At 55.9% G+C, this 55,801-nt stretch carries 51 protein-coding genes, 2 tRNA genes, 3 rRNA genes, 1 other RNA gene and 13 pseudogenes (1 of these 70 cut by a window edge); 35 read left to right on the forward strand and 35 right to left on the reverse strand.

The window, feature by feature from the left end; genetic code table 11:
• The 11 genes and pseudogenes from GKE73_RS17390 to rrf all read left to right on the forward strand — a co-directional run.
• Positions 1–214, forward strand: the 3' portion of a protein-coding gene (locus GKE73_RS17390; RefSeq protein WP_230370922.1) for an EamA family transporter. The gene continues 149 nt to the left of window position 1, outside the view; the window shows 214 of its 363 coding nt (coding positions 150–363); its start codon lies beyond the left edge, outside the window; it ends in the stop codon at positions 212–214.
• 5 nt (positions 215–219) lie between these two features.
• Positions 220–669: a DMT family transporter gene (locus GKE73_RS17395; protein WP_230370923.1), complete on the forward strand. Its 450-nt coding sequence runs from the start codon at positions 220–222 to the stop codon at positions 667–669.
• A 4-nt stretch (positions 670–673) separates the two neighbouring features.
• Complete coding sequence (locus GKE73_RS17400; protein ID WP_230370924.1) at positions 674–1,156, forward strand: DMT family transporter; 483 nt, start codon at positions 674–676, stop codon at positions 1,154–1,156.
• Positions 1,157–1,201: 45 nt separating this feature from the next.
• Positions 1,202–1,552 carry an EamA family transporter gene (locus GKE73_RS17405; protein ID WP_446686355.1) on the forward strand — a complete coding sequence of 117 codons (351 nt, stop codon included), beginning with the start codon at positions 1,202–1,204 and terminating at the stop codon, positions 1,550–1,552.
• Between the two features lie 47 nt (positions 1,553–1,599).
• Positions 1,600–1,925 (forward strand): annotated as a pseudogene (locus GKE73_RS17410) (SpoIIAA family protein); the annotation flags it as partial.
• Between the two features lie 144 nt (positions 1,926–2,069).
• A pseudogene (locus tag GKE73_RS17415) lies at positions 2,070–4,192 on the forward strand (Tex family protein); the annotation flags it as partial.
• A gap of 586 nt (positions 4,193–4,778) precedes the next feature.
• Positions 4,779–6,316 (forward strand): 16S ribosomal RNA (locus GKE73_RS17420).
• A 97-nt stretch (positions 6,317–6,413) separates the two neighbouring features.
• Positions 6,414–6,490: transfer RNA gene (locus GKE73_RS17425), tRNA-Ile, on the forward strand.
• 11 nt (positions 6,491–6,501) lie between these two features.
• Positions 6,502–6,577 (forward strand) — tRNA-Ala (locus GKE73_RS17430).
• A 271-nt stretch (positions 6,578–6,848) separates the two neighbouring features.
• A 23S ribosomal RNA gene (locus GKE73_RS17435) occupies positions 6,849–9,737 on the forward strand.
• 129 nt (positions 9,738–9,866) lie between these two features.
• Positions 9,867–9,981, forward strand: a 5S ribosomal RNA gene (gene rrf, locus GKE73_RS17440).
• The 16S, 23S and 5S rRNA genes sit together here with 2 tRNA genes alongside, the layout of an rRNA operon.
• Before the next feature lie 227 nt (positions 9,982–10,208).
• Here rrf and GKE73_RS17445 read toward each other — a convergent pair.
• Positions 10,209–11,174, reverse strand: a complete 966-nt coding sequence (locus tag GKE73_RS17445; protein ID WP_230370926.1) for an LD-carboxypeptidase — start codon at positions 11,172–11,174, stop codon at positions 10,209–10,211.
• A gap of 315 nt (positions 11,175–11,489) precedes the next feature.
• Between GKE73_RS17445 and cysD the strand changes: the two genes are divergently transcribed.
• The 3 genes from cysD (at position 11,490) to GKE73_RS26760 (ending at position 13,926) form a co-directional block, all read left to right on the forward strand.
• Positions 11,490–12,416, forward strand: coding sequence for a sulfate adenylyltransferase subunit CysD (cysD, locus tag GKE73_RS17450; RefSeq protein ID WP_245393862.1), 927 nt, complete (start codon positions 11,490–11,492; stop codon positions 12,414–12,416).
• Between the two features lie 72 nt (positions 12,417–12,488).
• Positions 12,489–13,148, forward strand: a complete 660-nt coding sequence (locus GKE73_RS26755; RefSeq protein WP_312854503.1) for a GTP-binding protein — start codon at positions 12,489–12,491, stop codon at positions 13,146–13,148.
• 13 nt (positions 13,149–13,161) lie between these two features.
• Positions 13,162–13,926 carry an elongation factor 1-alpha C-terminal domain-related protein gene (locus GKE73_RS26760; protein ID WP_312854504.1) on the forward strand — a complete coding sequence of 255 codons (765 nt, stop codon included), beginning with the start codon at positions 13,162–13,164 and terminating at the stop codon, positions 13,924–13,926.
• A 65-nt stretch (positions 13,927–13,991) separates the two neighbouring features.
• Here GKE73_RS26760 and dmeF read toward each other — a convergent pair whose 3' ends face one another.
• Both dmeF and GKE73_RS17465 read right to left on the reverse strand, forming a co-directional pair.
• Positions 13,992–14,987: a CDF family Co(II)/Ni(II) efflux transporter DmeF gene (gene dmeF / locus GKE73_RS17460; protein ID WP_230370927.1), complete on the reverse strand. Its 996-nt coding sequence runs from the start codon at positions 14,985–14,987 to the stop codon at positions 13,992–13,994.
• Between the two features lie 19 nt (positions 14,988–15,006).
• Positions 15,007–15,857 (reverse strand): annotated as a pseudogene (locus GKE73_RS17465) (23S rRNA (adenine(2030)-N(6))-methyltransferase RlmJ).
• Positions 15,858–16,090: 233 nt separating this feature from the next.
• Here GKE73_RS17465 and GKE73_RS17470 point away from each other — a divergent pair.
• Complete coding sequence (locus GKE73_RS17470; RefSeq protein WP_230370928.1) at positions 16,091–16,732, forward strand: hypothetical protein; 642 nt, start codon at positions 16,091–16,093, stop codon at positions 16,730–16,732.
• Positions 16,733–16,771: 39 nt separating this feature from the next.
• Here the strand turns inward: GKE73_RS17470 and GKE73_RS17475 are convergent, their stop codons facing one another.
• The 7 genes from GKE73_RS17475 to GKE73_RS17500 all read right to left on the reverse strand — a co-directional run bounded on the left by GKE73_RS17475 (position 16,772) and on the right by GKE73_RS17500 (position 21,074).
• Complete coding sequence (locus GKE73_RS17475; RefSeq protein WP_230370929.1) at positions 16,772–17,419, reverse strand: GntR family transcriptional regulator; 648 nt, start codon at positions 17,417–17,419, stop codon at positions 16,772–16,774.
• Between the two features lie 223 nt (positions 17,420–17,642).
• A complete protein-coding gene (locus GKE73_RS24120; protein ID WP_280955007.1) occupies positions 17,643–18,317 on the reverse strand; it encodes an EAL domain-containing protein in 675 nt (224 codons plus the stop codon).
• Complete coding sequence (locus GKE73_RS24125; RefSeq protein ID WP_312854587.1) at positions 18,314–19,408, reverse strand: sensor domain-containing protein; 1,095 nt, start codon at positions 19,406–19,408, stop codon at positions 18,314–18,316. The genes GKE73_RS24120 and GKE73_RS24125 overlap by 4 nt, the downstream gene beginning before the upstream one ends.
• Positions 19,384–19,668: a hypothetical protein gene (locus GKE73_RS17485; protein ID WP_230370930.1), complete on the reverse strand. Its 285-nt coding sequence runs from the start codon at positions 19,666–19,668 to the stop codon at positions 19,384–19,386. Before GKE73_RS17485 ends, GKE73_RS24125 begins: the two co-directional genes overlap by 25 nt.
• A gap of 279 nt (positions 19,669–19,947) precedes the next feature.
• Positions 19,948–20,106 (reverse strand): hypothetical protein, encoded by a 159-nt coding sequence (locus GKE73_RS17490; protein ID WP_230370931.1) that lies wholly within the window; start codon positions 20,104–20,106, stop codon positions 19,948–19,950.
• Positions 20,107–20,250: 144 nt separating this feature from the next.
• A complete protein-coding gene (locus tag GKE73_RS17495; protein WP_230370932.1) occupies positions 20,251–20,565 on the reverse strand; it encodes a hypothetical protein in 315 nt (104 codons plus the stop codon).
• Positions 20,565–21,074, reverse strand: coding sequence for an FIST N-terminal domain-containing protein (locus GKE73_RS17500; RefSeq protein ID WP_230370933.1), 510 nt, complete (start codon positions 21,072–21,074; stop codon positions 20,565–20,567). The genes GKE73_RS17495 and GKE73_RS17500 overlap by 1 nt, the downstream gene beginning before the upstream one ends.
• Before the next feature lie 170 nt (positions 21,075–21,244).
• Here GKE73_RS17500 and GKE73_RS17505 point away from each other — a divergent pair, with 170 nt between their 5' ends.
• Positions 21,245–21,451, forward strand: coding sequence for a hypothetical protein (locus GKE73_RS17505; protein WP_230370934.1), 207 nt, complete (start codon positions 21,245–21,247; stop codon positions 21,449–21,451).
• 150 nt (positions 21,452–21,601) lie between these two features.
• Here GKE73_RS17505 and GKE73_RS24130 read toward each other — a convergent pair whose 3' ends face one another.
• The 8 genes and pseudogenes from GKE73_RS24130 to GKE73_RS17545 form a co-directional block, all read right to left on the reverse strand.
• On the reverse strand, positions 21,602–21,895 hold the full coding sequence (locus GKE73_RS24130) for a CHAD domain-containing protein (RefSeq protein WP_376767381.1): 294 nt from the start codon (positions 21,893–21,895) through the stop codon (positions 21,602–21,604).
• Positions 21,801–22,328 (reverse strand): CHAD domain-containing protein, encoded by a 528-nt coding sequence (locus GKE73_RS17510; RefSeq protein ID WP_280955008.1) that lies wholly within the window; start codon positions 22,326–22,328, stop codon positions 21,801–21,803. Before GKE73_RS17510 ends, GKE73_RS24130 begins: the two co-directional genes overlap by 95 nt.
• Positions 22,267–23,010, reverse strand: a complete 744-nt coding sequence (locus tag GKE73_RS17515; protein WP_230370935.1) for a CYTH domain-containing protein — start codon at positions 23,008–23,010, stop codon at positions 22,267–22,269. Before GKE73_RS17515 ends, GKE73_RS17510 begins: the two co-directional genes overlap by 62 nt.
• A 242-nt stretch (positions 23,011–23,252) precedes the next feature.
• Positions 23,253–23,711 (reverse strand): anti-virulence regulator CigR family protein, encoded by a 459-nt coding sequence (locus GKE73_RS17520; RefSeq protein WP_312854588.1) that lies wholly within the window; start codon positions 23,709–23,711, stop codon positions 23,253–23,255.
• A 353-nt stretch (positions 23,712–24,064) separates the two neighbouring features.
• On the reverse strand, positions 24,065–24,895 hold the full coding sequence (locus tag GKE73_RS17525) for a GGDEF domain-containing protein (protein WP_230370936.1): 831 nt from the start codon (positions 24,893–24,895) through the stop codon (positions 24,065–24,067).
• A gap of 854 nt (positions 24,896–25,749) precedes the next feature.
• A pseudogene (locus GKE73_RS26135) lies at positions 25,750–26,393 on the reverse strand (TetR/AcrR family transcriptional regulator).
• Positions 26,394–26,464: 71 nt separating this feature from the next.
• Positions 26,465–27,316: a mechanosensitive ion channel family protein gene (locus GKE73_RS17540; protein ID WP_230370939.1), complete on the reverse strand. Its 852-nt coding sequence runs from the start codon at positions 27,314–27,316 to the stop codon at positions 26,465–26,467.
• Positions 27,316–28,931 (reverse strand): annotated as a pseudogene (locus GKE73_RS17545) (peptide chain release factor 3). Before GKE73_RS17545 ends, GKE73_RS17540 begins: the two are co-directional and overlap by 1 nt.
• 241 nt (positions 28,932–29,172) lie before the next feature.
• Between GKE73_RS17545 and GKE73_RS17550 the strand changes: the two are divergent.
• The 8 genes and pseudogenes from GKE73_RS17550 (at position 29,173) to GKE73_RS17580 (ending at position 34,092) form a co-directional block, all read left to right on the forward strand.
• Positions 29,173–29,789, forward strand: a pseudogene (locus GKE73_RS17550) (riboflavin synthase subunit alpha).
• Positions 29,786–29,920 carry a hypothetical protein gene (locus tag GKE73_RS24135; RefSeq protein WP_280955009.1) on the forward strand — a complete coding sequence of 45 codons (135 nt, stop codon included), beginning with the start codon at positions 29,786–29,788 and terminating at the stop codon, positions 29,918–29,920. The pseudogene GKE73_RS17550 and the gene GKE73_RS24135 overlap by 4 nt, the downstream one beginning before the upstream one ends.
• Before the next feature lie 39 nt (positions 29,921–29,959).
• Positions 29,960–31,065: pseudogene (gene ribBA / locus GKE73_RS17555) on the forward strand (bifunctional 3,4-dihydroxy-2-butanone-4-phosphate synthase/GTP cyclohydrolase II).
• A gap of 42 nt (positions 31,066–31,107) precedes the next feature.
• Positions 31,108–31,577: pseudogene (gene ribH, locus GKE73_RS17560) on the forward strand (6,7-dimethyl-8-ribityllumazine synthase).
• A gap of 111 nt (positions 31,578–31,688) precedes the next feature.
• Complete coding sequence (nusB, locus tag GKE73_RS17565; RefSeq protein WP_230370940.1) at positions 31,689–32,135, forward strand: transcription antitermination factor NusB; 447 nt, start codon at positions 31,689–31,691, stop codon at positions 32,133–32,135.
• A 66-nt stretch (positions 32,136–32,201) separates the two neighbouring features.
• Positions 32,202–33,152, forward strand: coding sequence for a thiamine-phosphate kinase (gene thiL / locus GKE73_RS17570; protein WP_230370941.1), 951 nt, complete (start codon positions 32,202–32,204; stop codon positions 33,150–33,152).
• Positions 33,097–33,626: pseudogene (locus GKE73_RS17575) on the forward strand (phosphatidylglycerophosphatase A family protein). Before thiL ends, GKE73_RS17575 begins: the two are co-directional and overlap by 56 nt.
• Positions 33,627–33,822: 196 nt before the next feature.
• Complete coding sequence (locus tag GKE73_RS17580; RefSeq protein ID WP_230370942.1) at positions 33,823–34,092, forward strand: hypothetical protein; 270 nt, start codon at positions 33,823–33,825, stop codon at positions 34,090–34,092.
• A gap of 16 nt (positions 34,093–34,108) precedes the next feature.
• Here the strand turns inward: GKE73_RS17580 and GKE73_RS17585 are convergent, their stop codons facing one another.
• The 3 genes from GKE73_RS17585 to GKE73_RS17595 all read right to left on the reverse strand — a co-directional run bounded on the left by GKE73_RS17585 (position 34,109) and on the right by GKE73_RS17595 (position 36,620).
• A complete protein-coding gene (locus tag GKE73_RS17585) occupies positions 34,109–34,258 on the reverse strand; it encodes a hypothetical protein (protein WP_230370943.1) in 150 nt (49 codons plus the stop codon).
• 171 nt (positions 34,259–34,429) lie between these two features.
• Complete coding sequence (locus GKE73_RS17590; protein WP_230370944.1) at positions 34,430–35,368, reverse strand: Hsp70 family protein; 939 nt, start codon at positions 35,366–35,368, stop codon at positions 34,430–34,432.
• 97 nt (positions 35,369–35,465) lie between these two features.
• Positions 35,466–36,620 carry a tyrosine-type recombinase/integrase gene (locus GKE73_RS17595; protein ID WP_230370945.1) on the reverse strand — a complete coding sequence of 385 codons (1,155 nt, stop codon included), beginning with the start codon at positions 36,618–36,620 and terminating at the stop codon, positions 35,466–35,468.
• A gap of 147 nt (positions 36,621–36,767) precedes the next feature.
• Here GKE73_RS17595 and GKE73_RS17600 point away from each other — a divergent pair, with 147 nt between their 5' ends.
• Positions 36,768–37,853 carry a DNA-binding protein gene (locus GKE73_RS17600; protein WP_230370946.1) on the forward strand — a complete coding sequence of 362 codons (1,086 nt, stop codon included), beginning with the start codon at positions 36,768–36,770 and terminating at the stop codon, positions 37,851–37,853.
• Here GKE73_RS17600 and msrC read toward each other — a convergent pair.
• The 4 genes and pseudogenes from msrC to GKE73_RS17620 form a co-directional block, all read right to left on the reverse strand.
• A complete protein-coding gene (gene msrC / locus GKE73_RS17605; RefSeq protein ID WP_230371520.1) occupies positions 37,804–38,262 on the reverse strand; it encodes a free L-methionine (R)-S-oxide reductase MsrC in 459 nt (152 codons plus the stop codon). The genes GKE73_RS17600 and msrC overlap by 50 nt on opposite strands.
• Before the next feature lie 155 nt (positions 38,263–38,417).
• Positions 38,418–39,157: pseudogene (phbB, locus tag GKE73_RS17610) on the reverse strand (acetoacetyl-CoA reductase).
• Between the two features lie 246 nt (positions 39,158–39,403).
• Positions 39,404–40,264 (reverse strand): ribosome small subunit-dependent GTPase A, encoded by an 861-nt coding sequence (gene rsgA / locus GKE73_RS17615; RefSeq protein ID WP_230370947.1) that lies wholly within the window; start codon positions 40,262–40,264, stop codon positions 39,404–39,406.
• A gap of 148 nt (positions 40,265–40,412) precedes the next feature.
• Positions 40,413–41,741 carry a M48 family metallopeptidase gene (locus GKE73_RS17620; RefSeq protein ID WP_312854506.1) on the reverse strand — a complete coding sequence of 443 codons (1,329 nt, stop codon included), beginning with the start codon at positions 41,739–41,741 and terminating at the stop codon, positions 40,413–40,415.
• On the opposite strand from GKE73_RS17620, the gene orn reads away from it, so the two are divergent.
• The 3 genes and pseudogenes from orn to GKE73_RS17635 all read left to right on the forward strand — a co-directional run bounded on the left by orn (position 41,733) and on the right by GKE73_RS17635 (position 44,520).
• Positions 41,733–42,278: an oligoribonuclease gene (gene orn, locus GKE73_RS17625; RefSeq protein WP_230370948.1), complete on the forward strand. Its 546-nt coding sequence runs from the start codon at positions 41,733–41,735 to the stop codon at positions 42,276–42,278. The two genes, GKE73_RS17620 and orn, sit on opposite strands and share 9 nt — an antisense overlap.
• Positions 42,279–42,375: 97 nt before the next feature.
• Positions 42,376–44,030, forward strand: a pseudogene (pgi, locus tag GKE73_RS17630) (glucose-6-phosphate isomerase).
• Positions 44,020–44,520, forward strand: coding sequence for a CinA family protein (locus tag GKE73_RS17635; RefSeq protein WP_230370949.1), 501 nt, complete (start codon positions 44,020–44,022; stop codon positions 44,518–44,520). Before pgi ends, GKE73_RS17635 begins: the two are co-directional and overlap by 11 nt.
• 48 nt (positions 44,521–44,568) lie before the next feature.
• On the opposite strand, the gene GKE73_RS17640 is transcribed toward GKE73_RS17635, so the two are convergent.
• Genes GKE73_RS17640 through GKE73_RS17650 form a run of 3 tightly spaced genes read right to left on the reverse strand, consistent with a single transcriptional unit; the run spans position 44,569 to position 45,427 of the window.
• Positions 44,569–44,766, reverse strand: coding sequence for a hypothetical protein (locus GKE73_RS17640; RefSeq protein WP_230370950.1), 198 nt, complete (start codon positions 44,764–44,766; stop codon positions 44,569–44,571).
• Positions 44,733–44,981: a tellurite resistance TerB family protein gene (locus tag GKE73_RS17645; protein ID WP_230370951.1), complete on the reverse strand. Its 249-nt coding sequence runs from the start codon at positions 44,979–44,981 to the stop codon at positions 44,733–44,735. Before GKE73_RS17645 ends, GKE73_RS17640 begins: the two co-directional genes overlap by 34 nt.
• 20 nt (positions 44,982–45,001) lie before the next feature.
• On the reverse strand, positions 45,002–45,427 hold the full coding sequence (locus tag GKE73_RS17650) for a thioesterase family protein (protein ID WP_230370952.1): 426 nt from the start codon (positions 45,425–45,427) through the stop codon (positions 45,002–45,004).
• A gap of 119 nt (positions 45,428–45,546) precedes the next feature.
• Between GKE73_RS17650 and GKE73_RS17655 the strand changes: the two genes are divergently transcribed.
• Together GKE73_RS17655 and GKE73_RS24140 are read left to right on the forward strand one after the other, a co-directional pair.
• Positions 45,547–45,843: a universal stress protein gene (locus GKE73_RS17655; RefSeq protein WP_280955010.1), complete on the forward strand. Its 297-nt coding sequence runs from the start codon at positions 45,547–45,549 to the stop codon at positions 45,841–45,843.
• The gene (locus GKE73_RS24140; RefSeq protein WP_312854507.1) at positions 45,747–45,995 is read left to right on the forward strand and encodes a universal stress protein; all 249 of its coding nucleotides are present in this window, start codon (positions 45,747–45,749) and stop codon (positions 45,993–45,995) included. The genes GKE73_RS17655 and GKE73_RS24140 overlap by 97 nt, the downstream gene beginning before the upstream one ends.
• A gap of 152 nt (positions 45,996–46,147) precedes the next feature.
• On the opposite strand, the gene GKE73_RS17660 is transcribed toward GKE73_RS24140, so the two are convergent.
• Entirely contained in the window at positions 46,148–46,468 is a 321-nt protein-coding gene (locus GKE73_RS17660) for a helix-turn-helix domain-containing protein (protein ID WP_230370953.1), read from the reverse strand.
• Positions 46,469–46,696: 228 nt separating this feature from the next.
• Positions 46,697–46,796: signal recognition particle sRNA small type (gene ffs / locus GKE73_RS17665), an RNA gene on the reverse strand.
• Positions 46,797–46,960: 164 nt separating this feature from the next.
• On the opposite strand from ffs, the gene GKE73_RS24145 reads away from it, so the two are divergent.
• The 3 genes from GKE73_RS24145 (at position 46,961) to GKE73_RS17675 (ending at position 49,660) form a co-directional block, all read left to right on the forward strand.
• Positions 46,961–47,410: a M20/M25/M40 family metallo-hydrolase gene (locus tag GKE73_RS24145; protein WP_280955011.1), complete on the forward strand. Its 450-nt coding sequence runs from the start codon at positions 46,961–46,963 to the stop codon at positions 47,408–47,410.
• Complete coding sequence (locus GKE73_RS17670) at positions 47,398–48,117, forward strand: M20/M25/M40 family metallo-hydrolase (RefSeq protein ID WP_312854508.1); 720 nt, start codon at positions 47,398–47,400, stop codon at positions 48,115–48,117. Before GKE73_RS24145 ends, GKE73_RS17670 begins: the two co-directional genes overlap by 13 nt.
• A 151-nt stretch (positions 48,118–48,268) precedes the next feature.
• Positions 48,269–49,660, forward strand: a complete 1,392-nt coding sequence (locus GKE73_RS17675) for a sodium-dependent transporter (protein ID WP_230370954.1) — start codon at positions 48,269–48,271, stop codon at positions 49,658–49,660.
• Between the two features lie 62 nt (positions 49,661–49,722).
• On the opposite strand, the gene GKE73_RS17680 is transcribed toward GKE73_RS17675, so the two are convergent.
• On the reverse strand, positions 49,723–50,397 hold the full coding sequence (locus GKE73_RS17680) for a Clp protease ClpP (RefSeq protein ID WP_230370955.1): 675 nt from the start codon (positions 50,395–50,397) through the stop codon (positions 49,723–49,725).
• A gap of 212 nt (positions 50,398–50,609) precedes the next feature.
• Between GKE73_RS17680 and GKE73_RS25100 the strand changes: the two genes are divergently transcribed.
• Positions 50,610–50,846: a cupin domain-containing protein gene (locus tag GKE73_RS25100; protein ID WP_230370956.1), complete on the forward strand. Its 237-nt coding sequence runs from the start codon at positions 50,610–50,612 to the stop codon at positions 50,844–50,846.
• A 54-nt stretch (positions 50,847–50,900) separates the two neighbouring features.
• Here the strand turns inward: GKE73_RS25100 and GKE73_RS17690 are convergent, their stop codons facing one another.
• Entirely contained in the window at positions 50,901–51,209 is a 309-nt protein-coding gene (locus GKE73_RS17690) for a hypothetical protein (RefSeq protein ID WP_230370957.1), read from the reverse strand.
• A 291-nt stretch (positions 51,210–51,500) separates the two neighbouring features.
• On the opposite strand from GKE73_RS17690, the pseudogene GKE73_RS17695 reads away from it, so the two are divergent.
• Positions 51,501–52,696 (forward strand): annotated as a pseudogene (locus GKE73_RS17695) (amino acid aminotransferase).
• Between the two features lie 35 nt (positions 52,697–52,731).
• On the opposite strand, the gene GKE73_RS17700 reads toward GKE73_RS17695, so the two are convergent.
• The 3 genes and pseudogenes from GKE73_RS17700 to GKE73_RS17710 all read right to left on the reverse strand — a co-directional run bounded on the left by GKE73_RS17700 (position 52,732) and on the right by GKE73_RS17710 (position 55,758).
• On the reverse strand, positions 52,732–53,334 hold the full coding sequence (locus GKE73_RS17700; protein WP_230370958.1) for a hypothetical protein: 603 nt from the start codon (positions 53,332–53,334) through the stop codon (positions 52,732–52,734).
• Positions 53,334–53,843, reverse strand: coding sequence for a C40 family peptidase (locus GKE73_RS17705; RefSeq protein ID WP_230370959.1), 510 nt, complete (start codon positions 53,841–53,843; stop codon positions 53,334–53,336). The genes GKE73_RS17700 and GKE73_RS17705 overlap by 1 nt, the downstream gene beginning before the upstream one ends.
• Positions 53,840–55,758: pseudogene (locus tag GKE73_RS17710) on the reverse strand (ATP-binding cassette domain-containing protein). Before GKE73_RS17710 ends, GKE73_RS17705 begins: the two are co-directional and overlap by 4 nt.
• Between the last annotated feature and the right edge of the window lie 43 nt (positions 55,759–55,801).

Raw genomic sequence — 55,801 nt, forward strand, 5'->3', positions numbered from 1 at the left:
ACTGACACCGTTGTGGCTGGGCCACCTAAAGCGCAGCTTCATCGGATATCTTTCCATGTCGGCGCTGTTTTATGCGTTGACGCGCTTGCCGTTATCGACGGCGGTGACCCTCAATTACACCTCGTCGCTATTCTTTGCCCTGATCTGCGTGGTCAAGCTGAAAGACCACCTGACGCGCCCGGTGTTACTGGCGCTGCTCTCCGGTTTTGCTTAAGCATCGTGTTGTTACTGCATCCAACGTTTTCCTCTGATCAATGGCTGGCCGGGCTGGTGGGGCTGGGTTCAGGATTGTGCGCCGGTTTTGCCGTATTTCAGGTTCGGGAATTGGGCAAAATGGGCGAGCCGTCGTGGAAGGTGGTGTTCTGGTTTTTTACCATTGCCAGCGTTTTGGGTTTTGTCTGGTTGATGCTCGGGCCGGGATTTTCCCCGTTGTCGCGCGATACGCTCTGGCCATTATTGGGCGTCGGCATTTGCGGCATGCTGGGCCAGCTATTCATGACCCGAGCCTATAAGGATGGCCGAAAATATCTGGTGGCCAGTTTTGCCTACCTGACGGTGGTTTTCTCGGTGTTGCTGGGCATGTTGCTGTGGGGCGATGCCCTGTCGGTTAGCGGCATATTGGCCATGCTGCTGATTGTTGGCTCCGGCATTCTGGCGGCGGTGCGCTGACCACATGCAGCATGACAACCATACCTCAGCCGTGACGGCGCGCTGGCGTCTGCAACTGGGTTCGGCCTGGATGCTGGTGGCAGCCGTCTTCTTTGCCTTGATGGGGTTTTTCGTCAAGCTCGGCGCTCATGATTTTTCCTCCACCGAGCTGGTGTTCTGGCGTACCTTGCTCGGCGTGCTCACGCTGGGCGGGGCGGCGCTCGTGCGTGGCGAGAAATTTGTGACGCCGCATTGGCGCTATCACGTCCAGCGTGGCTTGATCGGCTATGTGTCGTTGCTGCTTTATTTCTATGCCATTGCCCATTTGCCGCTTTCAACCGCCGTCACGCTCAATTACACCTCGCCGATGTTTCTGGCGCTGCTATCCGTTTTCCTGTTGCGCGAAACCCTGCCTGCGCGTGCGCTGCTCGCCTTGGTGCTAGGTTTTGGTGGCGTTGTGCTGTTGCTACGGCCCACGCTTTCTGGCGATACCGGCAGGCGGGCCTGATGGGCGTGGGCTCTGGTGTGTTGGCTAAGCTGGTCCTATTTGCATGTGCGCGAGCTGGGGCGTCTGGGTGAGCCGGAATGGCGCGTGGTGTTTTTCTTTGCGCTGATTTCCACGCTGGGTGGTGCGTTGCTGGTCGGGCTGGAAGGCTGGCACCCGCTGACATGGCAAAACGTCTGGCCGCTGCTGGGGCTGGGCGTTACCGCCACGCTGGCGCAATTGGCCATGACCCACGCTTACAAGGTTGGCCGAAAACTGTTGGTCGCCAACCTGTCTTATCTGACCGTGGTATTCTCCACCTTGCTGGGTGTGCTGGTGTGGGGTGACCGCCTGACGCTGGATGCCATACTGGCTACGCTATTGATCGTGGTCAGCGGCATGTTGGCCAGCCGCCGTTAAAATCAAAACAACCGTCCCTGAATACATTAACTCCGAGGAGCACTGGCATGATTTCCATTCGCGAACAAAACTACGGCCTGGATGTGGCGCTTTTCAACGAATTCTCCCGGCCGATTTCAAGCTGTTCGAACAAGCCTTGCTCAAGCGCGTGGAAGAGCAGGGCACGCCGAATGTGCTGCTGGACCTGTCGGAACTCAAGGACTTCACCCTCGACATGGCCATGGAACAAGTCAAATTTGTCCGTGCACATGAAAAAGACTTCGGCCGCGTCGCCATTATTGTCGATGATGTCTGGATCAAGCTGGCCGCCCATATCGCCGGGTTGCTGTCGCCCTTCGTTGAATACTTCGACAACGCGGATGCCGCGCAAGCCCTGGCTGAACAACGCTGCGGCCGTTTGATTTTCGGGCGGATGGCGCTACAGTATCGGCTTTTTTGCGCCACTCGAAAGCAAACCGCCGATGTTGAAAAGCATTGCCAGCCGCCCGGCGGCCGAACTGAATGTCCGTGAAGCCCGGTGGCCGCCACGATCGACCTGATCGATGGTGGCGCCACCGTGCCGTTTATCGCGCGTTACCGCAAAGAAGTGACCGGTGGGCTGGATGACACCCAGCTGCGCACGTTGGCCGAACGTCTGATCTACCTGCGAGAGCTGGACGAACGTCGCACCGCCATTCTCAAAAGCATTACCGAGCAAGACAAGCTCACTCCCGAGCTGGAAGCCGCGCTCTACGCCGCGGACAACAAAACCACGCTCGAAGACCTTTACCTGCCATACAAACCCAAGCGCCGAACCAAAGCCCAGATCGCCCGCGAAGCTCTACGGAGCCACTGGCCGACAGCTTGCTGGCTGACCCCAACCAGATTCCGGAACAGGTCGCCGTTGCTTATGTGGATAGCGCCAAGGGTATTGCCGACAGCAAGGCGGCACTGGATGGCGCCCGTGCCATTCTGATTGAGCGCTTTGCCGAAGATGCTGAACTTCTCGGGCAGCTGCGTGAAAAACTGTGGAATGAGGGCGAACTGGTTGCCAGTGTCGTTGCTGGCAAGGAAGAAGTCGGTGCCAAATTTGCCGATTACTTCCAGCACCGCGAGCCGATTCGCCAGACGCCATCGCATCGTGCCCGGCACTGCTGCGCGGTCGCAACGAAGGCGTACTCAATCTGGCCCTCAAATATCAGCCCGACGAGACCCCGATTACCGAGCGTTCCGCTTATGAACAACAGATTGCCGCGCATTTTGGCTTGCACGATGCAGGGCGTGGCGCCGACAAGTGGTTGCTGGATAGCGTGCGCCTGACCTGGCGTGCCAAGATATTCCTGTCACTCGAGCTGGAGCTGGTGTCGCGCCTGAAAGAAGCCGCTGACGCTGAAGCCATCAAAGTCTTTTCGGCCAACCTGCACGACTTGCTGTTGGCGGCACCGGCTAACCAACGCGCCACCACGGGGCTTGATCCCGGCCTGCGTACCGGCGTCAAGGTGGCCGTGGTGGATGGCACGGGCAAACTTCTGGACACCGCCACCATCTACCCGCACGAACCTCGGCGCGAATGGGATAAATCCATCGCCATTCTCGGCGTGCTGTGCAGCAAGCATAACGTCGACCTGATCTCCATCGGCAATGGCACCGCCAGCCGGGAAACCGACAAGCTGGCGCAAGACCTGATCAAGGCCTACCCGCAACTGGGCATGACCAAGATTGTGGTATCCGAAGCAGGGGCCTCGGTGTACTCCGCCTCTGAATTGGCCGCCAAGGAATTCCCTGATCTGGACGTCAGCTTGCGTGGCGCGGTCTCCATTGCCCGCCGCTTGCAAGACCCGTTGGCTGAACTGGTCAAGATTGATCCCAAATCAATTGGCGTGGGCCAATACCAGCACGACGTCAACCAGAGTCAGCTGGCACGGGCGCTTGATGCCGTTGTGGAGGATTGCGTCAACGCGGTCGGTGTCGACGTCAATACTGCATCCGTACCGCTGCTGGCGCGTATTTCCGGCCTGAATGTTACGCTTGCCAGCAATATCGTTGGCTATCGCGACCAGAACGGCGCCTTCCGTGATCGCAAACAACTGCTCAAGGTTCCGCGCCTCGGCGAAAAAACCTTTGAGCAAGCGGCCGGTTTCCTGCGCATCCGTGATGGTGACAATCCGCTGGATGCCTCCTCCGTGCACCCGGAAGCTTATCCGGTGGTGGAGAAAATCCTCGCCCAGACCAAACGCGAAATGGTTTCCGTGATTGGTGACTCCGCTTTTCTCAAAAACCTGCGTGCCACCGATTACACCGACGAGCGCTTCGGTTTGCCAACCGTAATGGACATCCTCAAGGAACTGGATAAACCCGGTCGCGACCCGCGGCCAGAATTCAAGACCGCAACGTTCCAGGACGGCGTAGAAGAGATCAAGGATCTGCAGCCGGGCATGGTGCTGGAGGGCGTCGTCACCAACGTGGCCAACTTTGGTGCTTTTGTCGATATTGGCGTGCATCAGGACGGCCTGGTCCATATCTCCGCGTTGTCGAACAAATTCATCGACGACCCGCGCAAAGTCGTCAAGGCTGGCGATGTCGTCAAGGTCAAAGTGCTGGAAGTGGATGTCAAGCGCAAGCGCATCGCCCTGACCATGCGTCTGGATGATGAAGTGGGTGCTGTCACGCGATCTGGCTACGGCTTAGCCAGTGGCAGATAACCGCCCACGTGATAAATCACGGACAGCGTCACAACCCGCGGGTGACACCGCCATGGCAGCAGCGTTCGCCAAATTGCGTAAAAACTAAAGCCCAGAGTTTGTGTTTGTGTAAAAAGGTTGGCTTCAGCCAACCTTTTTTGTTGTTCTGCGGGCGTGTAAGGCGGCTAGAGGGGAATTAACGCAGCCCCAGACGCTGCTGGCGAAGATGGCGCGTCGAGCAGGGCGGTGGCCTAGGGGGAAAAGTCTGCAAAAACCCGGCTGTAATAAGGCGTTCAGGAACAGCGGGTTGTGGGGGATTTGGGTGGGTTTTGGGCGGAAAGAGTCAGGAAAGGGCGCAGAAAGTGTTGACGGGTGTGGCCGGGGTGGGTATAGTTCGCCTCCTCAGCTGACGACGCAACGGAAACGAAGCGGTTGGCACCGATCTTTAACAGAAAGAATAACCGATAGGTGTGAGTGCTTGGTAGAAGCCAACACTTGCACTGCAAGAGACAGAAATACTTGTTTTATTTCTTTGATCTTGCGTGCCAGAAATTTGCTAAGAGATTGAACTGAAGAGTTTGATCCTGGCTCAGATTGAACGCTGGCGGCATGCTTTACACATGCAAGTCGAACGGCAGCACGGGAGCTTGCTCCTGGTGGCGAGTGGCGAACGGGTGAGTAATGCGTCGGAACGTGCCGAGTAATGGGGGATAACGCTTCGAAAGGAGTGCTAATACCGCATACGCTCTGAGGAGGAAAGCGGGGGACCTTCGGGCCTCGCGTTATTCGAGCGGCCGACGTCGGATTAGCTAGTTGGTGGGGTAAAGGCTTACCAAGGCGACGATCCGTAGCGGGTCTGAGAGGATGATCCGCCACACTGGGACTGAGACACGGCCCAGACTCCTACGGGAGGCAGCAGTGGGGAATTTTGGACAATGGGGGCAACCCTGATCCAGCCATGCCGCGTGTCTGAAGAAGGCCTTCGGGTTGTAAAGGACTTTTGTCAGGGAGGAAATCCTGAGCGTTAATAGCGTTTGGGGATGACAGTACCTGAAGAATAAGCACCGGCTAACTACGTGCCAGCAGCCGCGGTAATACGTAGGGTGCGAGCGTTAATCGGAATTACTGGGCGTAAAGCGTGCGCAGGCGGTTGTGCAAGTCTGATGTGAAAGCCCCGGGCTTAACCCGGGAACGGCATTGGAGACTGCACGACTAGAGTACGTCAGAGGGGGGTAGAATTCCACGTGTAGCAGTGAAATGCGTAGAGATGTGGAGGAATACCGATGGCGAAGGCAGCCCCCCGGGATGATACTGACGCTCATGCACGAAAGCGTGGGGAGCAAACAGGATTAGATACCACGGTAGTCCACGCCCTAAACGATGTCAATTAGCTGTTGGGGGTTTGAATCCTTGGTAGCGTAGCTAACGCGTGAAATTGACCGCCCTGGGAGTACGGCCGCAAGGTTAAAACTCAAAGGAATTGACGGGGACCCGCACAAGCGGTGGATGATGTGGATTAATTCGATGCAACGCGAAAAACCTTACCTGCTCTTGACATGTACCGAACCTCTGAGAGATTAGAGGGTGCCCGAAAGGGAGCGGTAACACAGGTGCTGCATGGCTGTCGTCAGCTCGTGTCGTGAGATGTTGGGTTAAGTCCCGCAACGAGCGCAACCCTTGTCATTAGTTGCCATCATTAAGTTGGGCACTCTAATGAGACTGCCGGTGACAAACCGGAGGAAGGTGGGGATGACGTCAAGTCCTCATGGCCCTTATGAGCAGGGCTTCACACGTCATACAATGGTCGGTACAGAGGGTTGCCAAGCCGCGAGGTGGAGCTAATCTCAGAAAACCGATCGTAGTCCGGATCGCACTCTGCAACTCGAGTGCGTGAAGTCGGAATCGCTAGTAATCGCAGATCAGCATGCTGCGGTGAATACGTTCCCGGGTCTTGTACACACCGCCCGTCACACCATGGGAGTGGGGGATACCAGAAGTGGCTAGGATAACCTTCGGGGGTCCGGTTACCACGGTATGCTTCATGACTGGGGTGAAGTCGTAACAAGGTAGCCGTAGGGGAACCTGCGGCTGGATCACCTCCTTTCTAGAGAAAGGCGGAAGCCGAGTACTCACAACCTATCGGTTGTTCTGGAAGTTAAGGGCATGGAGTTTTGCTGCGAGGCGAGACGCCATCGTCAACTGGGTTTGTAGCTCAGCTGGTTAGAGCACCGTCTTGATAAGGCGGGGGTCGTTGGTTCGAGTCCAACCAGACCCACCATTTGACCTGTTGGGGGATTAGCTCAGTTGGGAGAGCACCTGCTTTGCAAGCAGGGGGTCGTCGGTTCGATCCCGTCATCCTCCACCACTCAGCCCAAACAAAAGCGCATCGTCGAGAGGCGGTGAATTTTTGTTTGCGTTGACAGACCGCAAGGTCGCACGCCCGATCTTTAACAAACTGAAGAAGCCGAATTAACAAGACGGCAAGAAGGAAAACGGAGTTAATTCTTCGTTGGAAAGCTTGTCGACTTTGGGTAATTTGATTGTATCGATGTCATGTCGCCATATCAAAAGGGGCGGTGTGGCATGTCGCACAAACACAGCCTGTTGTGGAAGTAACCGGGTTACTGAAATGATAGGGTCAAGCGACTAAGTGCATCTGGTGGATGCCTTGGCGATCACAGGCGATGAAGGACGTGTAAGCCTGCGAAAAGCGCGGGGGAGCTGGCAATAGAGCTTTGATCCCGCGATATCCGAATGGGGAAACCCACCTAGCAATAGGTATCCCTGACTGAATACATAGGTCAGTGGAAGCGAACCGAGTGAACTGAAACATCTAAGTAACTCGAGGAAAAGAAATCAACCGAGATTCCGTCAGTAGTGGCGAGCGAACGCGGAACAGCCTGTACTCTTTATGACTTGGCTTAGTCGAAGGCTCTGGAAAGTGCCACCGTAGTGGGTGATAGTCCCGTAGACGAAAAGCCATGGCAAGAACTAAGTGTACGAAAAGTAAGGCGGGACACGCGAAATCCTGTCCGAAGATGGGGGGACCATCCTCCAAGGCTAAATACTCGTGATCGACCGATAGTGAACCAGTACCGTGAGGGAAAGGCGAAAAGAACCCCGGGAGGGGAGTGAAATAGAACCTGAAACCGGATGCATACAAACAGTGGGAGCCTCGCAAGGGGTGACTGCGTACCTTTTGTATAATGGGTCAGCGACTTACATTCAGTGGCAAGCTTAACCGAATAGGGGAGGCGTAGGGAAACCGAGTCCGAATAGGGCGTCTTAGTCGCTGGGTGTAGACCCGAAACCGAGTGATCTATCCATGGCCAGGATGAAGGTGCGGTAACACGCACTGGAGGTCCGAACCCACTAATGTTGCAAAATTAGGGGATGAGCTGTGGATAGGGGTGAAAGGCTAAACAAACTCGGAGATAGCTGGTTCTCCCCGAAAACTATTTAGGTAGTGCCTCATGTATCACTTCCGGGGGTAAAGCACTGTTATGGCTAGGGGGTCATTGCGATTTACCAAACCATGGCAAACTCTGAATACCGGAAAGTGCAAGCATGGGAGACAGACGGTGGGTGCTAACGTCCATCGTCAAGAGGGAAACAACCCAGACCGCCAGCTAAGGTCCCAAATGATAAGCTAAGTGGTAAACGAGGTGGGAAGGCCTAGACAGCCGGGATGTTGGCTTAGAAGCAGCCATCATTTAAAGAAAGCGTAATAGCTCACTGGTCGAGTCGTCCTGCGCGGAAGATGTAACGGGGCTCAAGCTTATAACCGAAGCTGCGGATGCACAGTTTACTGTGCGTGGTAGGGGAGCGTTCTGTAGGTCTGTGAAGGTGTGTCGTAAGGCATGCTGGAGATATCAGAAGTGCGAATGCTGACATGAGTAGCGATAAAGCGGGTGAAAAGCCCGCTCGCCGAAAGCCCAAGGTTTCCTACGCAACGTTCATCGGCGTAGGGTGAGTCGGCCCCTAAGGCGAGGCTGAAAAGCGTAGTCGATGGGAAACGGGTTAAAATTCCCGTACTTTCGTATAGTGCGATGTGGGGACGGAGAAGGTTAGGTCAGCCGGTGTTGGATGCCCTGGTTCAAGCCGGTAGGCTGGAGAGGTAGGCAAATCCGCCTCTCCTTAAGGCCGAGACGTGATAACGAGGATCTACGGATCTGAAGTGACTGATACCACGCTTCCGGGAAAAGCCACTAAGCTTCAGCTATACGAGAACCGTACCGCAAACCGACACAGGTGGGCAGGATGAAAATTCTAAGGCGCTTGAGAGAACTCAGGAGAAGGAACTCGGCAAATTGATACCGTAACTTCGGGAGAAGGTATGCCTGTTGTGGTGTAAACCCTTGCGGTTGAAGCTACGACAGGTCGCAGAGAATCGGTGGCTGCGACTGTTTAACAAAAACACAGCACTCTGCCAACACGAAAGTGGACGTATAGGGTGTGACGCCTGCCCGGTGCCGGAAGGTTAAGTGATGGGGTGCAAGCTCTTGATCGAAGCCCCGGTAAACGGCGGCCGTAACTATAACGGTCCTAAGGTAGCGAAATTCCTTGTCGGGTAAGTTCCGACCCGCACGAATGGCGTAACGATGGCCACACTGTCTCCTCCTGAGACTCAGCGAAGTTGAAGTGTTTGTGAAGATGCAATCTACCCGCTGCTAGACGGAAAGACCCCGTGAACCTTTACTGTAGCTTTGCATTGGACTTTGAAGTGGTTTGTGTAGGATAGGTGGGAGGCTTAGAAGCCGGGACGCTAGTTCTGGTGGAGCCAACCTTGAAATACCACCCTGACCCCTTTGAGGTTCTAACTTTGGTCCGTTATCCGGATCGGGGACAGTGCATGGTAGGCAGTTTGACTGGGGCGGTCTCCTCCCAAAGTGTAACGGAGGAGTTCGAAGGTTACCTAGGTACGGTCGGAAATCGTGCTGATAGTGCAATGGCAAAAGGTAGCTTAACTGCGAGACCGACAAGTCGAGCAGGTGCGAAAGCAGGACATAGTGATCCGGTGGTTCTGAATGGAAGGGCCATCGCTCAACGGATAAAAGGTACTCCGGGGATAACAGGCTGATTCCGCCCAAGAGTTCACATCGACGGCGGAGTTTGGCACCTCGATGTCGGCTCATCACATCCTGGGGCTGTAGCCGGTCCCAAGGGTATGGCTGTTCGCCATTTAAAGTGGTACGTGAGCTGGGTTCAAAACGTCGTGAGACAGTTTGGTCCCTATCTGCAGTGGGCGTTGGAAGTTTGACGGGGGCTGCTCCTAGTACGAGAGGACCGGAGTGGACGAACCTCTGGTGTACCGGTTGTCACGCCAGTGGCATTGCCGGGTAGCTAAGTTCGGAAGAGATAACCGCTGAAAGCATCTAAGCGGGAAACTCGCCTGAAGATGAGACTTCCCTGAGGGCTTGACCCTCCTGAAGAGTCGTTCGAGACCAGGACGTTGATAGGTCGGGTGTGGAAGCGCTGTGAGGCGTGAAGCTAACCGATACTAATTGCTCGTGAGGCTTGATCCTATCATTTGAGTGGCTTGGGAAACCGAGCTGGCTGTAAATGTGCGACGTGCAATCAATTACCGAAATCATAAGTTAATTCAGGGTTGAGAGATCAACCCAAGGCTTCTTACAGTTTGTTGACAGTTTATGTCTGGTGGCCATAGCGAGGTGGTCCCACGCCTTCCCATCCCGAACAGGACCGTGAAACGCCTTAGCGCCGATGATAGTGTGGCATTCGCCATGTGAAAGTAGGACACCGCCAGACTCCCCTTACGAAGCCCAGCTCAATCAGCTGGGCTTCTTGCATTTCACACCGGCCACCGCGCCTTCTCCTCTGGCTCCATGGCCGGGCCGCGCCTTGGCGTCCCCGGCTCCGCATCCTGTCCTGTCTTAATCCGTGAATAAGCGTAGCTTGCTGTTACAGCATCAGGTTGGGACGTTTCTAGTCGCTGTGTGTTCCGCTTGGCGACGGTGCCTATTTTCTGTCAGGCATTAGTCGTTAGGGGTGAGTAAGGCCGAAAGATTTAATCCTTGAGTGCAGTGATGAGGATAGTCGCTAAATGTCAGTGTTAGTTGATCGGGGGCGGCTTGATAGCTTGCCGGAAATCCAAGCGGTAGCGTGGTTTTGTGATGTGTGTGTCCAAATGGGATGCCGGTAAAAACAGGGATTTTGCATATTTGCCGGATCTCTGCGATGACGGTTGCTAAGGTGTAGTTGGAGTCGTAGGCATCGGTCATGTTGCCAGTGCCAAAATCGCCCATGAATATGGCTTTTTGCTGGCCCAATACGCCGGATAGATATAGTTGCTGCAGCATGCGCTCAATGCGATAGGGTTGTTCGCCCACATCTTCTAAAAAGAGTAACCCACCCTTGATGTCGGGGAAGTATGGGCTGCCCAATAAGCTGCAGAGTACGCTGAGGTTCCCTCCCCAGAACAGTCCTTCGCCTTGCCCTTCGTCTACTTGTTGGCTGTTGCAAGATAACGTCCAGCTTGCTTGTGTAGTGACGCCGATGAAGTGTTCCTGTGTGTAATGGCTAGGTTGGCGGCAGCCAAAGTCTCCATACACCATCGGCCCGGCAAAGCTGCCAAGTTGCCCTTGTGCCAGTAGCGCCAGTTGAATGGCGGTGAAATCGCTATAACCGATGATCTGAGTGCCTGCTTCGCGTAAGAGCGGGCAGAGTCGCGCATAGTCCAGTTGCGGTAGCAGCCGTACGGCGCCATATCCGCCACGCCCGGCGAGTATTTTGCCGGGAATGTCTTGGTGGGCAATTAATTGGTTGAGATCGTTTAGTCGTTCGGCGTCAGTGCTTAAGCAAACCGTTGATAGCGGCGCCGGGTGGCATGAGTATTGGTGAGATGAAATCCTGCCTGTTGCAGTCGTTCCAGCCCGCGTTCTGTTTGCGCCACATCGGGCAATTGGCCGGAGCAGGCCACGATGTGAATGGTTTGCGCACAAGTCGAGGGGGAAGATGCGTTTTGAAGAGTCATCTGCTATTGGGCTTTGGTGATTGCTTGGTGAGGGAATGTCGGCCTCATGATAGCCCGAGTAGGTTGTGCAGAATAGGGTTGTGCTCTTTTGTCTGTGGGTGTGTCAGGTGCTACGGGGTGAGTTACTTTATTGCTCTTTGGACTAATTTGTGAATTAGATAGTGCATATTGATATATCTAATCGGTTTTGAAGAGTTGCCTCGGCTTAGGTACATTGCACTCAAGCACACATAGACCGAGAACCGGTGATACCGGTTTGGCTGGCAAGGAAGACAGGCATACGATGAAAATCAGTCAACAGAGGCTGACTCACCTCAAGCAGTTGGAAGCAGAGTCGATTCATATCATCCGTGAAGTGGCGGCCGAATTTGAAAATCCGGTGATGCTGTATTCCATTGGTAAAGACTCTGCCGTGATGTTGCACCTGGCTCAGAAGGCCTTTGCGCCGGGCAAGCCGCCGTTTCCGCTCATGCACGTCGATACCACGTGGAAATTCAAGGAAATGATTGAACTGCGTGACAAGCAAGCGCGTGAGTATGGCTGGGATTTGATCGTTCACGTCAATGAAGAAGGTGTGAAAGCCGGTATCAACCCGTTTACCGTAAGCAGCGCCAAGCATACCGATGTGATGAAAACGCAGGGCCTGAAACAGGCGCTGGACAAGTACAAGTTTGATGCGGCATTTGGCGGTGCGCGTCGGGATGAAGAGAAATCCCGGGCCAAGGAGCGTGTGTATTCCTTCCGCGACAAGAACCACCGCTGGGACCCGAAAAACCAGCGACCGGAACTCTGGAATATCTACAACAGCAAGATCGACAAGGGCGAGAGTATCCGCGTGTTTCCGTTGTCCAACTGGACCGAACTGGACATCTGGCAATACATCTATCTGGAAAATATCGAAATCGTGCCGTTGTACTTTGCGGCCGAACGCCCGGTGATTGAGCGTGACGGTACGTTGATCATGATCGACGATGATCGCATTCTGCAGTACCTCACCGATGAGGAAAAAGCCAGCATCCAGAACCGCCGTGTACGCTTCCGTACCACGGGCTGCTATCCGTTGACCGGAGCGGTGGAATCTACCGCCACCACCTTGCCGGAAGTGATTCAGGAAATGTTGTTGACCAAGACTTCCGAACGTCAGGGACGGGTAATCGACCATGATTCTTCCGGGTCGATGGAGAAGAAGAAAATGGAAGGCTACTTCTGATTTTCGGCCAACCTTTGGGTCTGTAACGTATTAAGTTGGCCGAATGCTACGGTCAGCAAGGAAGCTAGAACCATGACACACCAGTCTGATCTGATTGCCAGTGATATTCTGGAATACCTCAAGCAGCATGAAAACAAAGACATGCTGCGCTTCATCACCTGCGGCAATGTCGATGATGGCAAATCCACGCTGATTGGCCGCTTGTTGCACGACTCCAAGCTGATTTTTGAAGACCAGCTGGCGGCGATCGAGCGCGACTCCAAGAAGTTCAACACCACCGACCAGGAGATTGATCTGGCTTTGCTGGTGGATGGTTTGCAAGCCGAGCGCGAGCAGGGGATTACCATTGACGTGGCGTATCGCTACTTCAATACCGAAAAACGCAAGTTCATCATTGCCGACTGCCCGGGGCATGAGCAGTACACGCGCAATATGGCTACCGGCGCTTCGACCAGTAATCTGGCCATCATCCTGATTGACGCCCGTTACGGGGTTCAGACCCAGACCCGCCGCCATAGCTACATTGTCAGCCTGCTGGGCATCAAGCATGTGATCGTAGCCGTCAACAAGATGGATCTGGTCGATTTCAGCGAAGAGGTTTTCAACCGTATTCGTGATGAGTACCTGCAATTTGCCGGACACTTGACCATTCCGGATATCCAGTTCGTGCCGATTTCTGCCTTGCGTGGCGATAATGTCGTCAATCGTAGCCAGAACGCCGCCCTGGTATGATGGCCCAACGCTGATGGAACGGCTCGAAAGCGTGGATGTGGCAGATGACGTGGCGCTGTCGGCCTTCCGGTTGCCGGTGCAGTATGTCAATCGTCCGAACCTCGACTTCCGCGGTTTTTGCGGCACCATCGTTGCTGGCGAAATCCATCCCGGCAACGACGTCGTGGTGTTGCCGTCTGGCAAGAAGAGCCGGGTAAAAGCGATTGTGACCTACGATGGTGACTTGGCTGCCGCCGGTGCAGGGCAGGCAATTACCCTTACGCTGGAAGACGAAATCGATATCTCGCGTGGCGACGTGATCGTGCGGGCATCTGAGACTTGGCCCGCGGTATCGCGTGCTTTTGAAGCCCATGTGGTGTGGATGAATGAGGCACCGCTGGTGGTTGGCAAGGAATATGGTTTCAAGCTGGCCGGGAAGTATGTCACTGGCCGTGTCGCGAACATTGAGCACCGGATCAACGTCAATACCTTGGAAAAGCTCAATGTTAGCCAACTGGCGCTGAACGAAATCGGCCTGTGCCGTATCGAACTGAACGCACCGGTGGTCTTTGATGCATATACCCAGTGCCGCGGAACGGGGAGCTTCATCGTTATCGATCGTTTGAGCAATGCCACTTCGGCTGCCGGGATGATCGTGGCGTCTGCCGATAGTGAAGTACCGGAGGCGGTGGATGAGCTGGCACGATTGCGGGAGTTTGAAGTGGAGTTGAACGCACTGGTGCGGCGTTATTTCCCGCACTGGGAGGCAAAAGACATTAGCGGCTTACTCAACCGCTGATGGATGTGGGAATAAAAAAAGCCAGCGCGTGACGCTGGCTTTTTTGTCGTTCAGGGTTGGCCGAATCAGCTGCCATGATGGCCGTCATGCGCTTCCGCTGATGGCACATGATGGATTTCGACCGTGATATGTACCAATTCTTCATGAATCGAGAGCGCCTGTTTGACGTGATCGGGCGTGAGCTGGCTGTCGTGCGTCACCACGCTGACAATACAGGCATAGTGTTCCTTGCCGACCCGCCAGACATGCAGATCGCTGATTGCCAGCGGCTGGTGCGGCCAATCCGCTTGCAAGACCTGACGGATTTCGTCGGTGACGGGCGCGTCCATCTCGCGATCCAGCAAGATACGTCCGGTATCCAGCAGCAGCCCTTTGGCCCAGATGCCGACCAGAATGGCGCCGACGACACCCATGATCGGGTCCAGCCAGTTCCACTGATACAGTTTGCCGCCAAACAACGCCGCGATGGCCAGAACTGAAGTGGCGGCGTCCGCAACGACATGGATATAGGCGGATTTCAGGTTCAGGTCGTGGTGCTCGTGCCCATGTTGATGATGATCATGCCCATGTCCATGGTCGTGATGGCTGTGCCCGTGATCATGACTATGGTCGTGGCCAAGGATGCCAGCACAAACCAGATTGACCACCAGCCCCAAAATGGCAATGGCAATGGCTTCATCAAAGTTGATGGTCTGCGGTTGCAGCAGGCGTTCTACCGAGCCTATCGCCATCATCAGCGCTACACCAAGCAGGAACAGGGCGCTGGCAAACCCGCCCAGTATCTCGATTTTCCAGCTACCGAAAGCAAAGCGCGGATCGGCCGCATGTTTGCGGGCTGTGGCATACGCGTAGGCGGACAGCCCGATTGCGACGGCGTGCGAACTCATGTGCCAGCCATCGGCCAGCAATGCCATGGAGTTGAAACGCCAGCCCGCGACGATTTCGACCACCATCATGATCAGGGTGATCCACATCACCAGCCGGGTCTTGCGTTCGGCGGCCCGGCTGTCCTGACCGTAAACATGGCTATGGCGCAGTTGTTCAGCGCGTTGGGAAAGCATGGTTTTTTCCTTGCTGGCGTTACAGGTCGCCACCGGTTTCGAGGATAAATTGGGCCTGGCCGTCTTGTGCCAGATGTTCTGTCAGGTAAGGCATGACTTCGCGCAGTGTCTGCGGCAATGTCCACGGTGCATTGAGGATGAACATGCCGCTGCCGTGCATGCCAAAACCATCGGCAGACGGTTTTTGGACATGTAGCTCAACGCGTAACCAGTTCTTGGCCGGAAGCTTCTTTAATTGTTCGGGGAGTTGACGCGATTCCACCCGTTGCAGGCAGGGATACCAGACCGCATAGACCCCGGTGGCAAAACGCTTCAGCCCTTCTTTCAACGCATGGGTGACATGCTGGTAATCCTGCTTGTCTTCATACGGCGGGTCGATGAGAATCAGCGCCCGGCGTGGCGGCGGAGGCAGAACAGCCTTGAGGCCGTCAAATCCGTTGGCCTGCTGAATCTGTACGCGGCGTCCGGCATGTTGAAAATTAGCCTGTAGCAGTTGGTAATCTGACGGGTGCAGTTCAAACAGCCGCAGTTTGTCTGACGCGGGCATGACTTCTGCAGCGCACCATGGCGAGCCGGGATAATGTCGCAGTTGGCCATCCGGATTGAGTTGCTGGATGACTTCGATATAGTGCTGCAGCGCAGCAGGCAGATCGTTACGTTGCCATAACCGTGCGATGCCGCTTTCGAATTCGGCATTCTTGGTGGCATAGCCTTCGGTTAGCGAATAGGCACCAGCACCGGCATGGGTATCGATATACCAGTACGGTTTGGACTTTTGTCCCAGATAGTCCAGTAACTGAATTTCGATAAAATGTTTCAGTACATCGGCATGGTTGCTTAGGCATGAAAGGCGTGGCGATAACTCAACATACACAAGGGCTTTCAAACGAATTGCTTAAGCAATTGTACCGGATTGGGGTGGGGCTGTATTGGCGTAGCCCAGTCAGTAATGGTGACCAATTTCCATTTGGAATATGGTATGTTCAGGTGAAGATGTTTGGTGGGTAGGCTCGCGGTGTGAAACGATGAGGCAACATGGTTGAGTGGACAGGAATAGGCGGGTGGCTGTGCGGAGTAGCAGTCCTGATTGTGGTGCTGGCTGGATGGGTTTGGTATGGGCGGAGGAAACGGCAGCCTGCGCTGCTTCGGCACTGGACCAATTGGAGTCGGCCGTATCGGCGGCGAGCCCGGTTGCCACGCCCGGTTCTGGTCTTAGTTGGGTACGCCGACGGTGGCCACGTCTGACCGATACGGTCAATCTGCCGCCGCTGGATGTCGATAAGCAACAGGTGCCCAGTCTGGTGAACCCACCGTCTACCTATCAGGTTGATCTGCGTGCGTTAACCTGTAGTTGTCGCCAGTTTCACGGCAGCGGCATTCAGGCTTTACCCGGCAAGAAGGAGCGGCTTTGTCGGCATCTGCGTCAGGCGTATGCCGAACGTGGCAATGTTTCGCCACTGCTGCGCACCGTGCTGCTGGATGAAGTGCATTTCAATGCGGCGGATCCTTGGTGGCTGGGCGAAGTGGAGGGGGTGCCAACTGCGATAGGCTGGCGTGAGGGTGACCCGTGGGTCTGTGTCTATACACAGTCCGGTGGCTGGCGCCGCGGGCAGGCCATGTTTCTGCGCTATAGCTTCCATCTTGACCGTGCACAATGGCTGGAAGGTCACCAGCCACGGCAAAATGCCAAGGCTATTCGCCACCTGCTGTCAGAGTGGTTTCACGATCCATCCCTGCGAGGTTAGGCAGGGATCTTTTCGGCCGACCTTGTCGCTCTGATCCGGTTAGCGACACAGGCTCTTGAGGTACTGACCAGCGCTGAACAGGTCGCGCTCGATGGCACGACGTACGGCGGCCGGGTCGTTACGGTCCAGAGCTTGCAACATGTCCTCATGGCAGTCGTTCATGGTGGCCCAGACATGCAAATCCTGATGTAGCTGATTGGAGATAGGGCCTACATGCAGCCATACCGTTTCAATCAGCGAGAGGAGTAGCGGAGAGCCTGCCGCCCGGTACAGCAGCACATGGAAGTCTTCATTGACCCGCAGGTAGTGTTTGACGTCTTCGTCCCGGATCGCTTGCTCCATGGTTTTGCACAGTTCTTTCAACTGGGCGCGTTCGGCATCGCCCAAGCAGCGCGCTCCACGTTCGGCAGCTTCGCCTTCCAGTAGCATGCGCATTTGCAAGATATCTTCAAACTGGGCGCGGGTTAATTGTGGCACTGTGACACCGCAGTTGGGGGTATTAGCCAAGGCTCGCTCCGCGACCAGACGCTGCAAGGCGGTGCGTACCGGCATCTCTCCAACGGCCATATCCTGGGCCAGCTGTTTGATCTTTAGTCGCTCACCCGGCAGCCATCGGCCCAGCGACAACCACTGGCGTAGTGTTTGGTAAGTTTCATCTTGCAAGGTGGAAGAAGAGGGCGTTTTCATCGGAGTGTCAGTCGCAGGAGATGAGTGGCTGGGATGATACCATGCAGCTTGGTAAAGGCTGTGACAGCTTCGCACTTGCCTGCAAGGCCGGTGTGATTTGATCACATGCGATGTTCGCTGTTTGCCGTGGCTGCTTATCTGGCCACCGATTCGCCAACAGCTGTTTCGGCCAACCTTACTGAAGTGCTCAGGTGCGGCCGAAACTTCAGCCTACATTTTGTCGCTACGTATCAGAGCGGTAGCGATGGTGCGGCGAGCGTGCAGTATTTGTTGTTGTCGTGATGTTCCTGCGCCCACTGTTCTGGCCTGCGCCATTCCGCCTGCCAGATAGCCAGTTGTTCGCTAGGCATCGGGTGACCAATCGCATACCCTTGCCCCCAGTGGCAGCCGAGTTGCAACAAGGTTTTGCCGTGTTCGATGCTTTCCACCCCTTCGGCAATGATCTGGCGCTGGTACAGCCGGCCATGCTGACCACGCCCTCAATGATGACCTGATCTTCCAGATCGGATGGCAGTTCCGAAACGAACGAGCGGTCAATCTTGACCAGATTGACGGGAAGGCGCCGGAAGAAGGTCAGTGACGAATAACCGGTGCCAAAGTCATCCAGTGCCGCACCCATACCCAACGCGCGGCAGCGCTCCAACACCATCACGGCCTTATCAATGTCCTGCAGGGCCGAACTTTCCAAAACTTCCAATTCGATCTGGTGCGGAGAGACCAACGGGTAAGTTTGCAATAGTTGCGTCAGCTTGTCGTAAAAGCGGTCTTCTTGCAGTTGCGAGGCTGAGATGTTGATGCTGATCTGGATCGGGTTGCCTTGTTCATTCCAGCGGGTGGCTTGCGCAAAGGCCTGCGCCAGCACCCAGTCGCCCAGCACAATTTCCATCGGCGTGTTCATGATGTCCGGCAAGAAATAATAAGCGCCAGTACGCCGCGTTCTGGATGTTGCCAACGGATGAGCGCCTCTACCCCAACCAGTTTGCCGCTGCGCATGTCGATTTTGGGCTGGTAATACAGCCGGAACTCGTCTTGCTTCAGCCCTTGGCGGATGCGGCTTAGTCCATCCTGATGCACCCGTTCACGCCGGTCCAGCTCCGGGTCGTACAGGCAGGCCGTACCCTTGTTGTGCTTCTTGGCGACGTACATGGCGTGGTGGGCGTGGCGCAGCAAGGTGTCCGGGTCGGCTTGGTCGGAAGGGTAGCTGGTAGCTCCGATACTGGCGGACATGTTGATGGTATGGTGTCCGATCTGTACCGGTTGATGCAGTGAGTCAAGCAGCTGTTGCAGCGTGTATGGCAGGTTGGCCGTTTCGTCACGATTGACCAGCAGGATCACGAAATCGTCGCCGCCCAAGTGAGCCAGCGTATCCTCCTCGCGCAGGGACTGACGCAATTGCCGCGACAGGCTGACCAGAAGTTGATCGCCAACCTCACGTCCTAGCCGGTCATTAATATCCTTGAAACCGTCCAGATCCAGATAGCACAGCGCCACTTGGCTTTGCTTGCGCTTGCCATGCTTCAGACTTTGGTGAATCCGGTCGATTAGCAAGACCTGATTGGGTAAACCTGTGAGCGCGTTGTAATGCGCCGCATAATCCAGCTGTTGCTGATGCTGGCGTAGCAAGGTAATGTCGCGCGCCACGCCCATCACGCCCATGAGTTGGCCGGACCGGTCACGAATGGGGGTTTTGATGGTTTCAAACAGCCCGTGATAGCCATCGCAGGCAAAGGTCAGCCATTCCTCGTTGCTGGTGGGGCGATCCTGCTGCATGGCTTTGCGGTCATGTTCCAGAAAGGCGTTGGCCAGCTCGGTGGAGACGAAATCATGGTCGCGCTTGCCGACGATGTCAGCCTTGCTGGCGCCAAAAAATTGCGTAAAACGCAGGTTGCAATCCAGATAGATGCCGTGAGGGTCTTTCAGCCACACCAGATCTGGCAGCGCATCATACAAGGTGCGCAGCTGGCTTAACGCCGGTCGGTTCTGGCCAATTGTTCGGCCAACTGTTCGCGTGCTTCATCCCGGTCCTGCTCGATGGCGTGGGTATAGTCTTCGTTATGGCGGCACAACCGGATGGATTTCTCCAGATTGGCCATGACCGGTTTGAATAACTGTTGTACCGGTAAATGCACCTCTTTGTGCGTGGGAGCCCAAAGCAGCAGGAAACCGGTGCTGGGCATCGGCAGGTACAGAACAGTGCTGTCCGCCGTTAGCGAGGTATCGGGCAGATCTAGCCATGACGCGCCCATCATCAGGCAGGCCTCGGCTTAACAGCTGGCTGGCCTCAAGGGTGATGACTTGCCCTTGGCGCTTTGCCAGAACGTGGTCGCCAATAGCGGCTTCCAGAATAAAGGTTCCACCTTGCGCCCGACTGACATTGGGATCACTCAGGCATGCCATCCCGATCGGAAAGCCGGAATGAAACAACAGACGCTGCAGTACCTTGGTTAGCAGCGGTTGCAAGCGCATCTCGCTGGAGAGCGTCATTTCCGGGTCGTACAGTACGGCAAGGTATTGACCGCTAAACATATTCAACTCCATGGACAGCAGACGATGGCACCGTTATGAAAAACCGGGTAACCCCAGTTGCTATCGTGGCCGATTTCCCCAAGTGTCAGTGCGCCAAACAGTTCGGTAGCACCGCTACGCTGTTGCAGCATGACCAGTTCATCCTGTCCGGTTGTTTGCAAATGCAGCCGCCGCCCCGCGCAGTAGAACGTTAACAGGGGCTGGCCCGGACGTGCTTAAGCAGGCGGCTTACCAGCTGGTCGATGGTTTCGTCACTGCCCGGATCAGGGGCATGTAGCAGTGCCAATACAGCATTCGATGGTATCTCACCCACACACAATAATGCCCCGTCTTCCCGCACTGCGACTGGAATCCTGACCGAGGCTTTCTTCGTTTGCCCGCAAAATGCCAAAAGGAAAATGCGCCGCATACTGATAGAAGTTCTCTGGCGTCAGCGCAATACCATAACGTGTTTTTACCAGTAACTGGTATACCTGAAACGCTGGTTGCCAGTCGATACTGACGATGGCATTGCCTTCGGTACTGGAGGCGGTGACCAGTGGCGCTTGCGAGTGGTAGCCATGTGCAATCACGGCGCCATGGGGTACATCCAGCAGCAGCCATAATAGGCCATTTCCCACTATCTGGCGATTGTCAAACAGGCAGGGGAGTGGCTGGAAACTCTCACTGCTTCGGCATTCAGGCCAATGTAGCTGACCCGGTCGGCCAACTCGAGATATAGCCCGTCCAGTAACGAGCCAATATGTGGCAGCATGGCATCGAACAGCATGAACAATGTCTGCCGCCGCGGAGCAAGTTGAGGGGTGATGCTGGCCAATATTGAAGCGGTGTCGGCGGCCGTATCATGGCTAAAGCCGCTGATTAGCTTGAACCGGGGCGCATGCTCGAAACAGATCAGCCACATGCCTTGCTCGATCAGAGAGTTGCCATGGATCAAGCGCGGAAAAATCGCTCCCGCCAAGGGAATGTTCTGGCCTTGGCACAGGCTTTGTAATACTGGAATCTGCGCTTTACTGGCTTCGGCGACTAACGCCAAAACGCCGCAAGCGGGATGACTTTTTTTCCAATGTTCCAGATGATCGGGCAGCAAGGCGAGTTCAGCATCGGCTAAAAACTGTTGGTCATGCATGGCAGTGCTCTGGCAGGCTAATGCGCTTATTCTATGACTGATATGTGAACGGCAGATTTGTGTTGTGTCAGTGCCGGTAAAATAAGCAGCCAGTAGCGGTATGTTTAGTGACAGCGAAGCAACAGTACTGGCGTAGAATGCGGTCGATAAATTTTTTCAAGGAGCTGGCTTTGGCCAAAAACAAAAATCCCGAGTTGGATCCGGATACGATTGCATTGCTGGAATGGTGTGCTGAAGTGGAGGTGCTATTGGTGGCGGCTGGGGCGACCCCGGCCGAAGCGCAAGAGCACATCGAAGAACAGGCCGAATGGTTTACGGACCAGTTTTTTGACGGACTGACGCCGGAAGAGGCGGCCAAGGCGGCCCTGAATGACTGAATAAAAGCAGTTGATGGTTTGGGAGTGAAGCGAAGCCGGTTCCGGCTCTGCTTTACCAAAACGCCTTGGCCGATGCCAGCTTGTCTAAAGCATTACCCAGAGTGGTTTCGGATTGGTTGGCCGCATGCGCCAACCAGCCAATGACGATGCTTAAACGAGCTGTTGCAGCTCCGGGTCTTGCTGGGCAAGCTGTTTCATTAGCGCCTGACCGGCGATGTGGTCATTGACGGCTCCCATAACCGATTGCACCTGTTCTAGCGCACTCAGATACGCGTTGACCTGTTGCCGCGGGTAGAGCGGAGAGAAAAATTCAATCGCATAGCGTAATTTCTTTGCCCGTTTGCGTAAGTCATGTCGCTCCACCGGAGCCAGTGATTGCCAATGTTTTATTGAATTTTTGATAGGTTTCCGGCGCTGGCTCAGTGCCGGGCCTGGCAACGTCACGCAACTTGCCGTTTGGTTTCTCTGTTGCCGATTGCGGTGCATGCAAGCCAGCCAGTAGTTGAATCAATAACCTGCCATAGTCTGGTGAGGTCAGGGCGGTGACCACCTTGTTCTGACTGTGCTGACGTGCCCGCGCTAGTGCTGCTTTGAGCGGAGTAAAGTCGGTGCTCATCGCCAGTGCTTCTTCCAGCGGCGGCAAGGTTTCTGTCAGAAACACATCCAGATCGCGCACTTGTCCCAGTGTTGCGGCAAGTTCCTTGATGCGTGACAGAACGTTTTCCCGATCATGATGCGGCACGAGGGACGGGAAAATTTTTTGCAGCGATCTTAACCGTCGCAAGGCTACACGCGCCTGGTGCACAAATTCGATGTCATGGTCGTCGAGTACGCCGGGAACATTGGCCTGCAAGTGCCGTAGCGTCTCGTAAGCCATTGCCTGCATCGCCTGTTGTGATGGCATGTTGCCGGTCAGCTTGGGTAATTGGGCCTTGGATGGCACTGGTTTGATGGCTAAGCTGATTCAACAGGTGGCCCTGCGCTACCTTGCTGAGTGGCTCGGGCATCATTGAGAAATGTTTGCCGAGCGCCAAGGCCAAGTCGAACAAGGCGGAGGCTTGGCCTTGTCTTAAGCCAAGTTTCACCTCATTGATCTTGTGAGTCTGCGTGTCTCCGACTATCGTGCCGTGGTCCAGTACAACTTCTAATTCATTGCCGTTTTCATCCTCAAGGTGCCACTTGGTGCGTTGCACGTCTGTAGTAAATAGCGGACGCAATGCCCGGGCAATCTTGTCTTGCAATAAAAAGCGACGCGTAGCTTCATCGGTGATGTTGGCTAAATCGATAGCCTGGCTTGCTACCTGCGCTTCAAATGTGAGCCGCTGATGGAGTCCTGATCCGGCCGTATCGTCGAGATGGATGGCCTGAACCCATTGTCCGTCCTGCCGCCGCAGGCTTAATGCCATGTTGTATCTGGCAAGTTCCAGTGTGGCAGTGTCGTAGTAATGACTGACTATATGTTTACGGCTTGGAGCGGGGGCGTGTGTTGCCATCAGCCGTCGAAAAGCAGCATTCTTTTGTGGCGCAAGCCTGAGCTTCAGTTCGGTTTCGAAATGCATCGGAGTGGTTTTCCCTGTCAGCCCTTATTCTCCGAGTGGAAGTTCGGCCAACTCTGATCTTTAGCAAATTAGATAATTGTTTCTGAAAACAATTTAACTATATACGCTAGTCAGGCCAGTGGGGCTACGGTGGTCAGTGATGGCCTCTCTCCGTTAACCGTTGTGGCGTGCTACGCATGGCAAAACAAGGCCGAGGCGGTTGTCTGGCCTCGGCCTTGTTGTTAACTCACCCTATGAGTGGGTTATTGCAGAACGTTGATCAGAATGTCCGCCACGATGGCGGTGCCAATGGCTGTCAGCACCAGATCCGAGCCGACAATGTGCCACTCATAGCCGGGCTGTGGTGGTAAGCGACGGAGCAGCTGCGGGGGAACCGGGCGCATGGCAATTCCCGGAGGAAGCGGGTGGCCATAACGTAGATTGCGGCGAATACCGGGAGGTAGCGGTTTGTAGCCGTGTATCCCTTCTTCATAGGCAAAATTGCGTGCGTGCTCACGAGAAACGCCACCCCAGCCCTCATGATAGTGATGATTACGCTCCTGATGTCCGCGCGGCGGGTAGTCACGGTTGTACCGGGTGTCACCTCGATAGGATTGATCGGGGGCGCTGCGGATATTCTGGAATTGGTCCGCCTCGCGGCCTTGCTTACTGTCTTGCCGGTCCTGACGTTGCGGCGAGCGCTGCCCTTGATCACTCTGGATATTTTGGAATGGGCCGTGATCTCCATTGGGGGGGTGCTGCCATTGCCGTGCTCGTTACCAGTACCGAAGACAATAATGTTGTCAGGACTAACTGTTTGCTTTTGGTATATGCATTCATGATGGCGCTGTCCTTGTTCGTTGCAATGTTTTCTGGGTTCGCCAGCCAGATCAGATTGCTATCTAGCCTACTATGGCGGTACCGATAGAAGCCAGCTTAGTTCAGGTATTTGTCGCAGATGTTGGGGTCAACGAGTATTTTGTAAATGTTTTCCGCTGCTAACCTAACGATAGACCGGTTTGGCCGGGCGGTGTGCGGATTAACCTTTGCGGTTGTCCGATAACAACAGAACTGATTAATCGGCCGTGTGCAGGACACGATTGCGCCCGCTGGCTTTGGCCCGATACAGGCCCTGATCGGCACGCGAAAGCATGGAATCCAGATCTTCGTTGGCGCGGCATTGTGCTACGCCAGCACTGAAGCTGACGGCAATTTGTAGTTGGCCGAAGCGGATAGGCGATGAGGCGACGGCCATGCGTAGTTTATCGGCAACCTGTAGTGCCTCATGAATATCAACGCCCGGTAGCAGGATGACGAATTCTTCCCCGCCCCAGCGAGCGAACAAATCCGACTCGCGTAGCAGTGACTGGCAGAGGGTTGCCAGCTGCTTGAGTACCTGATCGCCCATGCCATGGCCATATTGGTCATTGATGGCTTTGAAGTGATCAATATCCAGAATGCAAATGCAAAGAGGTTCCTCGTAGCGCTGCGCCCGCAGAATGTTTTTTTCCGTTTCTTCAATGAAATAGCGGCGGTTGGCCGCACCGGTTAACGGGTCGTGATGGGCCAGTGCCTGTAGTTCGGCGTTGGCTTCGACCAGTGCCGTGGTTCGGGCGCTGACGATTTGTTCCAGATGGGCGTTTTGCTCGTCCAGTTGGTCCAGTGCCGTGCCGAGAACCAACATTGGGATGCTGACGCAAAGAATGTAGGCGCCCAGCGTGGTCAACGCGAGGTTGGCCTGCAACATTCCCAGTGGATTGAGTCCATAGTGAATCATGATGGCGGTGGTGATGCCGACGATAGTCATCCCCAAAGCAACGCCAGCCATCTTGCTCTTCAGCGCCATCCAGGCCAGTAGTGGCAGGACCAGATACTCTTGCAGGATGAACAATCGCGGTAATGTCATCACGAATGGCAGGGCACTGGCTACCAGCAGGGTTTCTGTCTTGGCCGGTGCTCTGGCGCATACCCGGTGTCAGCAAGGCCAACGCCGGGGGCAGGATCAGGAGCATGCCCAGACCATTGGAAATCAGCAATCCTTCAGCTTCAGACAGGATATGGGGCGTCCACGGCCATGGGGCGTATTGGCTGTCAGCAATATGCAGGATCAGTTTGGGAAGCAGGACAAATAGTGGAACGGTGCATAACAGGCTGGCGCCGATGGTGACAAACATCTGTCGTAATGCGCCAGCTTCTCTTAACCGGAAACGTTTGTCCGGTCCCAGCATCAAGGCAAAAACGCTGTACTGGATGCCGTCAATACCCGACACGGACACGCCAACCAGTAGTGACCTTAACCAGTCGCCGTGGCTGTCTTGGCTCCAGTAAAGGCTCCATGACATGATCAGCGAACCGACGGCACCAATGCAAGCACCGCGTCCTCCGTAGTAGATGGCGAGTAAAGCTCCCACACCAGATGGCAACCAGATCAGGCACCAATCCCCCCAATGAACTCCGGCTAGCCGGGTTGAGCCGCGATGCGACAGGGCGTAGAGCAGCAACAATCCCCAAAAAAGAGGTTGGCGTGGTAAGGGAACCTCGGGAGTGGTGGACATTTTGCGGGGCGATGATCTTGATGCGGTGGGAATACTTGATTTGACATCATTGTCATAGCCCACGGCAACATTTCTTCGGGCTGGTGTTGCATACACACGTTTGTTATGCGTGCAAATGGCGGGAGGTCAGGTTGGAGTGATTCCTCCCCGAGTCAGACCAATGCGGCAGTATCGTGCCGCATTGGCCTGAGGTGATGCGGGGTGTTTAACTGGCGTAGCGCTCGCGTAGTGCCTGAAACGATGCCATGAATTCCGGTTGTACATATGGCTTGAGGATGGCCAGAATCTGGTGAATGCCGCGACGGCTGGATGCCTCGGTAATCGGCGCTTTGGGATGGGCCGTTTGCTCGAAGGCAAACCAGAACTTCACGACCAGCCAGATGTTGACGCTGACCGCTTCAATGTCTTCATCATCCATCTTGAGCAGGCCAAGGCGGATGAATTCGCGGAAGTGGCCATGCAGCAATTCGCGTAAGTCGCTGTTTACGAACTGATGGTACTCGGTTTGCAATTGCGGGCTGCGCGCCAGCAGGCCGGCAGATCGTAGAACAGGAAGCGGAATTTCCACATGGCCAGAAACGCGGTATCCAGATAGCTCACCAGATCCACAACCGTTACCGCCGGGTTTTCCGGGATAGCCGGGCGCTGGATGATGAAATCGCGGTATTGCAGAAAAATCTGGTAGACGATCTCTTCCTTGTTGCGGAAGTGGTAATACAGGTTGCCGGGGCTGATGCCAAGGTGAGCGGCGATGTGGTTGGTGGTGATGCTGCGTTCGCCCTGTTCATTGAACAGCTTCAGGCTTTCCTGAATGATGCGGTCGTAGGTCTTGATGCGGGGTTTATTCATTATGCGCCGACGGAGCCAAACTGAAGGATGGTAGCGAGTATGCCATGTTTGGAGTTGGTGCTCTAAAATTATTATGCTGGGTTGTTAGTTTCTGGAAAGCAGGCATCCATGAATTGGTGCAGGATGGCTTGTTCAATGCGCTGGCGCTCCTTGGCTGGGATAGCTACGCGCAAGATCAGCTGATAGCGTTTGTCGTCTACTGGTTGCACGGCAATTCTGGGCTCGACCGAAGGAATATCCAGTAAATGACGGGCGGCCATGCGTTCCATGTGCTGGCGGGCATCTTCCACATGCGGCAGGCAGGCCTGATCCGCCGCTGCTTTGAGTAGCCGTTCGGCACGGGCAGGTGGAATGGCGTAAGCCATGGGCACGGTGATGATGTGGATCACGTAGTGGCCCATGTAATTTTCCTTGATCACCGGATTGGCCAGCAGCAGGCTGTTGGGGAAGGCAATGGCGCGGCCGGTAATCTGGTGCGAATCATGGCGCGGGCCGATTTCCATGATGGTGGTGGACAGCAAATTGATATCCACCACGCGGCCGCGGTAATGTGACACCTCAATATGATCGCCCAGATCGTAGCAATTGCTGACGCTGCGCAGGAGCGAACCGCCCGCGCACATGATCAATTCCTTGGTGGCCACGACCAGTGCGGCAGCGAGCGCCACCATGGAGACGGCGATGGCCTCCAGCTGGCTGGCCCAGATGACGATCAGGCCAACCATCCCCAGCAGAAACAAGCCATTACGCAGGCCAACCGTCCAGCGGCGTCGTACCTCCAACGCTACGTTAGGGTTGGCCGAAATGGTGCGCAGGATGCTGGTGCGCACAAAGACCAACAGCACCAGCCAGATGGCCGAACGGATCAGATCACCGATGTTGGCGTGCTGCCACAGTCCGGGCCAGTCGGGCAATGTGCTCATCAGTCGTTGAGTTTCACCGCGTGTTCGCGGGTTTCGTGGAAGACAATATCCGGCCAGCGTTCTTGCGTCAGCTGCAGGTTGACGCGGCTGCTGGCCATGTAGGCCAGATTGCCGCTTAGGCATCCACGGCGATGTTGTTGATCAGCGCTTTCTGGAATTCTTCCAGTTTTTTGCGGTCTTCGCAGGTAAACCAGCGGGCCGACCAGATGCTGGCCGATTCGAACACGGCTTCAACGCCGTATTCTGCCGCCAGGGCGCGAGGCCACCACTTCAAACTGCAGCACGCCAACCGCACCCAGAATCAGATCGCTGCCATTGTTGGGTTTGAAAACCTGTACCGCGCCTTCCTCGCCCAGCTGCTGCAAGCCTTTTGCAGCTGCTTCATTTTGAGCGGGTTCTTGATGCGTACCGAACGGAACATTTCCGGTGCGAAGAACGGAATGCCGGTAAAGGCCAGTACTTCACCCTCCGAGAAGCTGTCACCGATCTGGATATTGCCGTGGTTGGGAATGCCGATGATGTCGCTAAGCTAAAGGCTTCGTCCACAATTTCGCGGTCGTGCGACATGAAGGTGACCACGCTGGAGGCGGCAATTTCACGGTTCAGGCGCAGGTGTTTCATCTTCATGCCGCGCTCGAACTGGCCGGAGCACACGCGCAGGAAGGCGATGCGGTCGCGGTGTTTCGGGTCCATGTTGGCTTGAATCTTGAACACAAAGCCGGAGAATTTGCCTTCGGTCGGTTCTACCATGCGTACCGTGGCATCGCGCGGTTTCGGTGCTTACGCCCAGTTGATCAGGGCATCCAGAATCTCGCGTACGCCGAAGTTGTTGATGGCCGAACCGAAGAACACCGGCGTGAGCTCGCCTGCCGGGAATTCGTCCAGATTCCATTCGTTGGAGGCGCCCTTGACCAGTTCGATTTCCATGCGCAGCTGTTCCATTTCCAGCGGGAACAGTTCATCCAGACGCGGATTGTCGATCCCCTTGATCACTTCCACGTCGGAGATCAGTTTTTCTGTGCTTACTTCAAACAGAATCACTTCGTCACTCAGCAGGCTGTATACGCCGCGGAAGGTCTTGCCCATGCCAATGGGCCGAGGTGATCGGCGCGCAGCGGATTTCCAGAACGTTTTCCACCTCGTCCAGCAGTTCCGGGCTGTCACGGACTTCCCGGTCACACTTGTTCATGAAGGTGACGATTGGCGTGTTGCGCAGGCGGCAGACATTCAGCAGTTTGATGGTCTGTTCTTCCACGCCTTTGGCGGCGTCGATGACCATCAGCGCGCTATCCACCGCAGTGAGGACGCGGTAGGTATCTTCCGAGAAGTCCTGGTGGCCCGGGGTGTCTAGCAGGTTGACAGTGTGGTCGCGGTAATCAAACTGCATGACCGAGGAGGCCACGGAAATACCGCGTTGCTTTTCGATTTCCATCCAGTCAGAGGTGGCAAACTTGCCGCCTTTTTTGCCCTTGACGGTACCGGCCATCTGAATGGCGCCCGAAAACAGCAGCAGTTTTTCCGTCAGCGTGGTTTTACCCGCGTCAGGGTGGGAAATAATGGCAAACGTGCGGCGGTGCGCCACTTCCTCGGCAATTCGGGACAATTCGGCAGACATGGATGCTTGAAAAGAACTGGTAAACCGCCAATTTTACAGGATAGTAAGCTGCTATAAAACAACCGAAAGCGTTCGTTTTCCGGGATTTGGCGCTTTTCTGCGGGCTTGCGGGTGGTTGGTGGGCCGGTGAGGCTGGTGAAACGCGGTCGGCAGCGGCTGACGATTTGGTTATGATAAGGCTTTTGCTCCCGCCGCAAAGATGACAATGGTGGGGCGTGGGCGCAGGCAGGAGAAGCGGATTATGTTTACCGGAATTGTTCAGGGTATGGCCGAGGTCGTTGCCATTGAGGAAAAACAGTCCTTCCGTACCCATGTGCTCAAGCTGCTTAAGCGCACATGCTGGACGGGATTGAACTGGGCGCGTCGATTGCCCATAACGGTTGCTGTCTGACCGTGACGCAGGTGGATGGTGACCGTGTGTCGTTTGATCTGATGCAGGAAACATTACAGGTGACCAACCTCGGCGAGCTCAAGCTGGGTGATAAGGTCAATGTGGAGCGCGCGGCCCGCTTTGGGGATGAAATTGGCGGCCACAGCATGTCCGGGCACATCATGTGTCTGGCTACGGTGGCAGACGTGATCCGTAGCCCGAACAACTGTACGGTGTGGTTCGAGATGCCGTCGGCCCTGATGAAATATGTATTTACCAAGGGTTATATCGGCATCGATGGCTGCAGCCTGACCATCGGTCAGGTCGAGGGTAACCGTTTTTGCGTGCACCTGATTCCGGAAACCTTGGAGCGCACCATCATCCAGTGGCGTCAGGTGGGTGACCGCATCAATATCGAGATTGATCCGCAGACACAGGCAATTGTCGATACCGTGGAGCGGGTGCTGGCCGAACGCCGCCCGGCATGAGGCCGGGCGTCGCTTCCTCGCCGCAAATGGCGTTGCAGGTTGGCCGAAAATCAGGCGTTGCTACCGCTAGCCAGGATGTATTGGCCATCAACGATGGCGAGTCTGATTATGTGGATTTGATACTGTGCTGAGTAAGACTCGGGGCGGTAAAACTATAAAGGAAAGCAGGAATGGCTATTTCTCCGGTGCAGGACATTATTGCCGACATCAAGGCTTAAAGATGGTAGTGCTGGTTGATGCGGAAGATCGCGAAAATGAAGGCGATCTGGTTATGGCGGCGGATTTTGTTACGCCGGATGCCATCAATTTCATGGCCAAATACGGTCGCGGGCTGATTTGTCTGACCCTGACCGAGCAACGCTGCGAACAGCTTAATCTGCCACTGATGGTCAGCAATAACGGCACGGCTTACGCCACCAACTTTACCGTGTCGATCGAGGCGGCCGAGGGCGTGACCACCGGGATTTCGGCGGCCGACCGTGCGCGGACCGTACAAGCTGCCGTGGCACGCCATGCCAAGTTAAGCCGATCTGGTGCAGCCGGGCCATATTTTCCCGCTCAAGGCGCAGCCGGGCGGCGTGCTGGTGCGTGCCGGACATACCGAGGCAGCCTGCGATCTGGCCAATCTGGCCGGTCTGGAACCGGCGGGCGTGATCTGCGAAATCATGAATGACGACGGCACCATGGCGCGCTTGCCGGAACTGATCGAATTTGCCAACGAGCACGGTATCAAGATTGGCACCATTGCCGATCTGATCAACTATCGCAGCCGTACCGAATCGCTGGTGGAAAAAGTCGGGCAGCGTCCGGTGGAAACACCTTTTGGCTCGTTCAACCTGCATGTTTTCCGCGATGTAACCTCCAACGCCACTCATCTGGCGCTGGTCAAGGGCGAGCTGGTGGCCGATGAAGAAACGCTGGTGCGGGTGCACGAGCCGCTGTCGGTGATGGATATTCTTGATCCGTTGTCCGGCGATCACACCGGACCGTGCCGAATGCGCTGGAGATGATCGAAGACGAAGGGCGTGGGGTGGTGCTGCTGTTGTACCGTGCACAAAGTGGCGAGAGCCTGCTGGATCGCGCACTGGGCAAGCAGCAGAAAAAGCAGAAGTGGGACAGCAAGAGCTTCGGTATCGGTGCGCAGATGCTCAAGGCGCTGGGCGTTGGCAAGATGAAGCTGATGTCCTCGCCGGTAAGCCTGCCTTCGATGACCGGTTTTGCGCTGGAAGTGACCGGATTTTGTCTTCCGGAACACCCGCACATCGAAATCGGTTAAAATCAACGGTTTTCCGAAATACGTTTCGCAGCGAGGACACCCATGCTATCCGCTATCCAACGCCCGGAACCCGATCTGACCGGCAAAGGTCTGAAAATCGGTATCGTTATGGCCCGTTTCAACGGCGCCGTTTGCCACGCGCTGCGTGATGCCTGTCTGTCCGAGCTGAAAGCGCTGGGCGTGGAACCGCAAGACGTGCTGCTGACTACGGTGCCGGGCGCGCTGGAAGTGCCTCTGGTGTTGCAAACCATGGCCAAGAGCGGGCGTTTTGACGCGCTGGTGGCTCTGGGCGCCGTGATTCGCGGCGAAACCTATCACTTTGAACTGGTTTCCAATGAATCCGGTGCTCAGGCATTACGCGTGTCGGTCTGGATTTTGACATTCCGGTGGCCAATGCCATTCTCACCACGGAAACCGACGAGCAGGCGGAAGTCCGTACGCTGGAAAAAGGGCGCGATGCTGCCCGTGTTGCCGTGGAAATGGTGAATCTGCATCGTCGTCTGCGCGGTTAAGCCGTTTCGGCCAACCTGCTGAACAAAAAGGGAAGTCAGGCTGTGGGGTGTTGATCTTGGTCGACACTTTCGCTGCTGGCTTTCATGCTCTTTACAAGGACTCGCGATTTTATGAAAACTGCCCGACGCCGTGCCCGTGAATTTGCCGTACAGGGCATTTACGAATGGGAACTGAATCCGGAACAACCGGCTTCGCTGATTGAAAAACACCTGCGTGAAAACGATTACTTTGTCAAAGCGGACGAAAACCTGTTCCGCACCATCTTGTACGGTGTACTGAAAGATGCGGCCGCGCTGACGAAACAGGTAAGCCGTTATCACGAGCGCAGTGAGGATGAAGTTAGCCCGGTAGAAAAGGCTGTACTGCTGATGGCCGCGCTGGAATTGTCGCAGCATCCGGAAACTCCGTATCCGGTTATCATCAATGAAGCCATTGAAATCACCAAAACCTTTGGCGGTACCGACGGCCACAAGTTTGTCAACGGTGTACTGGACAAGTTGGCGGCTGACCTGCGTGCTGATGAAGTGGCCTCGCAAAAAGCTCGTCGTCAGAGCTGAGAGCCGTGTCGCGCAAGATGATACACACCCGCTTCTGGCGGGTGTTTTTGCATGAGGTCCGCCATCGTGACTGAGTTTGAGCTGATTCGGCGCTATTTCACCCGACCGGCCCGGCAGGCTGTGCTCGGCGTAGGCGATGACGCGGCGATCCTGCGGCCAACGCCGGGGCATGATCTGCATGTGTCGGTGGATATGCTGGTAGAAGGGCGTCACTTTTTTGCCGATGTCGATCCGGTTGCGCTCGGGCACAAAACGTTGGCGGTGAATCTGTCTGATATGGCGGCCATGGGCGCGACGCCGCGCTGGGTGTTGTTGTCCATGGCGCTGCCACAACTGGACGAGCGCTGGCTGGCAGGTTTTGCCGAAGGGTTTTATCGGCTGGCTGAACGTTACGAGGTTGACTTGGTGGGGGGCGATACCACACGTGGGCCGTTGACCTTGTCGGTGACGGTAATGGGTGAAGCGCCGCAGGGGCAGGCGCTATGCCGTGCCGCCGCGCAACTGGGAGACGATATCTGGGTCAGCGGTGAATTGGGTTTGGGGGCACTAGCGGTGGCCAGTCGGCAGCAAGGGTTGGCCGAACAGCCTTGGTTTACCGCCTGTCGCCAGCGGCTGGATTATCCGACGCCGCGTCTTGAACTGGGGCACGCCTTGCGCGGTGTGGCGCATGCGGTGGCAGATGTTTCCGATGGCCTGCTGGCCGATTTGGGGCATATTCTGGAGTGCTCTGGCGTTGGGGCGGAGGTGTGGGCCGAATGTCTGCCGTCGTTACCGGCCATCGAGCAGCAGCGCGCAACCCTGCTGCCTTATCTGGCAGCCGGTGGCGATGATTACGAGCTGGTGTTTACCGCGCCGGTGAGTCAGCGTGCCAGCGTCGCCGCGATTGCTGCCACTGTTGATTGCCGCCTTACGCGGATCGGTCGCATTGTCGTCGGTGACAAGGCGCATTTGCTGGCGGCCGATGGCCGTGAAATTTCTTTGCAAAGGAGCGGATTTGACCACTTCGATCAAGCCTGACTGGGCATTCATTACCCGACGCCCGGCGCATTTTCTGGCGTTTGGCTTTGGTAGCGGTCTGGCGGCCAAGGCGCCGGGAACCCGGGGAACCCGGCGGCTTATCCCCTGTTTTTCCTGTTGTGGGCGTTGGGCGTCAAGGGGTTGTGGCTGGCTGGATTGTGCCTGCCGTTGTTTGTCGTCGGTGTCTGGTTTTGCTCGGTCACAGGCAAGGCGCTTGGCGTGCATGACCATGGTGGGATTGTGTGGGACGAAATCGTCGCCATGCTGCTGGTGTTGTCGATTACGCCGGAAACGCCGTTGGCGTGGCTGTTGGCCTTTGCCTTGTTCCGGTTGTTTGACATTACCAAGCCTTGGCCAATCAGCTGGCTGGATCAGCATGTCCACGGTGGTTTGGGCGTGATGCTGGATGATTTGGTTGCCGCCTTGTTTGCCATGTTGGTGCTGTTTGGGGTCATGCAGCGCGGGTGGTTGTGATGCCCGGCATGACTAATAGGTAATCCTGCCGCTTTGCGCGTGGAAATGGCGCCCAGCCAAAGCGAGTGTGGTATGCTTGCGCCCCTTCCTTTTGACCTGTCTGTTTGGCATGAAAGACCCTTGCGACCATTACACGTTTGACCTGATTGGGGGTGTCCGTAAAAAAACGGGCAGGAAGCCTCTGGGGGAACGTGCGATGACGGCGGCCGAGCGCAAGCGCCGCAGTCGCGAGTTGCGCCGTAACCGGTTGCAGGAATTGGCGATTACGGTGGAGCTAACGCGCGAGGCGCAAAAGTCGCTCGACAAGATGATCGAGTGGTGGGGGGTAAGCAAGAAAGAGGCGATCAACCGTGCGCTGGTGATCGCCTGTCAGTCACAAACCGGGCGTACCGGTTTGCTGTTCGATTTTGATCCGCCGTCAGTTGCGCCGAAAAAAGCCCGCCGCCGCAATGGCTCGGGCGGATAGCCAAGTTACACTTTTCTCAGCAGCCGTAGCGTTTGCGTGCCTCAATCGCCGGGCCACTGCCGATGCTGCCAAACAGGTTGCCCTCGACGTGTCTCGCCTGCGGCAGCAGGGCACGGATACTCTGGCGTAACGCCGGTACACCGCTGGAACCCCCGGTAAAAAACACGGTATCAATCTGCCCGGCCTGCACGCTTCAGCCAACAAGCCCTGCAATGTCTTGCCAATCTGCGTCAGCAGGTGATCAATGCTGTGATTAAAGGCTTCGCGGCTTAACTCTGCTGTCAGATTGGCTTCGATCATGCCCAGATCAAGCTGACAGTGCGGTTGGTCCGATAGCTCAATCTTGCCGGTCTCCACCTGCATGGCCAGCCAATGTCCGGCGCGTTCCTGAATCAGTTTGAACAGCCGATCCATGGCTTTCGGTTCGGTAACATCGCGGTAAATGTCTTGCAGTTCCATCCAGGCTTTGCGGGTGTAGGCAAAGTTGATGGTGTGCCGGTGGCCAGGTTGAAATACTGGCCGGACGGCATCTCGGCATTGTTGCGCAGCTCTTGAAGCCGAATAGCGGCATCACGCCATGCAGGCTTAGTTGCTTGTCAAAGTCGGTGCCGCCAATGTGTACGCCGCCGTTGGCCAGAATGTCGTCGTGGCGCTGATCCAGCATGTGGCGCTGGGGAGAGAGTCGTACCAGCGAAAAATCGGAGGTGCCGCCGCCGATATCGACAATCAGCACCAACTCTTCGCGTTCGATACCGGATTCGTAGTCAAACGCCGCAGCGATGGGCTCGTACTGGAAGGAGACGTCCTTGAAACCGATCTGCCGGGCGACTTCGGCCAACGTATCTTCAGCCAGTTGATCGGCCTTGGGGTTGTCATCCACAAAGAATACCGGGCGCCCCAGCACGACTTCGCTGAATGATCTGTTCGCTGCCCGGTCAGCGCGCTGTTTCAATTCCTGAATGAATAGTGTCAGCAGGTGGCGAAAAGGCAGTGCTTTGCCTTGTACTTCGGTTTGACTGTCGATCAGGCTGGAACCCAGCAGGCTCTTGAGCGAGCGCATTAGCCGCCCTTCGTAGCCTTCGATGTATTCCTGCAGGGCATGACGGCCAAAGACCGAGTGATCTTCTTCGTAGTTGAAAAATACTACGGACGGCAGGGTGATTTTGCCGTCTTCCAGCGGTAGCAGGGTGGGTCGATCGGGGCAAAGCCAGCCGACGGTGGAATTTGATGTGCCAAAGTCGATGCCGCAAGCACGCGCAGCGTTGTGAACAGCCATGTACCCTCCCAAAAACCGGAGCGCGATAGTACGTCGATTAACGCGGCAAGGGAAGGGTGTTGGCCGACTTTTCTATCTGGCGTGACGGATGTGGTGCTCAGTCCGGTGGCGGGTCATCTTGGCTGGTGGTGTTACGCAAGGTATGACGGCGGCTGGCTGCATGACGGGCATCATCTTCCGTGTGCAAGTAACGGCGCGTGGTCTGGATGCTGGCGTGACGCAGATTCTGGCTGACTACCAGTAGCGGCACACCCGCTTCCAGCTGGTGGCTGGCTGCCGTATGCCGCATCCAGTGCGGTGTGGCTTGTTCAAGTTCGCGACGCAGCGCCGGGTTGCTGCTGTTGGTGCTGGCGCGAGCAAAGATTTCCTGACAAATCAGATAAATCGCCTTGTCGGTTAACGGTTGCAGTGCCTGCTGCCGGTTTTTACCGGGTAAGCGGCAGACCAGCGGAGTGGTTTCGCCGCTGATGGGCAAAGCGCCAAGATCCAGGCTGAGACGATAGCGTTTCAGCTTGCCCAGTAATTCATCGCTTACCGGTACGTTGGCCGAAACCCCTCCCTTACCGGTAATGCGCCACCACCAGTTGCCCTGACGTTCAAACAAATCCCCCATGCAGGCGTTGGCCACTTCGCTACGGCGCGCGCCGGTCAGATAGAGCAGACTGAAAAGCCAGTCGGCTCGTTCGGCGTGCTGTTTTTCTCGTGTGGTGTGGCGGGGGAGTTCGGCCAACGTGCTTTGTAGTTGATGCCGGGCGGCCTCGCTGAGGAAGTGCTCTACCTGATTGGTCATGGTGCGTGGACTGGGGCTGCGCCGCAGCTTGAAAGGGTTGCCATTAAGGTAGCCTGCATTATTCAGATAACTGAACAGTGCTCCCAGAATGGTCAGGCTTTGGCGGATGCTGCTGGCGGTGAGTGGCTTGCTGAATGGCTTCCAGTCGGGGTGTTGACGCGGCTTGCTTGGGCCTAGCCATTTTTTCTGTGGAGTGGGGTGGGCAAGAAAGCGCTCGAATTCCAGAACGTCCTCACGGCGCACGCTTGACAGGCGTTGTTGTCGTTCGTCTAGCCACATCAAAAAACGTTCGCTTTCCTTGCGGTAGCTTGCCAGCGTTCTTGGGCTATTAAGGAATTCGGATAACCAGGTCAGGACGGCTTGCTGATCCGACTTTGCATCAATGAGTAGACCTTGCCTCGCCATACTGGGTGTCGATGGCCGGTCAGCGGGTAAGGCAAGCGTGGCAGGGGTATCTTTCATGTGGCTAATTCTAACATTTACTTCCGATAAGTATAGTAATCGGAAATATTATTGTTTTGTTGTTAAATTAATAACGTATTACGTAATAAATTATTATTTACAATGTGGTAGAATTCCCGGCAATTACAATTCAGGCAGGGTATGGCGATGGCGACAGATATTTATGCGCGCATCCGGCAAGCGGCGTTCGAGTTGGTGGGCGAGGGCGTCTGGCCCACGGTAGTTGAGGTGCGCGCCCGGCTGGGGTCCGGTTCCAATACCACCATCAACAACACGCTAAAAGAGTGGCGGCAGGAGTTCTTGTCACGCATGTCGCTCTCCGCCAAGCGGCCGGATTGGCCTGCAGGGTTGGCCGAAGCCTTTGAATTGCTCTGGCAAAAAGCTTGTGATGAGGCCGACCGGCAGCTTGACGCCGTACGTCAGGAGTCGCAGTCGGCCGTCACGGCCATGGCGCAGCAGCTGGACGAACAGTTGCAGCAACTACAGGCGCGTGAGGCATCCTTGCAGTCGGCGTTGCGCGAACTGGAATTGAAGAACCAGAGAGTTGCCGATCTGGAGAGTGCCTTGGCGGCGGAATCGGCGCGGCGCGGGCAGCTTGAAGCTTCGGCACAGAATCTGGAGTCAATGTTGGCGAGCATGCGTCAGGATGCCATGGCGCTGCGGCGGGAATCGGATGAGCGTGTTGCCGAGCTGGAGGCGCGGGCCGAACAGCGTATTCAGGAGGAGCGCAACGAAGCGGCTAGGCGTGAAGCACTGGCGTACGAGCGTCTGGAGGGCTTGCGCGTCAGGCTGTATGAACAAGTGGAAGAGGAACGCTTGGCGATGACGCAACAACAGCAGCGCTTGAATGACGAGTTGCAGCAAGCCCGCCAAGAGATTACACGACAGGACAATGTCTGGCGCGAGCGTTTGGCCGAGCGGGAGCGTGAGAACGGTCGACTGGCGGCGCGTCTGGAATGGCTGGATGAACGCTGCGCCAGTCTGGAGCAGGAAACACAACGTCAGGGTGGCCAGCTGGAGCAGTCGGCCTCGCGCTTGCTGGCCATGGGCTTAAGCGAAAACTCACATCTGGCGGCAGAACTGGCGGCTGGCGCGCAGCGTTATCTTGAGCCGTTAAGTGCGGCCTTGTTGCCGGTGCGTGAGCAGTTGGCGCAGATGGATGCTGAGGCCGTGCGCAACTGGCTCAGTCTGCAGTTGCAGGCGTCGTTGTCCCGGCCGGAAACAGCGGTGTAAGTGCGGTGACGATTTCTTCCAGATAACGCGCATCGGTGGCATCAAAAGTGGCAAGGTTGGCCGAATCCACATCCAGAATAGCCACCACTTGGCCCGTTGCATCATGGATAGGGACCACGATTTCCGAACGTGAGTCGGACGAGCACGCAATATGGCCGGGAAAGGCCTCGACGTCTGGCACGATCAGTGTCTGGTTGTGCTGCCAAGCGCTGCCGCATACTCCTTTGCCGTAACCAATGCGGGTGCAGGCGATGGGCCCTTGAAACGGGCCTAGTACCAGTTGCCCGGCTTTGACCAAGTAAAAGCCTGTCCATAGCCAGTCAAAAGTCATGGCCAAGGCGGCCGACAGGTTGGCTAATGCCGCAATCAGGTCGGTTTCATCTTCGACCAGCGCTTTGGCTTGTGGCAGGAGCGCCTGATAGCGTTCTTCCTTGCTCTGTCCCCTGGATAGTCAGTGTTTCTGCCATGATCGTTATAACGGGGGAATGGAGGCGCAAGCATAGCTGTTTGCTTCAAATAAAAAAACCCGGCGTTGTGCCGGGTTTTTGTTTCGTCCTGCTCTGGTTACATCATGTGCTGCCCACCGTTGATGGAAAGATTGGCGCCGGTCATGTAACCGGACAATTCGGATGCCAGATAATTGACCAGTGCGGCGATTTCTTCCGGCTTGCCCAGACGGCCTACCGGAATTTGCGCCACAATCTTGTTACGCACGTCTTCCGGAACCGCCATCACCATCTCGGTCGCAATATATCCCGGCGAAACGGTGTTGACCGTTACGCCTTTGCGTGCCACTTCCTGTGCCAAGGCCATGGTAAAACCGTGCATGCTTACTTTGGCGGCCGAGTAGTTGGTCTGGCCGAATTGGCCTTTCTGGCCGTTGATGGAAGAAATATTGATGATGCGGCCAAACCCGCGTTCCACCATGCCGTCTACCACCGGTTTGGTGACGTTGAACAGCGAGTCCAGGTTGGTCTTGATGACCGCATCCCAGTCGTCCTTGGTCTGTCTCTTGAAGGTGCCGTCACGCGTAATGCCGGCGTTATTGACCAGAATGTCCACCGCGCCGATATCCTGCTCCACTTTGGCAATCAGTGCCGGCAAGCGCTGGTGTCGGTGACGTCGCACTGGTAGGCATGCACGTCGTTAAACCCGAGTCCGTACATGTCGGCCAGCCAAGCTTGTTCCTTGCCCGGTTTGCTGTAAGTGGTGACGACGGTGTGACCGGCACTAGCCAAGGACTTGCAAATGGCGGTACCGATGCCGCCCATGCCTCCGGTGATCAAGGCGATACGTTTTGTCATGATGTTGGCTCCATTTATTTGGGGGTAAGACAGCTTGAAGTATGGGTCTATCCCGTTGCTTTTTTCTTACAGAATAAGAGCCGACAAAATATTTGTAAATAATGCACCGCAGCAAAATCTTATGCTAAAAAAATAGAAGCTATGCCAATATGTTGCGCTGCTGGCTGTACATGAAAATTAATATGAAAAGTGGCCACAGCCCGTTACATAAGGCTGTGGCCACACTATTTTTATGAGAAGCGATATTTACAGTGAGTTACTGATGCGCTGCAGCAATTCCAGACGTTTGCGGCTAATCAACCCCTGTTCGCAAGCGGCTTTAATGGCGCAGTTGGGTTCGGCGCGATGAGTACAATTGTGGAATTTGCATTGGCCGATATAAGGGCGCATTTCCGGAAAGTAATGCGGTAAATCCGGAATGGTCAGATGTTTCAGGCCAAATTCCTGCAAGCCCGGAGAGTCAATCAAATCGCTATTGGCGTCCAGATGATACAGCGTGGCATGGGTGGTGGTGTGCCGACCGGAATCGAGCGCGGCGGAAATATCCCCGGTACGGGCGTTGGCGGCGGGCAGCAGGGCGTTGGTCAGGGTGGATTTCCCCATGCCGGACTGGCCGACAAACACGCTGGTCTGACCATGCAGCAGCGGCAACAGCGGGCTGACATCATGGTTGGCCGAAAGCGTGACCACGATGTAGCCCAATTGGCTATACAACGCCAGTTTTTCCAGTAATGCCGGGGTTTCCGGAAGGTCGGCCTTGTTGACGATGATGACCGGGTCGATTTCGGCGGCCTCGGCCGCAATCAGGCAGCGGTTGAGCAGTTCTTCGCTCGGGCTGGGCACCGCGGCGGTGACAAACATAATGCGCGTGACATTGGCGGCAATGATCTTGGTTTTCCAGTCGTCCTGCCGGTAGAGCAGGCTGGTGCGTGGCTGCACCCGCTCGATGACGGCCTGCTCCTTGTTTTGTACCAGAATGTCGACCTTGTCACCGCAGACAAAATCTACGCGTTTACCGCGTGTGGTGCAGTCGTAGCATTGGCCTTCCGACTCGACAATGAAGTGCTTACCATGGCTGCGAATAATCTGTCCGCTTTGTTCTCTCATGCTGGTTCCTGCGGCGTTTTCGCCTTGGCGAGGTACGGATGGTTAGGGTCAATAAATATCATCGCAGTTTGCCTTGGTTGCCGGGCGTGGCTCTGTGCGGTGCGTGCCATCCACTTCGGCCAACCTGCTTGCTGTTGGCTGCCATGTGTCACAGTTGTTTTAACCGGGTAATCCGCAAGGAAGCCGGGTGGGAATCGTAAAACGCCGAGTGCAGCGGATCTGGCGTGAGCGTGGAGGCGTTATCACGATACAGTTTGACCAGCGCATGAATCAGCTCGCTGGCATTGGTCTGGCTGGCAGCAAAGGCATCGGCTTCGAATTCATGCTTGCGTGAAATTAGGCTGGAAACCGGCGTGAGCGGAAAAGTGAATGCCGGGATTGCCATAAAGAACAAGACAAGCGCCATGGCGGTGCCAGACTGGCTTACGCCCAATCCGTGATAAAACCAGTTGGCATGAATCAGCTGGCCCAGGATAAATAGCAGCGCCAGCGACAGGGCAAAGGTCAGAACAATCCGTTTGACGATGTGCTTACGCTGGTAATGGCCCAGCTCGTGCGCCAGCACCGCTTCGATTTCTGTCGGGGTCAGCCGCTTCAGCAAGGTATCAAAAAACACGATGCGTTTGGCCTGACCAAAGCCGGTGAAGTAGGCGTTGCCGTGGCTGGAGCGTTTGGAGCCATCCATGACAAACACGCCCCGGCTTTTGAAACCGGTGCGCTTAAGAAGCGCCTCAATGCGCTGCTTGAGCGCTTCATCTTCCAGTGGGCTGAATTTGTTGAACAGCGGGGCGATAAAGGTCGGATAAAGCGCCAGCATCAACAGCTGGAAACCAGACCAGACCAGCCATACCCATAGCCACCACAGCGGGCCGGAAATATCCATCAGCCATAGCACCAGCGCAACCAAAGGCAGACCGATGACGATGCCCAGCGCCAACCCTTTCAGTTGATCCAGCACGAATAACCGTGGCGTGAGCTTGTTAAAGCCGAAGCGTGTTTCAATGCCAAAAGTACTGAACAGGCTGATGGGCAGGGAAACGAGACTGCTGATCAGGGTGACGGCGCTGATCAGCACCAGCCCGCTGGCTAGAGTTCCCATGCCGCTGGCGGTAATGTAGCGGCCGAGTGCATCCAGTAGCCCGCCTTGGGTGAAGGCCAGAATCAGCGCGCCATCAATAACGGCAGACCATAATCCCAGACGGGTCTTGGCTGTGGAGTAATCCGCCGCCAATTGGTGTTGGCTAAGGGTGATGTCACTGGCGAAATCTGTCGGAACAGCGGCGCGATGACGGATAATGTGCCGGATATGGCGGCTGCCTAGCCACAGTTTAAGTGCCGGGTAATGGCCAATGCGGCCAGGAACGAATAGGTAAAAGCCTCGGTCATTGTGTGGTGCGGGTAGGTTCAGGTTTGCCGATTGGCTTAAGCAATGAAGGAAAATGGCAAGGTTTTGCAAAGAAGCGATAGTATGGCACAAGATCAGAACAACCTCATCTGGCTCGACATGGAAATGACGGGCCTTAATCCGGATACCGACCGCATCATTGAAGTGGCCATGGTAATTACCGATAGCCAGCTTAATGTCGTGGCGCAGTCGCCGGTTTACGCTGTTCATCAGCCCGCTGCCATTATGGATGGCATGGATGACTGGAACAAGAATACCCATGGCCGCTCCGGTTTGATCGAGCGCGTCAAGGATTCCACGCTGGATGAAGCGCAGGTGGAACAAGCCATGCTGGCCTTCCTGCAGGAACATGTACCAACCAAGGCGTCTCCGATGTGCGGCAATTCCATCTGTCAGGATCGTCGTTTCATGGCGCGCTGGATGCCTGCGCTGGAAAACTATTTCCACTACCGCAATCTGGATGTTTCCACCTTGAAAGAGTTGTGCAAACGCTGGAAGCCAGAAGTTGCGCGTGGCGTGATCAAGCGTGGCAAGCATCAGGCCTTGGCGGATATCCTTGAGTCGATTGAAGAGCTCAAGTATTACCGCGAGCACTTCATCAAGGAATAATCCCTCGCCGAGGTCATTTGACGAGGCGTGCGGGCCGGAAACCTGTGAGGATTTTCCGGCTTTTTTATTGAAATGATTTATCCCATTGGCACATTCCATGGCTGACAGTCGTTACACCGACATCAACTCCACGCCCGTGTGGGCCAAGCTGCATCAGCATCAGCGTGCAACACGGCACATGCACATGCGCGAGCTGTTCGAGACCGATCCTCGGCGTTTTGATACGTTTTCACTGGAGCTTGACGGCTTGTTGCTGGATTACTCCAAGAACCGCATTACCGCGCGCACCATGGAGCTGTTGTTCGAGTTGGCCGAAACCGCCGATCTGGCTGGCTGGATCGCCCGCATGCGCCGCGGCGAACGTATCAATATCAGCGAAAACCGGGCGGTATTGCATACGGCTTTGCGCTTGCCCGAGAACGCTTCGCTGTTATTGGATGGCGCAGATGTTGTACCGGCGATTCACCGGTGTTGCAGCGCGCCTTGCGTTTTGCCGAACAGGTGAGGGCGGGGCAATGGCTGGGATTTAGTGGCAAGCCGATCCGGGATGTGGTGAATCTGGGAATTGGCGGCTCGGATCTGGGGCCACTGGTCGTGGCCGAGGCGTTATCGCCTTATGCCAGTCCGGACGTCCGCGTGCATTTTGTTTCCAATGTCGACGGACAGCATATTGCTGAAACACTGCAGCGACTCGACCCGGCCACCACACTGTTCATCGTGGCCTCCAAGTCGTTTACCACGCCGGAAACACTGCTCAATGCCCAAGCGGCGCGCAGCTGGTTTTTGCAGCATGCCACGCCTTAAGCAGATATTGCCGGGCATTTTGTGGCGGTTTCCACCAATCGCGAGGCCGTGACCGCTTTTGGTATTGATCCGGCCAACATGTTCGAATTTTGGGATTGGGTCGGGGGGCGGTATTCGGTCTGGTCGGCTATCGGTCTGCCGGTAATGCTGGCGGTTGGAGAGGCATCGTTTCGGCAGTTTTTGGCCGGTGCGCATGCCATGGACGAGCATTTCTTTAATGCGCCATTTGCGCAGAACATGCCGGTGATCATGGCTTTGCTGGGCATCTGGTACAACACCTTCTACCAGGCGCATACCCATGCCATCATGCCCTACAACCATGGTCTGCGCCGTTTCCCTGCCTATATCCAGCAGCTGGATATGGAGTCGAATGGCAAACGGGTAGGCCGTCTTGGCCAGCCGCTGGACTTCGATACCGGACCGGTGATCTGGGGTGAAGAGGGCGTCAATAGCCAACACGCATTCTTCCAGTTATTGCATCAAGGTACCCGGCTGGTTCCTTGTGATTTTATTCTGCCCATGACCAGCCATTACGCAGTCGGACAACAGCAGGACGTGCTGGTTGCCAATTGTCTGGCGCAAACCGAAGCATTAATGCGCGGCAAGAACGAAGCGCAAGTCTTGCAAGAACTGGCTGGCCTCAGTGGTGAGGCATTGGACATGCTCTTGCCGCAGCGTGTTTTCCCCGGCAACCAACCGAGCAATACCACGGCGCTGGAGCGTTTGACACCTTACCGTATGGGGATGCTGATGGCGCTCTATGAGCACAAGGTATTTGTGCAGGGCGTGATCTGGGGGATCAATTCGTTTGATCAATGGGGCGTTGAGTATGGCAAGCAACTAGCCAAACGCATTCTGCCGCAGTTAACCGATGATTCGGCCAACCTGTCGCATGACAGTTCCACTAACGGCCTCATCCAGTATTTCCGGGCGCATCATGGTCGATAATATTCAGTTAGCCGCTCGAGTTGGCGCCAGCCTGTTGGCACGAGGAGAATCTGTCTGCACGGCGGAATCGTGTACCGGCGGGCTGATTGCCAGCGCGCTGACCGAAGTATCCGGCAGCTCTGCCTGGTTTGGTTATGGCGTGGTGACGTATAGCAACGATGCCAAGCAACGCTTGCTTGGCGTCCAGTCGGCAGCATTGCAGGAGCACGGCGCGGTCAGTGAGGCCGTGGTGCGACAAATGGTGGCGGGTGCATGCCGGCTTTCCGGTGCGAATTGGGCCGTTGCCGTTTCTGGGGTGGCGGGTCCCAGCGGCGGGACTCCAGAGAAACCAGTCGGGACGGTATGGTTTGCGCTGCAGGGACCGGATGGTCGCGCTGAAGCTTTTGTGCGCCATTTTTCGGGTGATCGAGACCAAGTCCGCCAGCAGACCGTTACAACGGCCTTGCAGGCGTTACTGGATCGTTTGACTTCGGATGTTGCTCAAGCCTGAGGATAAGCGGGGCCAATTTTGCAGGCCGGTATGCCTACCGGCGTGAACTCAGCGAGTAAAGGTGTGATGCAGGTCGTCCAGCGAGATGTTCCAGCGTTGCATCATGAAACGCAGTAGTGCCATTTCCGAATCGCTGATGTCGCCATCGGCTTTACTGATATCCATGGCCAGAACGCAGGTCAGCAGGCGTTTTTTGTGATCGGTGACATCGCCTAGCAGCTCTTCCACCCGTTCCTTGTCCAGCAAGCGGATGGTGCCATCATGTTCGGCTTCATCCGAGATATCGTCGCAATAGTCGACCAGTACCGGGTAAACTGTTTCCGCCCGATGCCAAGCATGTCGTAAACATGCAGGCGTTCTAACAAGTCGATTTCACGTGGGTCAACGTTACCATCGGTAATCACGAACATGGCCAGCAGACGAGCAATCGCTTCTGCGCTGTTGGGTAGGTACTGTCGCATGTTGACCCTCTTGAACTCGGTTAGGCCGTGAAGCGCTCGGCAAAGGCGGCCGGTATTGACTGGATTTTGCGTGCGGTGTAATCAAAAAACACGATGCCGGTCTTCAATCTTGCTACTTCTTTGCCAGTGTTGTCATCTACTACCTGATACATCAGGTCAAAGCCATAAGGGTTGAAGTCGCTGAGGCCCAGCCGGAAAGTCAGCCGGTCGCCATGAAAGGCTTCTGCCCGATAAACGATGGCCGCATCGGTCATGATGATGCCAGCGCCTTCAACATCCATTTCGGTGTAACCCAGACTTTTCAGAAAGCGCAGGCGAGCCTCATGCGCCAAGCGGAGAAAGGCATCATTGGCCAAGTGGCCGCCATAGTTGATATCGCCTATTCTGACATCTAGTGTGGTGTCAAAGACGACCCGCTCGGGTAGATCCAGTTTGATTCGTGCCATGGCTGTGCTCAGGAAAGGATGGTTCGAGTCTAATCGACCGTCTTAATCTTTATCAACTGTCGATGCATATTGTTTGATAGACTGAGACAAGAGGCTAAAGAAGAAAAGGAGCCAGTAGAATGTATCAACGAATTTTTGTTCCGGTCGACGATAGCGATACCTCCAATTTGGCACTGAACGAAGCGTGCCGTCTGGCCAAGGAGCTGGGTGCCAGTGTGCGGCTGGTGCATGTGGTCGATCTGGCCCAGTTTGGCTGGGGCGGTACGGAGTTTCTGGATGCGTCCGAGTTGCAGAAGTCGATCAAGCAGGGGCTGAACAGGTGCTGGGGCAGGCGGAAGCCAAGGCCAAGACTGCCGGGATTGAGCCTGAAGGCAAAATTCTGGAAAGCTGGGGCGATAAAATCGCTTCAGTATTGATTGAAGATGCCACCCAGTGGGGGGCTGATCTGATCGTGATGGGAACGCACGGCTGGACAGGGTTAATGCATATTCTGATGGGCAGTGTAGCCGAAGGCTTGCTCAAACAGTCGGATGTGCCGGTACTGTTGGTGCGCAGCAAGGGCGAATAAGACCGGTTTGGTCATCTGTATTGAAGAGAAAAGGACATCATGAAGATGTCCTTTTTTATTGCACTAGTCGCTGCAATAAAAAAGGCATCGATCAGAAGTTCGCCCCCGCTCACTTCTTACGATGCCTTTTCAGAAAGACGCTACGGCTTAGCTTAAGCAACAGCTTCGGAACCTTCTTGCTGATTTTCCAGCTTGGCGCGTACGGCTTTGCGCAGGCTTTTGTACAGGTCAGGATGCGTTTCTTTGAGATATTCAACAATTTCAAAGTCTTCGCGGCGTACTTGCGACAGGTCAACTTGCTCTACGTGCACCAGACGCAGCAGTTCGCGTACCGGTTTTGGCATGTTGCGGCCGCTTTCGTAGCGGGAGCCACCGGATTGGGTGACGCCGATACGGCTCCAGAATTCCTGCTGGTTCAGACCGAGTTTGCGGCGAATCTCGCGCGGATTGGGGATCTTTTCAAAGAGTTTCATGGTGGTTCCTCTCTAAAGTATTTGTAATCAGTATTGGGTTGTGGAGCATACGGCTCCATCTTCTAAAAATAGCAAAAAAAACCCATCAGGAATAATTTGATGCAAAAAAAATAGTCAAAGTTCCCGCAGGCGTGTTTGTTTTTTTGTAGGTGCTATCAGGACAGACGAACATTCCGGTCATAAATAAGCAATATAGTCATCTATAACGCTGTTTTCATAAGGGGAAGGGGTGGCGAGCCTGACCCCCGGCACTTGCACTAAGTAACTGTGGCTGCTTCCTTCCGGACCTGACCAGGGTTGGCTACTGTGCAATGCGGGGAGACCCGCCATAGAAGAATGCGAACTATCCTCTGCTTTCATGCTGCTGTCAAGACTTTTTGATCAATGTCAATGTTGTGCCTGATGTGTTTGGGCGGCGTTGGTCAATTGACCGTTGCTGTTGGCTGGGCGAGCAGGCAGACTGCTCATCCAGCCGGATTTTAGGATAGTGCCATGCCCGCTTCTGTACAGAAATTGTTGGCCGAACTGGTGCGGTTTGATAGCACCAGTCGCCATTCCAATATGGAATTGATCCAGTGGATTAGCCAGTATCTGGCGCAATGGGGCATTGTTTCGCGCCTGACGTTTGATGACACGGGCAAGAAGGCCAATCTGTTTGCCCGTGTGGGGCCTGGCGAGGGTCCGGTGCTGGTCTTGTCTGGCCATAGTGATGTGGTGCCGGTTGATGGGCAGGAGTGGAATAGTCCGCCGTTTGTGTTGACGGATAAGAATGACGGGCGGCTATACGGGCGTGGCAGTGCCGACATGAAAGGTTTTATTGCTTGCGTGCTGGCCATGGTGCCGCACTGGGTAGCGCTGGCGGAGTCTGGCACCTTGCAGCATGCCGTTGGCCGGCGTTTTCCTATGATGAAGAGGTGGGCTGTTTGGGTGTGCGTCGTCTGATTGACGGGTTGCGTCAGGACGGAGTGGTTGTGTCGGGCTGCATTATCGGCGAGCCGACCAGTATGCGGCCGGTGATCGCACACAAAGGGATTGCCCACTATCGTTGCCGTCTATTGGGGCGGGCCGCGCATTCTTCGTTAACTCCGCTCGGGGTAAACGCCATTGAATACGCGGCTAAACTGATCATCCATCTACGCAGGTTGGCCGAAACCGAGGCGGCCTTTGGCCCGCATCAGCCGTTGTACGACGTGCCATTCAACACGCTGCAAACCGGTACGATCACGGGAGGTGCTGCGCCAAATATCGTGCCGAAGGATTGTGAGTTTGTATTTGAGTGTCGCTGGCTGCCGGGTGATCGGCCGGAACGCTTTGTCGAATCGTTGCGCGATTATGCGACGACGTTGCTGCCTGAGATGCGGCAAACCGCTCCGGAAGCCGACATCATTATCGAGCCGCTGGTGTATTGCCCGGCATTTGAAGCCGATCCCGCCAGCGAAGTGATGCGTTATGCCGAAAAACTGAGTGACTGCTGTCATGGGTTGGGTGTGGCTTACACCACCGAGGCGGGTTTGTTTCACGAGGCGGGTATTCCCTGCGTTGTGCTTGGTCCCGGCTCGATCGAACAGGCGCACCGGGCCGATGAATATATTGAGGTGAGTCAACTGGAGGCGTGTCAGGATTGGCTGGCGCGGCTGGTGGGTGGATGAGTTGTGCCACCAGCCGCCTGTATTATTGCGATGAGTTTGCACCCTGCGGGGTTTCGCTGCAGAATGCCGCCACCGGCAAAACCGGTACATTGAGGCGCCCGCCAAGGTTATCCCCGTGGCGGGTTATGTTTTTTGTGATGCGAGAAACCTTATGGACCAGGACAAGCAATCCTCCACTCCTAACGCCGCCACGGGAACCTCCCGCGACGGTTTCACCTCCAGCTTTGGCGTGCTGGCTGCCACACTGGGCTCGGCTGTCGGGCTGGGCAATATCTGGAAGTTCCCTTATCTGACCGGCACCAATGGTGGTGCCAGTTTCTTGGTGGTTTACATCATTGCCACCTTGCTGGTTGGCTTGCCGGTGATGATTTCCGAAATCATGCTGGGGCGGAAAGCCAAAGCCGATGCGGTCACGACATTCCAGAAACTGGCACCGGCCGGGCAGCCGTGGTGGCTGATCAGTGCCTCCGGTGTGTTGGCGGCATTTCTGATTATCGCGTTTTATTCCGAAGTGGCAGCGTGGGTGTTTGCCTACGTGTTCAAGGCCATTGGCGGTGCCATTCTGTCGAGTGACCCCAAAGTGACATCGGCGGCGTTCAAGACACTGATCAGCGACCCGGTGCAAGCTTTGCTGTGGCAATGGCTGGTATTGCTGCTGATTGGCGGGATATTGCTGCTGGGCGTGGCCAAGGGGATTGAGGCCGTTACCAAAAAACTGATGCCGTTGTTGTTTGTGCTGTTGCTGGTGGTGGCGGTGCGTAGCCTGATGTTGCCGGGAGCCATGAAGGGTGTGGAATTCTTGTTGGCACCGGATTTTTCACGGCTTTCGGCCGGTGTGGTGTTGACGGCGGTGGGGCTGGCGTTCTTCAAGCTCTCCATTGGCATGGGTACCATGATGACCTATGGCAGTTACTTTCGTGATAACCAGAATATCCCGACCACCACGCTGCGGGTGATGGGCGCCGATCTTTTTGTTTCAATGCTGGCCGGGCTGGCGATTTTTCCGGCGGTCTTCGCCTTTGGTTTTGCGCCCGGAGCCGGGCCGTCGCTGCTGTTTATCACTATTCCTGCCGTGTTTGCCAGCATGCCGCTGGGACATGTGTTCATGGTGGTGTTTTTTGTGCTGGCGGCGATTGCCTCGACCGGTGCCTTGCTGTCACTGCTGGAAGTGCCGGTGTCAGTAATGAGTGGCCGTCTGGGGATTAGTCGCAAACGGGCAACCGTGATCAATTTGCTGGTGTTGGCGCTGATCGGCTCCGGTTGCGCGCTCTCCAATAGCACGTTGTCTGGCTTTACGTTGTTTGGCAAAACCCTGTTCGATCTGTTTGATTTCCTGACATCTAATATCCTGCTGCCGTTGGGCGGGATTTTTATCTGCCTGTTTGTGGGCTATGTCTGGGGTTTGGCGCGGCTCAAGCAGGCGCTATCGAATGAAGGTGCGTTGGAGAATGGGCGGCTGGTACGTGTGCTGTTTGTGCTGGTGCGTTTCGTCTCGCCGCTGCTGATTCTGGTGGTGATGCTGCGTGGCTTGGGCGTGTTGTAGCGCTACGCTTAAGGTTGGCCGAAAGCAACAAGCAAGGGGGCGTCAGCCCCCTTTGTCATGTCTTAGCGTTGGCCGCGTCTGCTTGCTTCATTCCTTGGGGGCAGCAGCCATGGCGGCTTTGGCTTTGTGCTTGCGCGGCAGGGTGGAGGGCTCGCCTTTTTGCAGGTGTGCCAGCGGCGAATTTCATCCGAGTCCATCCAGATGTCCTCACCGCGCAGAATGCGTTCCACCTCTTCGTCTGCCAGAAATGGCTTGCAGACATTACGCATGACCTTCTCGAACCATTTGCTGATGGCGAGTACTTGCGCTTGCTGCTCGTTGCCTTTGCCAATCAGGGCCGAGGAGTAGTTGTGGAACATCAACTGGCAGGTGTCATGCACGATCAACTCATCACCGGCCAGAAAAATCAGCGCACCCATCGAGTAGGCGCGTGATTCCAGAATGGTTACGACACGCGCTGGACTAGCGGCAATGTTGTTGATGATCTGCAGGCCAGTATCGAAGTTGCCCCCCGGTGTATTGAGGTGCAGGAAGATCAGGTCAGTTTCGCTGGCGGTACGCATGGCGTACAGCATGTCGGTGTACTGAATTGGTGCGCCGATTTCACCGGACAGGTAAAACGATATCTGGTGAATGACTCCTTGCGAATCGTAGCGACGATAGAGCGGTAGCGGCGGAGTGTCCTCATTGTCGTCATCATCCGCGCGCAAGCTATGGTTGGTATAGAGTGGCTTCATGGTTGGCCTTTCTTGTTGTGGTCGGCAAGCGCATCTCAACATCGGAGATAATAGCGTTTTTCTTCATGGAGCAGGGCGGCTATGACGGATGTGGCGATTGTACGGGTGGAGGCTTTGGGCGCGCCGGAGGTGGATTATCCGCGTGCAGAGCGTTTGGTTGTTGGCAATCCGCGCCGCGAGACCGGACCAGTTTTGTCGGAGCAGAGGGGGAGGTGACAGTCGGTATCTGGACTTGCCAGACCGGCGCCCGGCGCATACGGTTTTCCGCCCACAAACTGGAGTTCTTCTGTATTCAACAAGGCCGGGTGCGTTTGCATGACGCCGCTGGTGTCACGCAGGACTTTGGCCCGGGCGAGGCCGCAGTGATCCCCGCCGGATTTGTCGGCACGTTTGAGGTGCTGGAGCCGGTGCGCAAATATTTTGTGGTGCTGGAACGGGTGGCGCAGTGAACTTGATCGGGCACCCTGATGGTTGTAGCAGGCGCCCGGCAGTTGTTGTCTGGTTTAGTGTGAATGTTTCATCAGCTGTTCATCGGACTCGGTGGTGTTGTCTTCGTCGTGCGCATCGGGAGGTGGCGCGATAAAGCCGTTGATTTCGTAAGGTGTTCGATTCAGGTTCAGCACAATGGCGGTGTTCAGTGCGCCAAATGCCCAGCTGATGAGCAGAAACACCGAGTAAGCCGTGAGCTTGTCGTGAAACAGCGCATTGCCGTGCAGCGTGAGTTCTGCCGGATCGAAGATGGAGTAAAACACCAGCGTTGCCAGAACGGCGATGATGAAAGAAGGCCAGAACAGCAAAATGAATTTCTTCATGGTTTGCTCCTTGAAACGGTGAGCGCTAGCCGAATGGCTGCTACCTATTCAGCGTAGATGGTTAACTGGCGGGATCAAGTCAATTGGCAAGATATCGATCCGTGATTGTGTTGCCCGGCCCCTGCAGAATTGCCGGTTTAGATGGTCACTTGGCAAAGCGCCTATGGCCGGTACTCCGTGGTAAACTGGGTACTGTTTGATGTTTTTTATCCCTTGCTGCCGTGGTCAGGCCGATGTGCATGGCGATGGTGGCGGTTCTGCAAATAAATGGAGCCCTGCATGACCTCTTCGATCTTCGCCGCCGTCGAAATGGCGCCGCGCGACCCGATTCTTGGCCTGAATGAAGCCTTTAACGCCGATACCCGTAGCACCAAGGTCAATCTTGGCGTTGGCGTTTACAGCGACGACAACGGCAAGATTCCGCTTTTGGCTGCGGTGAAGGCCGCTGAAAAAGCGCGCCGGAAGCCATGCCGCCGCGTGGTTACCAACCGATCGAAGGCGCCAAGGCTTATGATGTTGCAGTACAAAACCTGCTGTTTGGTGAAGATAGCGAACTGCTGAAAACCGGTCGCGTCGTTACGGCACAGGCTCTGGGTGGTACCGGTGCGTTGAAGATTGGCGCCGACTTCCTCAAGCGCCTGAACCCGTCTGCCAAGGCTTATATCAGCAATCCGAGCTGGGAAAACCATCGCGCGTTGTTTGAATCGGCTGGTTTCACCGTTGAAGCCTATACCTATTACGATCCGGCTACCCGTGGCGTGGATTTCGCTGGCATGAAGGCGTACCTGAATGGCCTGGATGCTGGTTCGGTCATCATCCTGCATGCTTGCTGCCACAACCCGACCGGTGCCGACCTGACGGAAGCACAATGGGCTGAAGTAGTGGAAATCTGCCGCGAACGTGGTCTGGTGCCGTTCCCGGACATGGCTTACCAAGGCTTTGCCGATGGCATTGATGCCGACGCGATTGCCGTGCGTCTGTTCTCTGCCTCTGGCCTGCAGTTCTTTGTCTCCAGCTCGTTCTCCAAGAGCTTCTCGCTGTACGGCGAACGTGTTGGTGCGCTGTCCATCGTGACCGCCAGCCGGGAAGAATCGGCCCGCGTGCTGTCGCAACTGAAACGCGTGATCCGCACCAACTACTCCAACCCGCCGATCCATGGTGGTGCCATTGTCGCTGCCGTGCTGTCCACGCCGGAACTGCGTCAGATGTGGGAAGACGAGCTGGCTGGCATGCGTGATCGCATTCGTGCCATGCGTACTGGTCTGGTGGAAGCCATCAAGGCACAAGGTGTGGAACAGGACTTCTCGTTCGTCGCCAAGCAACGCGGTATGTTCTCCTTTACCGGCCTGACCGAAGCTCAAGTGGAACGCCTGAAAACCGAGTTTGGCATTTACGCGGTGAAGACTGGCCGTATCTGCCTGGCTGCCTTGAATAGCAAGAACATTGGCTACGTGGCCGAGTCGATTGCCAAGGTTGTCAAAGGCTGATTAGCCGTTTGACCGCACACGAAAAACCCTGCTTTTTAGCAGGGTTTTTCTTTGTCTGTATCAGTTGGCGTAGCGCGCCCCAGCCGCAGGCGCAGCTGGCCGGGTGACGTATTGAGGCTCCGGATTGCCAGTCGGGCAGCCAGAGGTTGGCCGAACACCGGCCGCTCCAGCCAGCGCTGTGCGCTAGGCAAGCGGTTGAGGTGAAAGACCAGTTGCTGCTGTTGTACGTCGATCCAGTCGAGGTCTTGCGTCAGCTGGCGCAATAAATGCGGGGCCGAGCCGTAATCGAGCGTGCTGAGCAGCAGGTTTACAAAGGCTCGCTTGACCAGCGACGTGGAGGCCGATTGCCCGGTGGCATGGTAGCGCAGCGTCAGGCGGCGTTGCGGCCAGTCCACAGCCAGAAAATCAAAATGCAGGGTGAGGTGAGCCGCTACTGGCCGGTGCAGTGTTAGGTGCAGAGTGCTGTCGTGGCTGAGTAAGGCGAGTCCTTCTACCGTCAGATCATCGCTATCCAGCCGTTTTTTCAGTTGCTGCAGCAGCCAGTCTTCACTGAACGTGATGCCATCACGATGCAGGGTAGGCAGGTTGGCCGAAAGCCCCTGCCAGGTTTCGGCCAACTTCCGCGTCCAGTGGCGCATCAGTTGAAGATGGTGCGGGCGCCTTCGAAGCGGGCGGCGAAGTAGCTGTTGTCGAGGCGCTCAACCCGGATGGTGCTATTGGTGTGCGGCGCATGCACAAACTTGCCGTCCCCGATGTAGATGCCCATGTGCGAGTAGGAGCGGTTGAGGGTGTTGAAAAACACCGGGTCGCCGACGCGCATCTGGTTGCTGTCGATCGGCCGGGTCACGCTGGCGATCTGCGCGGCATTATGTGGCAACTTGACGCCAACTGCGTTCTGGTAGATGTAGCTGACCATGCCGCTGCAATCCAGTCCGGCGTCCGGGTTGCTGCCGCCAAACTTGTAGTCCAGATCCAGCAGGCCCAGTGTATACATCAGGATTTCGCGCCCGGCGCCATCGGCCTTAAGTCCGGACAGTGCAATGGTTCTGGGGGCGCGTGGCTTGGCATGGCTGACTTTGCGTGGTGGCTGGCTGCTGCACGCCGCCAGCATGAGAGCCATCAGAGCACACAAACCGAGTTTTTTCATTTTTGTCGGGCCTCCAATTCTTCCCAGCGCGCCAGTTTTTCCAGCAGCAATTCGTCGATTTCTTCCACGCGTTGCTGCCAGCCATGGGCTTCCTGCGGGCGATCACGGTAGCAGGTGGGGTCGAGCAACTGCTCGTTGAGTGCCTGCTGTTCGGCTTCCAGCTTGGCAATGTCATCCGGCAGCGCCGCCAATTCCCGGGTTTCATTGTACGAGAGCTTGTTGCGGGCCGGTTTGTTTTTTTCCGGCTTGGCCGGTGCGGGGGCAGTGGCGGGCGCTTCTTTGGTGGTTTCGGCTTACTTGAGGCTTGCCATGCGCGCCTTGGTGTCGATCCAGTCCTGATAGCTGCCGGGGTATTCTTCCAGTTTGCCATTACCTTCGAAGGCGATGACCTGTGTGACCACGTTATCGAGAAACGCCCGGTCGTGGCTGACCAGAAACACGGTGCTTAAGCGTATTGGCCGATTACATCTTCCAATAGTTCCAGCGTGTCGATGTCCAGATCGTTGGTCGGTTCGTCCAGCACCAGCACGTTGGCTAAGCCGGGTAAACAGTCGGGCCAGCAGCAAGCGGTTGCGTTCGCCGCCGGAAAGTGAGCGAACCGGGCTGCGCGCGCGTGCCGGGGAAAACAGGAAGTCTTCCAGATAGCTCATCACATGCTTGCGTTGGCCGCCGATGTCGAGAAATTCGTTACCCGGCTGATTACATCCACCACGCTGGCTTCTTCATCCAGTTGCTCGCGGAACTGATCGAAGTAGGCAATCTGCAGGTTGGAACCACGGCGGACGCTGCCGCTGTCCGGGGCGAGTTCACCCAGAATCAGTTTCAGCAGCGTGGTTTTGCCAACGCCATTGGGGCCGATCAGGCCGATCTTGTCGCCGCGTAGAATGCGGGTAGTGAAGTCGCGCACAATCACCTTGTCACCAAACGACTTGCTGACGTGTTCCAGCTCGGCCACCAGCTTGCCGGAGCGTTCCCCGGCATCCAGCTGGAAGTTGACCTGGCCGACGCGTTCGCGCCGCACCGCACGTTCGCGCCTGATTTGTTCCAGTCGCCGTACCCTGCCTTCGTTACGGGTGCGGCGTGCTTCGATGCCTTTGCGAATCCACACTTCTTCCTGTGCGTGGAATTTGTCGAAGATGCGATTCTGTTCTTCTTCCACCGCCAGTTCTTCGGCCTTGCGGGTCTGGTAGGCGCTGAAGCTGCCGGGGTAGCTGCGCAACAGGCCACGGTCCAGCTCGACGATGCGCGTGGCGACGTTGTCGAGGAAACGCCGGTCGTGGGTGATCAGCAGCACGCTACCGGAGAAGTTCTTGATCAGGTTTTCCAGCCATTCGATGGCTGCCACGTCGAGGTGGTTGGTTGGCTCGTCCAGCAGCAGCACGTCTGGTTTTGCCGCCAGTGCCCGCGCCAGTGCCACGCGTTTTTTCCAGCCACCGGACAGTTCGCGGATGCGCACGTCGGGTGAAAGATCCAGATGGCTGAGGGTGGAGGCAATCAGCGCATCAAACTGCCAGCCGTTGCGGGCTTCCAGTTGCTGTTGCACCGGTTCCAGCTGGGCCAGAATGGCTTCATGGTTGGCCGAACCCTGTGTCAACTGCTGGGTGAGCTGGTGGTATTCGGTGAGCAAGGCCTTGAGGTCGCCCAGCCCTTCGGCCACCGCTTCGAAAACGGTGTGCTCGGGGTTGAATTCCGGTTCCTGTGGCACGTATGCCACGCGCAGGTCGCTTTTCATGTTGATGCGGCCATCATCCAGCACAATCGCGCCAGCGATGCCCTTGAGCAGCGAGGATTTACCGGCGCCGTTGCGGCCGATCAGGCCAACCACTTCGCCCGTTTCCAGCGCGAAGTCGACATTATCGAGCAGTGCATGATGTCCGAAAGCCGGGCAGGCTTTCTCGACAGAAATCAGAGCCATGAATGCATCTTGTATTGGAAGTGAATGGCCACAATTGTAACAC

Origin of the sequence: Paludibacterium denitrificans (genome assembly GCF_009707705.1) — a bacterium.
In the GTDB taxonomy this organism is placed as follows: Bacteria; Pseudomonadota; Gammaproteobacteria; order Burkholderiales; family Chromobacteriaceae; genus Paludibacterium_A; species Paludibacterium_A denitrificans.

What these genes read in the sequence shown, in the direction of transcription:
- GKE73_RS17510 (WP_280955008.1), bottom strand. Translation starts at nt 22,328, where the DNA reads ATGGCTTACGAGACGCTACGGCACTTGCAGGCCAATGTTCCCGGCGTA.
- GKE73_RS17690 (WP_230370957.1), bottom strand. Translation starts at nt 51,209, where the DNA reads ATGAAGAAATTCATTTTGCTGTTCTGGCCTTCTTTCATCATCGCCGTT.
- GKE73_RS17515 (WP_230370935.1), bottom strand. Translation starts at nt 23,010, where the DNA reads ATGCATTTCGAAACCGAACTGAAGCTCAGGCTTGCGCCACAAAAGAAT.
- GKE73_RS17705 (WP_230370959.1), bottom strand. Translation starts at nt 53,843, where the DNA reads ATGAAAAAACTCGGTTTGTGTGCTCTGATGGCTCTCATGCTGGCGGCG.
- dmeF (WP_230370927.1), bottom strand. Translation starts at nt 14,987, where the DNA reads ATGCTTTCCCAACGCGCTGAACAACTGCGCCATAGCCATGTTTACGGT.
- GKE73_RS17660 (WP_230370953.1), bottom strand. Translation starts at nt 46,468, where the DNA reads ATGAAACTCTTTGAAAAGATCCCCAATCCGCGCGAGATTCGCCGCAAA.
- GKE73_RS26760 (WP_312854504.1), top strand. Translation starts at nt 13,162, where the DNA reads ATGGAACGGCTCGAAAGCGTGGATGTGGCAGATGACGTGGCGCTGTCG.
- GKE73_RS17500 (WP_230370933.1), bottom strand. Translation starts at nt 21,074, where the DNA reads ATGCATGACCAACAGTTTTTAGCCGATGCTGAACTCGCCTTGCTGCCC.
- GKE73_RS17700 (WP_230370958.1), bottom strand. Translation starts at nt 53,334, where the DNA reads ATGCGCCACTGGACGCGGAAGTTGGCCGAAACCTGGCAGGGGCTTTCG.
- GKE73_RS17540 (WP_230370939.1), bottom strand. Translation starts at nt 27,316, where the DNA reads ATGAGCACATTGCCCGACTGGCCCGGACTGTGGCAGCACGCCAACATC.
- orn (WP_230370948.1), top strand. Translation starts at nt 41,733, where the DNA reads ATGGCACAAGATCAGAACAACCTCATCTGGCTCGACATGGAAATGACG.
- rsgA (WP_230370947.1), bottom strand. Translation starts at nt 40,264, where the DNA reads ATGAGAGAACAAAGCGGACAGATTATTCGCAGCCATGGTAAGCACTTC.
- cysD (WP_245393862.1), top strand. Translation starts at nt 11,490, where the DNA reads ATGAAAATCAGTCAACAGAGGCTGACTCACCTCAAGCAGTTGGAAGCA.
- GKE73_RS17680 (WP_230370955.1), bottom strand. Translation starts at nt 50,397, where the DNA reads ATGAAGCCACTCTATACCAACCATAGCTTGCGCGCGGATGATGACGAC.
- GKE73_RS17655 (WP_280955010.1), top strand. Translation starts at nt 45,547, where the DNA reads ATGTATCAACGAATTTTTGTTCCGGTCGACGATAGCGATACCTCCAAT.
- GKE73_RS17650 (WP_230370952.1), bottom strand. Translation starts at nt 45,427, where the DNA reads ATGGCACGAATCAAACTGGATCTACCCGAGCGGGTCGTCTTTGACACC.
- GKE73_RS17470 (WP_230370928.1), top strand. Translation starts at nt 16,091, where the DNA reads ATGGGTTTGGTATGGGCGGAGGAAACGGCAGCCTGCGCTGCTTCGGCA.
- GKE73_RS17525 (WP_230370936.1), bottom strand. Translation starts at nt 24,895, where the DNA reads ATGACATTACCGCGATTGTTCATCCTGCAAGAGTATCTGGTCCTGCCA.
- GKE73_RS17580 (WP_230370942.1), top strand. Translation starts at nt 33,823, where the DNA reads ATGACGGCGGCCGAGCGCAAGCGCCGCAGTCGCGAGTTGCGCCGTAAC.
- GKE73_RS17590 (WP_230370944.1), bottom strand. Translation starts at nt 35,368, where the DNA reads ATGGCTGTTCACAACGCTGCGCGTGCTTGCGGCATCGACTTTGGCACA.
- GKE73_RS26755 (WP_312854503.1), top strand. Translation starts at nt 12,489, where the DNA reads ATGACACACCAGTCTGATCTGATTGCCAGTGATATTCTGGAATACCTC.
- GKE73_RS17595 (WP_230370945.1), bottom strand. Translation starts at nt 36,620, where the DNA reads ATGAAAGATACCCCTGCCACGCTTGCCTTACCCGCTGACCGGCCATCG.
- nusB (WP_230370940.1), top strand. Translation starts at nt 31,689, where the DNA reads ATGAAAACTGCCCGACGCCGTGCCCGTGAATTTGCCGTACAGGGCATT.
- GKE73_RS17645 (WP_230370951.1), bottom strand. Translation starts at nt 44,981, where the DNA reads ATGCGACAGTACCTACCCAACAGCGCAGAAGCGATTGCTCGTCTGCTG.
- GKE73_RS17600 (WP_230370946.1), top strand. Translation starts at nt 36,768, where the DNA reads ATGGCGACAGATATTTATGCGCGCATCCGGCAAGCGGCGTTCGAGTTG.
- GKE73_RS24135 (WP_280955009.1), top strand. Translation starts at nt 29,786, where the DNA reads ATGAGGCCGGGCGTCGCTTCCTCGCCGCAAATGGCGTTGCAGGTTGGC.
- GKE73_RS17635 (WP_230370949.1), top strand. Translation starts at nt 44,020, where the DNA reads ATGGTCGATAATATTCAGTTAGCCGCTCGAGTTGGCGCCAGCCTGTTG.
- GKE73_RS17675 (WP_230370954.1), top strand. Translation starts at nt 48,269, where the DNA reads ATGGACCAGGACAAGCAATCCTCCACTCCTAACGCCGCCACGGGAACC.
- GKE73_RS24120 (WP_280955007.1), bottom strand. Translation starts at nt 18,317, where the DNA reads ATGAACACGCCGATGGAAATTGTGCTGGGCGACTGGGTGCTGGCGCAG.
- GKE73_RS17475 (WP_230370929.1), bottom strand. Translation starts at nt 17,419, where the DNA reads ATGAAAACGCCCTCTTCTTCCACCTTGCAAGATGAAACTTACCAAACA.
- GKE73_RS24145 (WP_280955011.1), top strand. Translation starts at nt 46,961, where the DNA reads ATGCCCGCTTCTGTACAGAAATTGTTGGCCGAACTGGTGCGGTTTGAT.
- GKE73_RS17400 (WP_230370924.1), top strand. Translation starts at nt 674, where the DNA reads ATGCAGCATGACAACCATACCTCAGCCGTGACGGCGCGCTGGCGTCTG.
- GKE73_RS17485 (WP_230370930.1), bottom strand. Translation starts at nt 19,668, where the DNA reads ATGATGGGCGCGTCATGGCTAGATCTGCCCGATACCTCGCTAACGGCG.